The organism is Limnohabitans sp. DM1, from assembly GCF_001269385.1.
In the GTDB taxonomy this organism is placed as follows: domain Bacteria; phylum Pseudomonadota; class Gammaproteobacteria; order Burkholderiales; family Burkholderiaceae_C; genus Limnohabitans_A.
Window position 1 is genome coordinate 113,506 of the sequence record NZ_CXOO01000022.1, and the last position, 57,671, is coordinate 171,176.

At 62.0% G+C, this 57,671-nt stretch carries 36 protein-coding genes (2 of these 36 only partly in view); 9 read left to right on the plus strand and 27 right to left on the minus strand.

Going from position 1 to position 57,671, the window contains the following annotated elements:
• Positions 1 to 21,011, plus strand: partial view of an Ig-like domain-containing protein gene (locus AMM33_RS08365; protein ID WP_194945334.1) — the 3' portion only. Its footprint begins 7,321 nt before the window's first position; the window shows 21,011 of its 28,332 coding nt (coding positions 7,322-28,332); its start codon lies beyond the left edge, outside the window; its stop codon occupies positions 21,009 to 21,011.
• 213 nt (positions 21,012 to 21,224) lie between these two features.
• On the opposite strand, the gene AMM33_RS08370 is transcribed toward AMM33_RS08365, so the two are convergent.
• The 3 genes from AMM33_RS08370 to AMM33_RS08380 all read right to left on the minus strand — a co-directional run bounded on the left by AMM33_RS08370 (position 21,225) and on the right by AMM33_RS08380 (position 24,981).
• The gene (locus tag AMM33_RS08370) at positions 21,225 to 22,187 is read right to left on the minus strand and encodes a hydrogen peroxide-inducible genes activator (RefSeq protein WP_090140313.1); all 963 of its coding nucleotides are present in this window, start codon (positions 22,185 to 22,187) and stop codon (positions 21,225 to 21,227) included.
• 16 nt (positions 22,188 to 22,203) lie between these two features.
• Entirely contained in the window at positions 22,204 to 24,273 is a 2,070-nt protein-coding gene (recG, locus tag AMM33_RS08375; protein ID WP_090140315.1) for an ATP-dependent DNA helicase RecG, read from the minus strand.
• 303 nt (positions 24,274 to 24,576) lie between these two features.
• Positions 24,577 to 24,981: a hypothetical protein gene (locus tag AMM33_RS08380; protein WP_090140317.1), complete on the minus strand. Its 405-nt coding sequence runs from the start codon at positions 24,979 to 24,981 to the stop codon at positions 24,577 to 24,579.
• Between the two features lie 690 nt (positions 24,982 to 25,671).
• Here AMM33_RS08380 and queA point away from each other — a divergent pair.
• Entirely contained in the window at positions 25,672 to 26,745 is a 1,074-nt protein-coding gene (gene queA / locus AMM33_RS08385; RefSeq protein WP_090140319.1) for a tRNA preQ1(34) S-adenosylmethionine ribosyltransferase-isomerase QueA, read from the plus strand.
• Here the strand turns inward: queA and AMM33_RS08390 are convergent.
• Positions 26,723 to 27,451 (minus strand): alpha/beta hydrolase, encoded by a 729-nt coding sequence (locus tag AMM33_RS08390; protein WP_090140320.1) that lies wholly within the window; start codon positions 27,449 to 27,451, stop codon positions 26,723 to 26,725. The two genes, queA and AMM33_RS08390, sit on opposite strands and share 23 nt — an antisense overlap.
• Before the next feature lie 510 nt (positions 27,452 to 27,961).
• On the opposite strand from AMM33_RS08390, the gene tgt reads away from it, so the two are divergent.
• Complete coding sequence (gene tgt / locus AMM33_RS08395; RefSeq protein WP_090140543.1) at positions 27,962 to 29,134, plus strand: tRNA guanosine(34) transglycosylase Tgt; 1,173 nt, start codon at positions 27,962 to 27,964, stop codon at positions 29,132 to 29,134.
• A gap of 62 nt (positions 29,135 to 29,196) precedes the next feature.
• Positions 29,197 to 30,351, plus strand: coding sequence for an ATP-binding protein (locus AMM33_RS08400; protein WP_228768017.1), 1,155 nt, complete (start codon positions 29,197 to 29,199; stop codon positions 30,349 to 30,351).
• On the opposite strand, the gene AMM33_RS08405 is transcribed toward AMM33_RS08400, so the two are convergent.
• From AMM33_RS08405 to pedF, 21 genes are all read right to left on the minus strand, one after another.
• A complete protein-coding gene (locus tag AMM33_RS08405; protein WP_090140324.1) occupies positions 30,338 to 31,585 on the minus strand; it encodes an FIST signal transduction protein in 1,248 nt (415 codons plus the stop codon). The genes AMM33_RS08400 and AMM33_RS08405 overlap by 14 nt on opposite strands.
• Positions 31,582 to 32,415, minus strand: a complete 834-nt coding sequence (locus AMM33_RS08410) for a PhaM family polyhydroxyalkanoate granule multifunctional regulatory protein (protein ID WP_090140326.1) — start codon at positions 32,413 to 32,415, stop codon at positions 31,582 to 31,584. Before AMM33_RS08410 ends, AMM33_RS08405 begins: the two co-directional genes overlap by 4 nt.
• Positions 32,416 to 32,781: 366 nt before the next feature.
• A complete protein-coding gene (locus tag AMM33_RS08415; RefSeq protein WP_090140328.1) occupies positions 32,782 to 33,309 on the minus strand; it encodes a hypothetical protein in 528 nt (175 codons plus the stop codon).
• Complete coding sequence (locus AMM33_RS08420) at positions 33,293 to 34,534, minus strand: hypothetical protein (protein WP_228768018.1); 1,242 nt, start codon at positions 34,532 to 34,534, stop codon at positions 33,293 to 33,295. The genes AMM33_RS08415 and AMM33_RS08420 overlap by 17 nt, the downstream gene beginning before the upstream one ends.
• An 88-nt stretch (positions 34,535 to 34,622) precedes the next feature.
• Positions 34,623 to 36,752 (minus strand): TonB-dependent receptor family protein, encoded by a 2,130-nt coding sequence (locus AMM33_RS08425; protein ID WP_090140330.1) that lies wholly within the window; start codon positions 36,750 to 36,752, stop codon positions 34,623 to 34,625.
• Positions 36,753 to 36,847: 95 nt separating this feature from the next.
• Positions 36,848 to 37,168: a DUF2946 family protein gene (locus AMM33_RS08430; protein ID WP_194945335.1), complete on the minus strand. Its 321-nt coding sequence runs from the start codon at positions 37,166 to 37,168 to the stop codon at positions 36,848 to 36,850.
• Positions 37,169 to 37,219: 51 nt separating this feature from the next.
• Positions 37,220 to 38,368 carry a methanobactin export MATE transporter MbnM gene (locus tag AMM33_RS08435; RefSeq protein WP_090140333.1) on the minus strand — a complete coding sequence of 383 codons (1,149 nt, stop codon included), beginning with the start codon at positions 38,366 to 38,368 and terminating at the stop codon, positions 37,220 to 37,222.
• A 21-nt stretch (positions 38,369 to 38,389) separates the two neighbouring features.
• Positions 38,390 to 39,274, minus strand: coding sequence for an MbnP family copper-binding protein (locus AMM33_RS08440; RefSeq protein ID WP_090140334.1), 885 nt, complete (start codon positions 39,272 to 39,274; stop codon positions 38,390 to 38,392).
• Between the two features lie 20 nt (positions 39,275 to 39,294).
• Complete coding sequence (locus AMM33_RS08445; protein WP_228768019.1) at positions 39,295 to 39,840, minus strand: copper chaperone PCu(A)C; 546 nt, start codon at positions 39,838 to 39,840, stop codon at positions 39,295 to 39,297.
• Positions 39,841 to 39,849: 9 nt separating this feature from the next.
• Complete coding sequence (locus AMM33_RS08450; RefSeq protein WP_194945336.1) at positions 39,850 to 40,437, minus strand: cyclic nucleotide-binding domain-containing protein; 588 nt, start codon at positions 40,435 to 40,437, stop codon at positions 39,850 to 39,852.
• 95 nt (positions 40,438 to 40,532) lie between these two features.
• Positions 40,533 to 40,931 (minus strand): DUF2946 family protein, encoded by a 399-nt coding sequence (locus AMM33_RS08455; protein WP_090140337.1) that lies wholly within the window; start codon positions 40,929 to 40,931, stop codon positions 40,533 to 40,535.
• 31 nt (positions 40,932 to 40,962) lie between these two features.
• A complete protein-coding gene (locus AMM33_RS08460) occupies positions 40,963 to 41,430 on the minus strand; it encodes a copper chaperone PCu(A)C (RefSeq protein ID WP_090140339.1) in 468 nt (155 codons plus the stop codon).
• Between the two features lie 131 nt (positions 41,431 to 41,561).
• The gene (locus tag AMM33_RS08465) at positions 41,562 to 41,927 is read right to left on the minus strand and encodes a DUF2946 family protein (protein WP_090140341.1); all 366 of its coding nucleotides are present in this window, start codon (positions 41,925 to 41,927) and stop codon (positions 41,562 to 41,564) included.
• 8 nt (positions 41,928 to 41,935) lie between these two features.
• Positions 41,936 to 42,412: a BLUF domain-containing protein gene (locus tag AMM33_RS08470; protein ID WP_090140343.1), complete on the minus strand. Its 477-nt coding sequence runs from the start codon at positions 42,410 to 42,412 to the stop codon at positions 41,936 to 41,938.
• Positions 42,413 to 42,506: 94 nt separating this feature from the next.
• Positions 42,507 to 42,884, minus strand: a complete 378-nt coding sequence (locus AMM33_RS08475; RefSeq protein ID WP_090140549.1) for a DUF779 domain-containing protein — start codon at positions 42,882 to 42,884, stop codon at positions 42,507 to 42,509.
• Between the two features lie 73 nt (positions 42,885 to 42,957).
• Positions 42,958 to 44,478, minus strand: coding sequence for an aldehyde dehydrogenase (gene adh, locus AMM33_RS08480; protein WP_090140345.1), 1,521 nt, complete (start codon positions 44,476 to 44,478; stop codon positions 42,958 to 42,960).
• A 281-nt stretch (positions 44,479 to 44,759) separates the two neighbouring features.
• Positions 44,760 to 46,964, minus strand: coding sequence for a TonB-dependent receptor family protein (locus AMM33_RS08485; protein ID WP_228768021.1), 2,205 nt, complete (start codon positions 46,962 to 46,964; stop codon positions 44,760 to 44,762).
• 168 nt (positions 46,965 to 47,132) lie between these two features.
• Complete coding sequence (locus AMM33_RS08490) at positions 47,133 to 47,456, minus strand: c-type cytochrome (protein ID WP_090140347.1); 324 nt, start codon at positions 47,454 to 47,456, stop codon at positions 47,133 to 47,135.
• Between the two features lie 88 nt (positions 47,457 to 47,544).
• A complete protein-coding gene (locus tag AMM33_RS08495) occupies positions 47,545 to 48,828 on the minus strand; it encodes a PQQ-dependent sugar dehydrogenase (RefSeq protein ID WP_090140552.1) in 1,284 nt (427 codons plus the stop codon).
• 335 nt (positions 48,829 to 49,163) lie between these two features.
• Entirely contained in the window at positions 49,164 to 50,066 is a 903-nt protein-coding gene (locus AMM33_RS08500; protein WP_090140348.1) for a substrate-binding periplasmic protein, read from the minus strand.
• 175 nt (positions 50,067 to 50,241) lie between these two features.
• On the minus strand, positions 50,242 to 50,730 hold the full coding sequence (gene pedF, locus AMM33_RS08505) for a cytochrome c-550 PedF (RefSeq protein ID WP_090140350.1): 489 nt from the start codon (positions 50,728 to 50,730) through the stop codon (positions 50,242 to 50,244).
• Between the two features lie 380 nt (positions 50,731 to 51,110).
• Between pedF and AMM33_RS08510 the strand changes: the two genes are divergently transcribed.
• Positions 51,111 to 53,360, plus strand: coding sequence for a sigma-54-dependent Fis family transcriptional regulator (locus tag AMM33_RS08510; protein ID WP_090140554.1), 2,250 nt, complete (start codon positions 51,111 to 51,113; stop codon positions 53,358 to 53,360).
• Here AMM33_RS08510 and AMM33_RS08515 read toward each other — a convergent pair.
• Positions 53,337 to 54,569: an MBL fold metallo-hydrolase gene (locus AMM33_RS08515; protein WP_194945337.1), complete on the minus strand. Its 1,233-nt coding sequence runs from the start codon at positions 54,567 to 54,569 to the stop codon at positions 53,337 to 53,339. The two genes, AMM33_RS08510 and AMM33_RS08515, sit on opposite strands and share 24 nt — an antisense overlap.
• 220 nt (positions 54,570 to 54,789) lie before the next feature.
• Here AMM33_RS08515 and AMM33_RS08520 point away from each other — a divergent pair, with 220 nt between their 5' ends.
• Genes AMM33_RS08520 through AMM33_RS08535 form a run of 4 tightly spaced genes read left to right on the plus strand, consistent with a single transcriptional unit; the run spans position 54,790 to position 57,411 of the window.
• A complete protein-coding gene (locus AMM33_RS08520; RefSeq protein ID WP_228768023.1) occupies positions 54,790 to 55,551 on the plus strand; it encodes a hypothetical protein in 762 nt (253 codons plus the stop codon).
• A complete protein-coding gene (locus tag AMM33_RS08525; RefSeq protein ID WP_089952047.1) occupies positions 55,548 to 56,159 on the plus strand; it encodes a hypothetical protein in 612 nt (203 codons plus the stop codon). The genes AMM33_RS08520 and AMM33_RS08525 overlap by 4 nt, the downstream gene beginning before the upstream one ends.
• Positions 56,160 to 56,182: 23 nt before the next feature.
• A complete protein-coding gene (locus AMM33_RS08530; protein ID WP_228768024.1) occupies positions 56,183 to 56,707 on the plus strand; it encodes a hypothetical protein in 525 nt (174 codons plus the stop codon).
• Positions 56,708 to 56,712: 5 nt separating this feature from the next.
• Positions 56,713 to 57,411, plus strand: coding sequence for a hypothetical protein (locus AMM33_RS08535; RefSeq protein ID WP_194945338.1), 699 nt, complete (start codon positions 56,713 to 56,715; stop codon positions 57,409 to 57,411).
• Between the two features lie 35 nt (positions 57,412 to 57,446).
• On the opposite strand, the gene AMM33_RS08540 is transcribed toward AMM33_RS08535, so the two are convergent.
• A protein-coding gene (locus AMM33_RS08540) for a hypothetical protein (protein ID WP_194945339.1) crosses the window boundary here: on the minus strand, positions 57,447 to 57,671 show its 3' portion. It continues 345 nt past the right edge of the window; 225 of the gene's 570 nt are visible here — the last part of the coding sequence; its start codon lies off the right edge, out of view; the stop codon is at positions 57,447 to 57,449.

Below are 57,671 nucleotides of genomic sequence, written 5' to 3' on the forward strand. Positions count from 1 at the left end.
GCGACGCCGCAGGCAATGTCAGCAGTGCCCAGACCCTGGCGATGGTGGTGGACAGCACCATTGCCACGCCCACGCTCAGCCTGGTGTGCGACAGCGGCGCCAACACCACCGACAAGATCAGCCGCGACGGCACGCTCAGCGTGAGCGCCGACAGTGGCAGCACGCTCGAATACAGCACCGACGGCACTGCTTGGAAGACCACCTTTGCAGCCACCGAAGGCGTCAACACGGTCACCGTGCGGGCTACTGACGCGGCGGGCAATGTGGCCATCTCTGCGCCTTTGAGCTTCACCCTCGACAACCAAACACCCGCTTTCACTGTGGCCTTGGTGTCGGACAGCGGCGCTTCTGGCACTGACAGCATCAGCCAAGCCCCGGCGCTGGTGGTCACTGGCGCCGAAGCTGGCGCAGTCATCGAGTACAGCAATAACAACAGCACGACGGGCACCGTCTGGGCCAGCACCTACGCCGCCACCGAAGGCCTCAACAACGTCAAGGTCCGCGTGAGCGATGCCGCGGGCAACCAGCGCACGCAAGACTTCAGCTTCACCCTGGACAGCACGGCCCCCACAGCGCCTGTGCTCACCCTCGTCTGCGACAGCGGCAGCAGTGCCACGGACAAACTCAGCAACAACGGCGCCATCAGCGTGACCACCGAAGCCGGTGCCACGCTCGAATTCAGCACCAACGGAACCACCTGGGCCAGCACCTTTGCAGCGGCTGAAGGCGCCAACACCGTCATGGCCCGCGTCACCGACGCGGCAGGCAATGTCAGCACCAGCAGCAGCCTGAGCTTCACCCTCGACAGCACGGCACCCGTGGCCCCCACCGTGGGCCTGTTCTGCGACAGCGGCACAGCCACAGGCGCAGCCACCGACAAAGTCAGCAACAACGGCACCCTGAGCCTGTCCAGCCCCGAAGCCGGTGGACTCATCGAATACAGCACCAACGGCGTCGTCTGGGCCAGCACCTTTGTGGCCGCCGAAGGCAACAACGCGGTCAAGGTCCGCATCACCGACGCCGCAGGCAACGTGGGCGCCACAGCCGACTACAGCTTCACGCTCGACACCACCGCGCCTGGCGCACCGGTCGTCACCCTGAGCTGCGACAGCGGCACCAGCGCCACCGACCTCATCAGCAGCAACGGCGCACTCAGCGTCACTGCCGAAGCTGGCGCTACGCTGCAATACAGCACGGACGGCAGCAGCTGGGCCAGCACCTTTGCAGCAGCCGAGGGCAACAACACCGTCAAAGTGCGTGCACTGGACGCCGCAGGCAATGCAGGCCCGGCCAGCAGCCTGGGCTTTACGCTGGACAAAACCATCGCCACGCCCACGCTGACCTTGGTCTGCGACAGCGGCACCCGCGCTGTGGATGCCATCACCCGCAACGGCGCCATCAGCGCGAATGCCGAAACGGGTGCCACCCTCGAATACAGCACCGATGGCACGACCTGGGCGACCACTTTTGCAGCAGTCGAAGGCGCCAACACGGTCACCGTGCGCGCCACCGACGCGGCGGGCAATGTGGCCACCTCTGCGCCTTTGAGCTTCAGCCTGAACACACAAGTGGCGGCTTTCACGGCCAAGCTCGACGACGCCAGCAACAGCGGCAGCACCGCCGACTTGCTCACCAGCGACAACACGCCCACCATCAGCGGCACCGGCACGGCGGGCAACACCATCCAGGTCACCATGCCCGGCACTGGCGAAGTGCTGAGCGCCACCGTGGCCGCCAACGGCAGCTGGAGCGTGACGCCCACGCTGACCATCGTCAGCGGCAACGTGAGCATCACCGCCAGCGACGCCGCAGGCAATGTCAGCAGCGCCCAGACCCTGGCGATGGTGGTGGACAGCACCATTGCCACGCCCACGCTCAGCCTGGTGTGCGACAGCGGCGCCAACACCACCGACAAGATCAGCCGCGACGGCACGCTCAGCGTGAGCGCCGACAGTGGCAGCACGCTCGAATACAGCACCAACGGCACAGCTTGGACGAGCACGTTTGCAGCCGTCGAAGGCGTCAACACGGTCACCGTGCGGGCTACTGACGCGGCAGGCAATGTGGCCACCTCTGCGCCTTTGAGCTTCACCCTCGACACCCAGACGCCCGCCTTCAGCTTGGCCTTGGTCTGCGACAGCGGTGCTTCTGCCACCGACAGCATCAGCCAAGCCCCGGCTTTGGTCGTCACTGGCGCCGAAGCTGGCGCCACAGTGGAATACAGCAGCAACGGTACCGTCTGGGCCAGCACCTACGCCTCAACCGAAGGCCTCAACAGCGTCAAGGTTCGCGTGAGCGATGCCGCTGGCAACCAGCGCACGCAAGACTTCAGCTTCACCCTCGACAGCACGGCCCCCACAGCGCCTGTGCTCACCCTCGTCTGCGACAGCGGCAGCAGTGCCACGGACAAACTCAGCGGCAACGGCGCCATCAGCGTGACCGCTGAAGCCGGTGCCACGCTCGAATTCAGCACCAACGGCAGCACCTGGGCCAGCACCTTTGCCGCCACCGAAGGCGCCAACACCGTCATGGCCCGCGTCACCGACGCGGCAGGCAATGTCAGCACCAGCAGCAGCCTGAGCTTCACGCTCGACAGCAGCGCTCCAGTTGCACCCACGGTCGGTCTGTTTTGCGACAGCGGCACAGCCACCGACAAAGTCAGCAACAACGCCACCTTGAGCCTGTCCAGCCCCGAAGCCGGTGGACTCATCGAATACAGCACCAACGGCGTCGTCTGGGCCAGCACCTTTGTGGCCGCTGAAGGCAACAACGCGGTCAAGGTCCGCGTGACCGATGCCGCTGGCAATGTGGGCACCATCACCGACTTCAACTTCACCCTGGACACCACCGCCCCCGGCGCACCGGTCATTGGCCTGACGTGCGACAGCGGTGCCAGCGCCACCGACCTCATCAGCAGCAATGGCGCGCTCAGCGTCAACGCCGAGGCTGGCGCTACGCTGCAATACAGCACCGACGGCACATCTTGGGCCAGCACCTTTGCAGCGGCTGAAGGCAACCACACCGTCAAAGTGCGCGCCGTCGATTCCGCAGGCAACGCAGGCGCTGCCAGCACCCTGGGCTTCACGCTGGACAAAACCACCGCCACGCCCACGCTCAGTTTGGTCTGCGACAGCGGGGCCAGCGCCTCGGACGCCATCACTCGCAACGGCGCCATCAGCGTGAATGCCGAAACGGGTGCCACCCTCGAATACAGCACCAACGGCACGACCTGGGCGACCACTTTTGCAGCAGTCGAAGGCGCCAACACGGTCAGCGTGCGGGCCACCGAAGCGGCAGGCAATGTGGCCACGTCCAGCGCGATGAATTTCACCCTCGACACCCAAACGCCCGCCTTCAGCGTAGCCCTGGTGTCTGACAGCGGCGCTTTGGCCACCGACAGCATCAGCAAAGCCCCGGCTTTGGTCGTCACTGGCGCCGAAGCTGGCGCCACAGTGGAATACAGCAGCAACGGTACCGTCTGGGCCAGCACCTACGCCGCCACCGAAGGCCTCAACAACGTCAAGGTCCGCGTGAGCGATGCCGCGGGAAGCCAGCGCACGCAAGACTTCAGCTTCACGCTCGACAGCACAGCGCCCACCGCGCCCGTCATCACCCTGGTCTGCGACAGCGGCAGCAACGCCACCGACAAACTCAGCGGCAACGGCGCCATCAGCGTGACCGCCGAAGCCGGTGCCACGCTCGAATTCAGCACCAACGGCAGCACCTGGGCCAGCACCTTTGCCGCGGCTGAAGGCGCCAACACCGTCATGGCCCGCGTCACCGACGCGGCAGGCAACGTCAGCACCAGCAGCAGCCTGAGCTTCACCCTCGACAGCACGGCACCCGTGGCCCCCACCGTGGGCCTGTTCTGCGACAGCGGCACAGCCACAGGCGCAGCCACCGACAAAGTCAGCAACAACGGCACCCTGAGCCTGTCCAGTCCCGAAGCTGGAGGTCTGATCGAATACAGCACCAACGGCGTCGTCTGGGCCAGCACCTTTGTGGCCGCTGAAGGCAACAACGCGGTCAAGGTCCGCGTGACCGATGCCGCTGGCAATGTGGGCACCATCACCGACTTCAACTTCACCCTGGACACCACCGCCCCCGGCGCACCGGTCGTGACCCTGGCCTGCGACAGCGGGGCTTTGGGCACCGACCAGATCAGTCAGAACGGCACGCTCACGGTCAGCCTGCCCGACACCGCGCTGGCCTTGGAATACAGCACCGATGGCAGCAGCTGGACCAGCACCTTTGCCGCAGGCGAGGGCAACAACACGGTCAAAGTGCGTGCGGTCGATGCTGCAGGCAACCTGAGCGCCGTCAGCACCTTGAATTTCACGGTCGACAAAACCATTCACAAGCCCGTCGTGACACTGGCGTGCGACACCGGCATCGTGGGTGACACCATCACCTCGCTGGGCGAGATCAGCGTCTCGAATGCCGACAGCGACGCCCAAGTGCGCTACAGCCGCGACAACGTCAGCTGGAGCACCACCTTTGCCGCCGCTGAAGGCAGCAACACGGTCTATGTGCGCGTCAACGATGCCGCGGGCAATGTGGCCACGTCGGATGCCTTGAACTTCTACCTCAACACCCGCGCAGGCACCTTCACCGCCCGTCTGGACAACGCCAGCAACAGCGGCAGCTTGAACGACAACCTGACACACGACGACACGCCCAGCATCAGTGGCTCCGGCAAGGAAGGCGCCACTGTGCAGGTCACCATGCCCACCCCCTTGGACGGCTCGGCCACCGAAGTCTTTTCGACCACCGTGGACGTCAACGGCCTGTGGAGTGTGACGGCAGGAAAACCCATTGCCTCGGGCACGGTGAGCGTGGTCTACACCGAACCCAACAGCGCCGTCAGCAGCAGCGCGTCCATCAGCATCCTGATCGACAAGGACATCAGCACGCCCGTGCTGTCTCTGGTGTGTGACACCGGCAGCAGCGCAAGCGACAAAATTTCGCAAATCGGCAGCCTGGGCCTGGCCAGCGTCGATGCGGGCGTCACCATCGAGTTCAGCACCGATGGCACCGTCTGGACCAGCACCTACAGCGCCGCCGAAGGCGCCAACAGCGTGCGCGCCCGCGTCGTGGATGGGGCAGGCAATGTGGCCACCTCCAACGTGCTGAATTTCACCCTGGACACCACCGCCGCCACGCCGACCCTGAATGTGAACGCGGTCACGGGCGATGACGCCATCGGCCCGCTCGACGCCAGCCAGGCAAGCACTATCTTGTCGGGCACCTCGACCCTCACCCAGGCGGGCGACATGGTCACGCTGGGGCTGAACGGCCAGACTTACAGCGGCACCGTCGACGCCTTTGGCAACTACAGCATCGCCGTGGACACCCAGGACCTGGTGGACGACGCAGACCACAAGATCGACGCCCGCGTGACCGGCGTGGACCTGGCAGGCAACACCGGCACGGTCACCGTGGGGCACCTCTACAGCGTGGACGCTGTGGCCCCCTCGGTGCAAAGCCTGGTCCTGGACAAACCCAGCCTCAAAGCCGGTGAGACCGCCCAAGTCACCCTGACCTTCTCAGAAAAAGTCACCGCCTTTGACCTGGCCGACCTGAGCGCCGACAACGCCGTGCTCAGCCAATTGGCCAGCACCGACGGGGGCCTGACCTGGACCGCCACCCTCACCCCGACTGCCGCCATCGAAGACACCACCAACGTGGTCAAAGTCCTGGCCACCTACACCGACCTGGCAGGCAACACCGGCCTGACGGCCCAAAGCAGCAACTACAGCCTGGACACCCTCGCCCCCAGCTTCACCCTGCAACTCGATGACGCCAGCAACAGCGGCAGTCTGGGCGACACCCTCACCAACGACAGCACACCCACCTTGAGTGGCACCGGCAACCCCGGCGATACCCTGCGCATCACGATGCCTGGTGCCCCTTCAGCCACCCCGCCCGTCACCGGCGAAGTGCTCACCGCCACCGTCGCCGCCGACGGCACCTGGCGCGCCACACCCACCCAGGCCATCACCTCAGGCACCGTCAGCGTGGTCTCCACCGACGCCGTGGGCAACACCAGCGCCGCCCAAACCCTGAGCCTGCAAATTGACACCAGCTTGCCCGGCAACCTCAGCCTGGCCCTGGTCTGCGACAGCGGCACCAGCAGCAGCGACAAGATCACCCGCACAGGCGATGTCACCGTCACCGGCCAGGACGCCGACACCACCGTGCACTACAGCACCGATGGCAGCACCTGGGCCACCACCTTTGCTGCCTCTGAAGGCCTCAACACCTTGCGCGTGCGCCAGATGGACGCCGCAGGCAACGTCAGCGCCACCAGCACCCTGGGCTTGACCCTGGACACCACGGCACCTGTGCCCACGCTGAGCATCAACCCGATCACCGGTGACGATGCAGTAGGCCCCGTGGATGCCGCCAGCACCACCACCAAAATCAGCGGCAGCACATCGGGCGCACGCCCGGGCGATGTCATCACCCTGGTGCTCAATGGCACCACGTACAGCGGCACCGTGGACGTGGTGGGTGAATACAGCATCGATGTGGCCACCGCCGATCTGAGTGCCGACTCGGACTTCAAGCTCAGCGCCCAGCTGCTGGCCACCGATGCCGCTGGCAACAGCGCCACGGCCTCCGCCGCACGCAGCTACAGCGTGGACGCCACCGCCCCCACGGTGCAAAGCATCGTGCTGGACAAGAGCAGCCTCAAGCTCGGTGAAACCGCCAGTGTGACCCTCACCTTCTCGGAAAAAGTCAACGCCTTTGACTTGAGCGATCTGAGCGCCGACAACGGTGTGCTGAGCAATCTGGCCACCACCGACGGCGGCCTCACCTGGAGCGCCAAGCTCACGCCCACGGCCTCCATCGAAGACGCCACCAACGTGGTCAAGGTACTGGCCACCTACACCGACCTGGCTGGCAACACCGGCGCTGCTGCGCAAAGCAACAACTACGCACTGGACACCCTGGCGCCTGCGGCCATCATCAAGCTGGCCCATGAAAACCTCAAAGCTGGCGACAGCACCACGCTCACCATCAGCTTCAACGAGCCGGTGCAAGGCTTTGGCAACAGCGATGTCACTGTGGCCAACGGCAGCCTGGGCACCTTGACGAGTGCCGACGGTGGCAAGACCTGGACGGCCACGTACACCCCCACGGCCAACATCACCTCGGCCGCCAACCTCATCACGCTGGCCGCCGCTTACACCGACGCCCTGGGCAACCCCGGCGAGGCAGGCACCAGCGGCAATTACCAAATCGACACCCAGCTGCCCAGCGCCACGCTGACCCTCACAGGCAGCAACGGCGCCGCCGTCAGCAGCTTCACCGCAGGCCAAAGCGCCACCGTCACCATCAGCTTCAGCGAGGCCGTCAAGGACTTCAGCAACGCCGATGTCACCGTGGAAAGCGGCAGCCTCAGCCCCTTGTCCAGCAGCGATGGGGGCAAGACCTGGGTGGGCACCTTCACCGCCGCCGCCAACGTGGAAGACGCCACCAACACCCTGAGCGTCAACGCCGCAGGCTACAGCGACCTGGCAGGCAACGCCGGGGGCGTGGTGGCCAGCAGCAACTACGCGGTAGACACGCAAGGCCCAACAGCCACCGTTGCCCTGAGCAAGAGCAACTTCCTGGCCGCCGACACGGCGCAAGTCACGATCACCTTCAGCGAAAAAGTCACCGGCTTTGACAACAGCGATGTGACGGTGGACAACGGCACGCTCAGCGCCCTGAGCAGCACCGACGGCGGCAAGACCTGGGTGGGCACCTTCACGCCCACCCCCGGCGTGGCCGATGCCACCAACACCGTGAGCCTGCTCAACAGCTACACCGATGTGGCGGGCAACCAGGGCGCCAGTGCCCAGAGTGCCAATTACGTCATCGACCAAAAGGCCCCCACAGCCACCATTGCCTTGAGTGACAACGCCCTCAAGGCAGGCGAGAGCGCCACGGTGACCATCACCTTCAGCGAAAAAGTCATCGGCTTCAGCCTGGCCGACGTCACCGCGCCCAACGGCAGCCTGAGCGCCTTCACCGCCAGTGCCGACGGCCTGAGCTGGACCGCCACCTTCACCCCCGCCAGCGACACCGATGCGCCCAGCAACACCCTGACGCTGGCCAACACCTACAGCGACGAAGCGGGCAATGCGGGCCAAGCGGCCACCGCCACTTATGGCGTCAGCACCAAGGGGCCGAGTTTTACGCTCACCCTGGACGCCAGCAGCAACAGTGGCAGCAGCGCCGACCTGATCACCAATGATGACACGCCCACGATCAGTGGCACCGGCACGCCGGGGGACACCATCCAGGTGACGATGCCGGGCACTGGCGAAGTGCTCAGCACGACCGTGGCCGCCAATGGCAGCTGGAGCATCACGCCCACCTTGGCCATCGTCAGCGGCACGGTCAGCGCCCTGGCCACCGATGCCTTTGGCAACAGCAGCACCGCCAAAACCCTGGGCTTGGTGATCGACAAAACCATGGGCGCCGCCAGTGTGGCCTTGCTGTGCGACAGCGGCCTGAGCGCCACCGACAAGATCAGCCGCGACGGCACGCTCAGCGTGAGCGCCGACAGTGGCAGCACGCTCGAATACAGCAGCAACGGCACAACGTGGGCCACCACGTTTGCCGCCGCCGAAGGCGCCAACACCGTGCAAGTGCGCGCCACCGACGCGGCAGGCAACATCGCCACCTCCAGCGCGATGAGCTTCACCTTGGACACCCAGACGCCCGCCTTCAGCGTGGCCCTGCTGTGTGACAGCGGCACCAGCAGCGCCGACAAGATCAGCCTGGATGCCAGCTTGCAGGTCTCGGGTGCCGAAGCCGGCGCCGTGGTGGAGTACAGCACCGATGGCAGCGTCTGGAAAAACACCTATGCCGCCACCGAAGGCGCCAACAGCGTGCAAGTGCGGGTGACCGACGCCGCAGGCAACCAGCGTGCGCAAAGTTTCAGCTTCACGCTCGACAGCACCGCCCCCACCACCCCCGTCATCAGCCTGGCCAATGACAGCGGCCCCAGCAGCAGCGACGGCAAGACCCAGGTCGGCGTGGTCAACGTCAGCGCAGAAGCGGGCGCAACCTTGCAGTACAGCACCAACGGCAGCGTCTGGGGCACCACCTTTGCAGCGGTCGAGGGCATCAACAACGTCTTTGCCCGCGCCACCGACAAAGCGGGCCATGTCAGCCCCATCGGCAACCTCAGCTTCACCCTGGACACCACCGCGCCCACAGCGCCCACTGTGGCCTTGTTGTGCGACAGCGGCAGCAGCGCCACCGACAAGCTCAGCAACACCAGCACCCTGAACGTCACCACCAGCGAAGCGGGCGGGCTGATCGAATACAGCACCAACGGCAGCACCTGGTCGGGCACCTTCAGCGCCAGCGAGGGCCTGAACACGCTCAAGGTGCGCGTGAGCGATGCCGCTGGCCATGTGAGCGCAGCCACTGATTTCAGCTTCATCCTCGACACCACCGTGCCCTCTGCACCAGGCATGAGCCTGGTCTGCGACAGTGGCATCAGCTCCACTGACAAAATCACCCGTGATGGCAGCCTGAGTTTGTCCACGCTGGAGCAAGGGGCGGTCTTCCAGTACAGCACCGATGGCCAGGTGTGGGCCAACACCTGGGGCCCCAGCGAGGGCGCCAACACCGTTCAAACCCGCGTGGTGGATGCAGCGGGCAACGTCAGCGCGGCCAGCACGCTGAGCTTCACCCTGGACAAGACCCTGAGCCAACCTGTGCTGACCCTGGTGTGTGACACCGGCACCCCCGTTGACCTGGTCACCACCAACGGCGCCATCACCATGACGCAAATCGACCCTGACGCCACCGTGCTCTACAGCCGCGACGGCATCAGCTGGGGCACCACGTTTGTGGCCGTGGAAGGCAGCAACAGCGTGTATGCGCAGGTCAGCGATGCCGCAGGCAACCGGGCCACATCCGACGAACTGGTCTTCACGCTCAACACCCAGGCGGGCACCTTCACCGCGCGGCTGGACAACGCCAGCAACAGCGGCAGTTTGAAAGACAACCTCACCAACGACGACACGCCCACCATCAGCGGATCGGGCGAAATAGGCGCCACCGTGCAGGTGACCCTGCCCGCGCCGGTGGATGGCAGCGCTGCCGAAGTGCTGCAAGCCACGGTGGACATCAACGGCATGTGGTCCGTGACCGCAGGCAAGGCCGTGCCTTCGGGCGAAGTCAGCGTGCTCTACACCCGCCCCAACAGCGGCGCCAGCAGCACGGCCACCTTCAACCTGTTCATTGACAAGACCATCAGCACCCTCAGCCCCAGCCTGATGTGCGACAGCGGCGCCAGCGCCAGCGACAAGATCTCCAGCCAGGGCACCCTGGTGGTCAGCGGTGTGGACACCGACGCCAGCGTGCACTACAGCACCGACGGCAGCACCTGGAGCAGCACCTTTGTGGCCACCGAGGGTCTCAACAGTGTGCGTGTGCGCCAGACCGATGGCGCAGGCAATGTGAGTGCCATCAGCACGCTCAACTTCACACTGGACACCACGGCGCCAGCGCCCACGCTGAGCGTCAACGCCATCACCGGCGACGATGCGGTGGGACCGGGCGACGCAGCCCAGGCCACAAGCAAGATCAGCGGCACGACCACCAATGCCCGCCAGGGTGACCTGATCGAGGTGGTGCTCAATGGTGTGAACTACAGCACCACGGTGGACACCGTGGGCCAGTACAGCCTGGATGTGGCCACCACCGATCTCACGGCAGACCCGGACGCCACTGTGGCCTTGAAGCTGGTGGCCTCTGACCTGGCGGGCAACACCGCCACCGTGCAGGCCAGCCGCAGCTACAGCGTGGATACGTCGGTGCCCACGGTGCAAAGCATCGTGCTGGACAAGAGCAGCCTCAAGGTGGGCGAGACGGCCACCTTGTCCATCAGCTTCAGCGAAAAGGTCACGAGCTTTGACCTGAGCGACCTGAGCGCCGAGAACGCCGTGCTCAGCGGCCTGAGCAGCAGCGATGGCGGGAAAACCTGGACCGCCACCCTCACCTCGACCGCAGGCATTGAAGACACCAGCAACGTGGTGCGCCTGTTGGCCACCTACACCGATGTGGCAGGCAACACCGGCACCGCAGCGCAAACCGGCAACTACCAGCTTGACACACTGACCCCGACAGCGACCATTAAACTGGCTAACGAAAGCCTCAAGGCCGGTGACAGCACGATCGTGACCATCACCTTCAATGAAGTGGTCCAAGGCTTTGGAAACGCCGATGTACAGGTCGTCAACGGCAGTCTGGGCACCCTGACCAGCGCCGATGGCGGCAAGACCTGGACGGCCACCTACACGCCCAACATCAACGTCGAATCGACCACCAACGTGGTCACGCTTGCCAACACCTACACCGACGCCATGGGCAACATGGGCAGCGCCGGGGCCAGTGGCAACTACCAGATCGACACGCAGGCGGCCAGCGCGGTCATCACCCTCAAGGACAGCACGGGCGCTGCAGTCAACAGTTTCACTGCGGGCCAAAGTGCCACAGTGACCATCACGTTCAGCGAGGCCGTCAAGGATTTCAGCAACGCCGATGTCACGGCTCCAGGCGGTGACTTGAGCCCCTTGTCCAGCAACGATGGCGGCAAAACCTGGGTGGGCGTGTTCACAGCCACCAGCGGCATTGAACGCGCCACCAACACCCTGAGCGTCAATGGCGGCGCCTACACCGACTTGGCCGGTAATCTGGGTGGCGTGGCCGCCAGTGCCCATTACGCGGTGGACACACAAGGCCCTAGCGCCACCATCGTGCTCAATAAAACCCGCTTGCTGGCGGGGGACACGGCGCAAGTGACCATCAGCTTCAGTGAAAAGGTCTCGGGCTTTGACAACAGCGATGTCACGGTTGAAAACGGCACTCTGGGCACACTGTCCAGCACCGACGGCGGCAGGACCTGGGTGGCCACGTTCACGCCAACGCCCGGCACCGCCGATGCAAGCAATGTGATCAGCCTGGCCAACAGCTATGCCGACCTGGCAGGCAACCAAGGCGCAGGCACACAAAGCGGCAACTACGCCATCGACCTGAAGGCGCCCACGGCCACCATTGCCCTGAGCGACAGCGCCTTGAAAGCTGGTGAAACGGCCACAGTCAGCATCACCTTCAGTGAAAAAGTGCTGGACTTCAGCAAAACCGATGTGAGTGCGCCCCATGGCAGCCTGAGCGAGTTCGTGGCCAGCGCCGACGGCCTGACCTGGACCGCCACCTTCACCCCGCAGGCCAACACCACGGCTGCCAGCAACCTGATCAGCCTGGCGGGCAGCTACACCGACGAGTCGGGCAACAGCGGCGCGGGCGCTTCGGCCAGCTATGCCATCGACACCCAGGCCCCCGTGTTCACCGTGCGGCTGGATGACAGCAGCAACACCGGCAATCTGAGCGACAACCTGAGCAACGACGACACGCCCACCGTGAGCGGAAACGGCACAGCGGGCGACATCATCCAGGTCAGCTTCCCCGGCACGGGTGAGTTCATGTCCACCACCGTGGCCGCCAATGGCACCTGGTCGGTCACGCCCACGCAAAGCATTGCCAGCGGAAACGTCACCGTGCAGGCCATCGACAGCGCGGGCAACACCAGCCCCGCGCAAACGCTGGCTCTGGTCATCGACAAGAACATCACAGCACCCACCGTGGCCCTGGCCTGCGACACCGGCAGCAGCGGCAGCGACAAAGTCAGCAGCGTCGGCACACTCAGCGTCAGTGCCGAAAGCGGCACCTTGCTGGAATACAGCACCGACAGCGGGCAGACCTGGTTCACCACCTTCACCGCCGGGGAAGGCGCCAACACGGTCACCGTGCGGGCCACCGATGGCGCTGGCAATGTGGCGACATCGAACACCTTGAATTTCACGCTCGACAGCCAGATGGCATCGTTCAGTGTGGCCCTGATTTGTGACAGCGGCGCCAGCAGCGCCGACAAAATCAGCCAGGTTGGGCGCCTGAGCCTCAGTGGCATTGAGGCCGGTGCCACCGTCGAGTTCAGCACCAACTTTGGCACGTCTGGCACCACCTGGAGCAACACCTTCAGCGCCAGCGAGGGCAACAACAGCATCAAGATTCGCGTGACCGACGCCGCAGGCAACCAGCGCCTGCAAGATTACGGCTTCACCTTTGACAGCACGTCAGCGACCGCACCTGTGCTGGCCCTGGCCAATGACACAGGTGCCAGCAGCAACGACCGGACCACGCACGAAAGCCTGATCAACGTCAGCGCCGAGGCCGGTGGCTTGCTGGAATACAGCAGCAACGGCATCGTCTGGGGCCCCACTTTTGCGGCCACTGAAGGCGTCAACAGTGTGTTTGCGCGCATCACCGACAAAGCGGGCAACGTCAGCCCGGCCGGCAGCCTGACTTTCACCCTCGACACCATTGCCCCTGTGGCCCCCACCGTGAGCCTGGTGTGTGACACCGGCGTCAGCGGCAGCGACCGCCTGACCGCCAACCCGGGCTTCATGGTCAGCAGCGCCGAAATCAGCGGCGTGGTCGAGTACAGCACCAACGGCAGCAGCTGGAGCACCACCTTCACAGCGGTCGAAGGCAGCAACAGCATCAAGGTGCGGGTCACAGACACGGCGGGCAATATTGGCGCGGCGACCGATTTCAGCTTCACCCTCGACAGCACCGGCCCCGACACCTCGGCGCTGGCCCTGGTGTGCGACACCGGCAGCAGTGGCACAGACAAGATCACCAGCAGTGCCGCTTTGAGCATCAGCACCATTGAAAGCGGCCTGGTCTTGCAGTACAGCACCAACGGCGTGCAGTGGGGCACCACCTTTGCCGCCGGTGAAGGCAGCAACACCGTCTACACGCGGGCTGTGGATGCAGCAGGCAACGCGGGCACACCCAGCAGCCTGAGCTTCACGCTGGACACGCAGCTGAGCAAACCCAGCCTGGCCTTGGTGTGCGACAGCGGCAGCCAGGGCGACAACATCAGCTCGCAGGCGACCATTCAGACCTTCAACCTCGATGCCGATGCGCGCATCGAATACAGCACCAATGGCACGCTGTGGAACGCCACATTTGCACCCGTGCAGGGCGCCAACACGGTGATGGCACGCGTCACGGACACGGCAGGCAATGTCAATGTGTCCGAACCTCTGGTCTTCACCTTCGACACCGTGGCGCCCTCACCCAGCATCGCCTTGAGTTGTGACTCGGGCACCAGCGCCAGCGACTTCTACACCCGCGACAAGAGCATCACGACCACTGGCGTTTTGCCCACCGACATGGTGAGCTACTCCAGTGATGCAGGCCTGACCTGGAGCAACACTTTCTTTGCGGTCGATGGCCTGAACAAAGTCACCATCCGCGTGCTCGACGGTGCCGGCAATGTGGGCACCAGCAACACCTTGCAGTTCACGCTGGACACGCAGCTGCTGGAAACGCCCGTCAGCCTGACCTGCGACAGCGGCATCTCTGGCACGGACCGCATCAGCAGTCTTTCCGACATCACCGTGGGCAGCGCAGAAAGTGGCGCCACGCTCAGCTACCGCGTGAGTCTGGCCGACCAGACCTTGGTGCGCGACTGGGCCAGCTCTTACCTGCCCCCCAGCTCCAATGGCGACTATGTGGTGGAAGTACGCACCACCGACAAAGCGGGCAACACCAGCGTGAGCGAGCTGGACTTCACCCTCATCAACACGCCGCCTGCCGTGGGCACACTGAGCCTGGTCACCGACAGCGGGCGCAGCGCCAGCTACACCGCCGACCGCATCACCAATGTGGGCCAGGTGCGCTCCAGCGTCACTTACGGTGTGGGATACACCGTGCTCTACCAATACAGCACCGATGCAGGCAACAGCTGGAGCGTGCTCAAGCCCACCTTCTCGCCCGTGGCGGACGGCAGCTACCAGGTGCGCCAGATCGTCTCGGATGCCGTAGGTAACACGGCCACCACGACCCCACTGGTGTTCACCCTGGACACCACGGCCCCTGCAGCCCCCAATGTGACGCTGGTGTGCGATGCAGGCACGCCCGCAGACTTGCTGACCAACGATGGCCGCATTGCCGTATCTGGCACAGAAAACCTGGCCCTGGTGCAGTACAGCACCGACTCGGGCAACACCTGGACCAACACTTTTGCGGCCCGCGATGGCACCAACGATGTGTGGGTGCGCCAGATGGACTTCACCGGCAACACCAGCGCTGTCAGTGTGCTCAACTTCACGCTCGACACCTCGGGTGTTCCCCCCACACTGAACCTGTTTTGTGACTCCGGCAGCAGCACCAGCGACAGCCTCAGCAACGATGTGCGCATATTCGTCGATGACCTGGAAGCTGGCGGCACTGTTGAATACAACCTGGACAACGCCGGATGGGTCAGCAGCTACACCGCACCGACCGTGGATGGGGTGTACAACCTCAAAATCAGAGCACGCGACAGCTTTGGCAACGTCAGTCCGGTGGTCTCACGCACCTTCACGCTGGACACGACGCCAGCGACGGTGTCCAACATTTACAGCACGTCCATCCAGTACACCTCGGGCGCCACCCTGGGCAACACCATCGACATCCTGATGGATGTGAGTGAGCCCGTGCAAGCGGGCTCCTTTGTGGTGGTCAACCTCAACACCGGCGCACAGGTCACCCTGACGGCCCAGGCCAATGGCACGCAACTGAGCGGCACCTATGTGGTGGGCGCCGGTGAATCGACCACTGATTTGACGGTGGACAGCTTCCAGAACGTGCGCCTGACCGATTTGGCAGGCAACACGACCACCGACGCACAGATACCCGTCGGCACCAACCTGGGTGACAACAACGCCATCACCGTTCGCTGGGCCCTGAACGGCACGGATGGCGACGACCTGATCAGCGGCATCAGCCGCGGGCTAGCCATTGACGACGATATTTTCGGGAAATTGGGCAGCGACACCATCAGTTATGAAGGCGTGACCAATCCTGTCAACGTGAACTTGACGTCCGGGCTGGCCACAGGCACCGATGCAGCCGTCATCAGCGACAAAGTCGATGGCTTTGAAAACATCATTGGCGGCACGGGTGCTGACACGCTGGTGGGCACGGACGGCGCCAACGTGTTCGACGCGGGCGCAGGCGCCGACTCGATGGCTCTGGCGGACGGCAGTGACACGGTCATCAACGGCGCGGGGGCCGACACCATCGACGCCGGTGATGGCATCGACTGGATCGACTACAGCCAAGGCAACACCACGGTGGGTGTGTCGGGCACCCTCAATGGTGCGACTGGCGCCAACATCACCGATGGCACAGGTGCCACCGATGTGATCAGCAACCTGGAAAACGTGATCGGCACATCGTTTGCTGACACTTTGACAGGGGACTTGAACGCCAACATTGTGATCGGCGGCAATGGCAACGACAACTTCAATGGCGCAGCAGGCAACGACAGCTTGCAAGGTGACGATGGCGACGACACCCTGACCGGCGGTCTGGGAGACGACACCCTGTATGGCGGCGCAGGCAATGACCGGCTGGACGGCACAGCAGGCGGCCTGGACTGGGCCGATTTCAGCCGCGATGGGGGTGCGGTGCAGATCAACCTGTCGGCTACGGTAGCGACCGATTTCAGCGGCGGCACAGACACGATCACCAACATCCCGAATGTGCTGGGCACCAGCTTCAACGACATGATGCAAGGCGATGCGGGCGCCAACATGTTGTCTGGCGGCGATGGCGCTGACTCCTTGTATGGCTTTGGCGGCAACGACACCTTGATCGCCGGGCTGGGCGATGACACCTTGCTGGGTTTTGGTGGCGTCAACATGCAAGGCGGTGACGGCTCTGACTGGGCCAGTTATGGTCACATCACGGTCTCCAGCGGCGTGCAGGTGGACCTGAGCTTGGGACGGGCCACGTTGGCCAGCGGTATCGACACGCTGACAGCCATCGAGAACATCGTGGGCACCACCTTCAATGACCGCCTGGGCGGCGACGCCAATGCCAACAGCATCATTGGCGGTGGCGGCAACGACACCTTGCTCGCCGGTGGCGGCAATGACACGATTTTCATGATCGGCCAGGACAGCACGGCCCTTGTGGATGCAGGCACCGGAGACGACGTGCTCACGGTCAGCGGACGGGGCGTTGTGCTCGCAGGCGATGGCAACGACCTGATCACCTTGCTCGATATCGGCAGCGATTTTTCAGGCACCACGATTCAGGGCGGCAATGGCACAGACACCCTGAGCCTGTCGTCGGCCTATGGCACGCTGTTTGACCTGTCGCAAGCCAGCACCGTGGCCGGGGCTGCGCGCGAGTTGGGCGCCATCAGTGGCATAGAAGTCATTGACATGGGCAGCGGCCTGAACCAGTTGGTCATGGGCTCGGACTCACTGAACATTGACCGCATCACTGGGCTGGTCGGGCAGGCGTCATTGCTGCGCGTGGATGGCACCAACGGCAAAGCCTATTTGCCTGATGGCTTTGGTGGCATTGACGTGAACAATGACGGCCTGGCCGACACCACCGTGATTGGCGGCAATACGTATCGCCTGTACAGCAACAGCGTGGCAGGGGGCAACGACACCATTGCCATGCAGCAAGGCATCAGCGTCATCTACACCACGGTACTCACCGACGCGACCGACCCCCTGTGGATCGGCACCGATGAGGCTGACCGCGTCAACGCCAGAGCGGGCAATGACTCGCTGGACAGCGGAAAAGGCGATGACACCTTGATCGGTGGCTCGGGCAACGACTCCATGAATGGTGGAACCGGCATCGACTGGGCGGATTACACCGCCAATGCGGGCGACCCCGTCACGGGTGTCACGGTGAACCTGCTGGTGGGCACCACCAGCGGTGCAGCGGGCACTGACACACTCTTGAACATTGAAAACGTGGTGGGCAGTGCGGGCGCCGACAGTCTGGTGGGCAACACCACTGCCAACTGGCTCATGGGCGCTGCGGGCAACGACACCTTGTTTGGCGATGCAGGCGATGACACCCTGACAGGGGGAAGTGGAGCCGATTCGATCTCGGGTGGCACAGGCAACGATTGGGCAGACTACAGCAGCAGTTCAGGCGCCATCAACGTCACGCTCAGCACCACGGTGGGTGCCAATGCAACAGTCAGCGCAGGCACAGATGGCCCTGACACGCTCAACGGCATTGAAAACATCGCAGGCGGCTCGGGCTCAGACACGATTTTTGGTGACACGGCCACCAACTTTTTAATAGGCAATGCGGGCAACGATGTGTTGAGCGCGGTCAACGGCAACGACACCTTGATCGGGGGTTCGGGCAACGACTCCATGAACGGCGGTGCAGGCGCGGTGCTGTTCTTGCTGGAAAGCGGTAACGACACCTACAACGGCGGTGATGTGGTCGCAGGCGTCAACGACACGCTGGACATGAGCGCCTACAACGGTCCAGTCAGTGCGATTGGCCGCTCGGGCACCACTTCGGTGGACTTTTCCCTGATCACCGATGCCTTCAACGGCACCGACTTTGTCACCCAAATGGATGTGCTCAGGTTTGGCAATGGCAACGTGGTCTACAACCCCTACTCCAACTACCCGACTACCAGCGTCGGCAACAACCTGAACTGGGCCGAAACCGTGATCACCGGCAACGGCAATGACAGCATCTGGACAGGCTTGGGCTCGGACTCGGTGTTTGCGGGCGCTGGCAACGACACCGTGAACCCGGGGGGCCTGGGCAACAACAGCAACAACCAGGACCGCGACACCGTCGATGGTGGCGAGGGCAACGACTGGATCTCTTATTTTGGCGCGACAGAGGCGGTGGCCGTCAGTCTCAATGCAGCATCGACCACCTTCCAGGCGGTCACGGTGGCGGCTCAATCCAGCTTCAACACCGATTTCATCCGAGGCTTTGAAAACATCCTCACCGGTTCGGGCGCTGACACCATCTGGGGGACGCTGGCCGATGAACGCTTCATGACGGGCGCTGGTGCCGACTTTGTCTATGCAGGCAACGGCAACAACTGGATCGACTCGGGCGCAGAAGCGGGCAATGACAGGCTTTTTGCAGGTCTTGGCAACGACACGGTGTACGCGGGCCTGGGCACCGACCTGGTCAGCATCACCGGCGGCAACAACTTCGTCAGCCTGAGCAGCGGCGGCCTTGGCGACACCGTGGTCAGCGGTGCTGGCGATGACACCATTTATGGCAGCTATGGCCTCATCGGCAACCACAGCAGCGACACGGTGGCAGTTAACCGCAACGGCTATGTCAATGCGGGCGATGGCAACAACGTGGTGGTGACAGGCCAGCTCTACATCTACAACGGCGACAGGGTGATCACCGGCTCGGGCAATGACTTCATTGATGCAGGCAAGAGCGATTCGGCAGATGACACCGTGATCTCGGGTGCTGGCAATGACACCGTTTATCTGGGAGCCTCCTACGGCAATTCCCAGCAAGCCGATCTGGGCGATGGCAACGACATCGTTTATGCCCTCGGCGGTGCCGATTCACTGGTCGCTGGTGCAGGCCTCGACACGGTCGATGCAGGCAACGGCAACAACACCATCCTGGGCGGCGCAGGCAACGACTCGATCAGCGCAGGCACCGGCGCAGACAGAGTTGATGCAGGCGCCGATAACGACTGGGTGAATGTGGGCGACGGTGCCAACACCGTGGTGGGCGGCACGGGTAACGACACGATCATCACCGGCGTCGGCAACGACCACATTGACGCTGGCACGGACAACGATTGGATCAACGCAGGCGGCGGCACCAACAGCGTGCTCGCAGGCGACGGCAACGACTACATTCTGGTCAACAGTGCCAGCACCACCAACACCTTGCTCGGTGGCGCAGGCAACGACACCATCAACTCATCGGGCAGCAACAACACCCTGGTGGGCGGTGACGGGGACGATCGCATCACGCAAATCGGTCTGTACGCGGGCTCCATCCACGGCGGCGCGGGCAACGACATCATCTTGAGCACAGGCTCCACGGGCACGGAAACCGTCTGGGGTGGATATGGCGATGACTTCATCGACCTGCGCAACGGTGGCACCACAAATGGTGACAGGGTATGGGGAGATGACACCATCAACGACACCATCGCCGGCAACGACACCATTTACCTGTCTGATGCCAGCAGCACCGTCACTGCGGGCGCGGGCAGCGACTGGGTGCTGTCCGGGCTTGGCAACGACTCCATGCTGCTGGGCACAGGCAATGACACGGCTTATGGCGCAGGTGGTAACGACACCATGGACGGCGGTGCAGGCGCCGACTGGCTGGACGCAGGTGGCGGCAACGACTCCATGCAAGGCGGCAGCACCGACGATGGACTTGACACCTTGTACGGCGGCATGGGCAACGACTTCATCAACGGCGGCGCTGGAGGTGACTGGATGGACGGCGGCGCAGGCGACGACACCCTCATCGGCGGCGAAGGCACCGTCGGCTCGGTGCTCGGCAATGACACCATCGTGATCAGTGCAGGATCGAACATTGCACGCGGCGAGCTGGGCAGCGATGTGTTCGTGTACGACAACAACTGGATGAACGACACCATGGCCGACACGATGGATGGCGGCGCCGGTGTCGACATCATCAAATTTGAAGGAGCCGGTCTCGCATTGGATTTAACCCTCACCGGCACCAACAACTGGGTCAACATGGAGCGCATTGACCTGACGGGCAGCGGCAACAACACGCTGCGGCTGGCCCGGGAAGACATTGTGGAACTGAGCGATGTCACGGATGTCACCAATGCCAACCTGAATTCACGGGCACGGCTGGTGATTGACGGCAACGCCGGGGATGCGCTGGACATGAGTGTGCTCAATGCCACCACCACCAAGCTGACAGGCGGCTCGATGAGCTTTGACTTCAACGGCAACGGCGTGCTGGACGCCAGCGAAACCGCCACCGTCAACGCCAACGGCCTGATCACCATGGAATCACTGATCAACGGGCAGCAAACCTACAACGTCTACAACGTCTCCAACACGGTGGCCGGCACCACGACCAACTATGGCTTGCTGATCATCGACACGGACATTTTGCTGACAGGGGTTTAGCCGCCGCCTCGACCAATCCTTGCGCGTCATTGCGAGCGAAGCGCGGCAATCCAGCGTTTGCGGTCACTTCAGCGCTCATGCTTTTTGCAAGCGCCGCAGGTGGATTGCCGCGTCGCTTCGCTCCTCGCGGCTAAAAGCGGCTCCTCCCCATGACAGATCACGCAATGGCCATGATGCAGGCGCCTTGCAATGGCAAGCGTCTGCCTGAACCCCTCATGACAGGCGCGTCACGCCAGGCAGCGGGCAGGCATAAATGGCGTTGCGCATGGCGGCAATCGCCTCGTAGCGCGTGTAGCTGCGCCGCCAGGCCAGCACCACGCGGCGGGTAGGGGGCTTGCCGCCTGCCGGGTCCACGATGGGCAGGTAACGCACACTCGACTCATGCGGCCCGCCTGCACGCTTGCGCACAGGCTTGAGGTCTGGCACCGACATGCGCGGCACCAGCGTCACGCCCATGCCTGCGGCCACCATGTGCTTGATGGTCTCGAGTGACGAGCCCTCAAAGGTTTTGCGAATGCCCTCGGTCTGGCTGGCGTAGCGGGCAAACTCGGGGCAGACCTCCAGCACATGGTCGCGAAAGCAGTGGCCCGTGCCCAGCAGCAGCATGGTTTCGTTCTTTAATTGCTCGGGCGTGATGAAGGCCTCTTTGGCCAGCGGGTGGTTCAGCGGCAGGGCGGCCATGAAGGTCTCGTCGTACAAAGGCGCCACCGCCAGGCCCGACTCGGGAAAAGGCTCGGCCAGGATGGCGCAGTCGATCTCGCCCGTGCGCAGCATCTCCAGCAGGCGCACGGTGAAGTTCTCTTGCAACATCAACGGCATCTGCGGCAGGTCGGTGATGATCTGGCGCACCAGATCGGGCAGCAAATACGGCCCGATGGTGTAGATCACGCCCAGCCGCATGGTGCCGGCCAGCGGGTCTTTGCCGCGCTTGGCAATCTCCTTGATCTCGGCGGCTTGCTCCAGCACGCTTTGCGCCTGGCGCACGATCTCCTCGCCCAGCGGGGTGACCGAGACCTCGCTGGCGCTGCGCTCAAACAGCTTGACCTCCAGCTCCTCTTCGAGCTTCTTGATGGCCAGCGACAGCGTGGGCTGCGACACAAAGCAGGCCTCGGCGGCTTTGCCAAAGTGCTTTTCGCGGGCCACGGCCACGATGTATTTGAGTTCGGTCAGGGTCATGTGGGGTATTGGAACATCAAGCTTTGAGGTATTCGGATTTTCCGCCCAACCAGCGGCCAATGTGGCGCTCGGCCAGTTGCGGGTGCTGGTCCAGCATCTGCGGCGCCAGGGCCCGCGCCCAGTCCAGCAAATGGCTGTCGGTCTCCAGATCGGCAAAGCGCAGCAAGGGCGCACCCGACTGGCGTGCGCCTAAAAACTCGCCCGGTCCGCGAATCTCCAAATCGCGCCGGGCGATCTCGAAACCATCGTTCGTCTCCACCATGGCGCGCAATCGCTCGCGGGCGGTTTCGCTTAGACGTCCGCCCTCGGGCGTGCCGTACAGCAGCACGCAGGCCGAAGCCGCCGCGCCCCGGCCCACCCGGCCACGCAGCTGGTGCAGCTGACTCAGGCCAAAGCGCTCGGCATGCTCGATCACCATCAGCGACGCATTGGGCACGTCCACCCCCACCTCGATCACCGTAGTGCTGACCAGCACACCCATCACGCCTGCGGTGAAGAGTTCCATCACCGCCTTCTTTTCGGCCACGGGCATGCGCGAATGCAGCAGGCCCACCATCACGCCCGGCAGTGCCTCGCTCAGGTCGGCGTGGGTTTGGGTGGCGTTGGTCAGGTCCAGGGCTTCGCTTTCTTCAATCAGCGGGCACACCCAATACACCTGCCGCCCCTGCTGAATCTGGGCCCCAATGCGCTCGACCACCTCATGGCGGCGGTGGTCCGACACCACCCGGGTCACGATGGGCGTGCGCCCGGGCGGCAGCTCGTCGATCACCGACACATCCAGGTCCGCGTAATAGCTCATGGCCAGCGTGCGCGGAATGGGCGTGGCCGTCATCATCAGCATGTGCGGCTCCATGCCGGGGGCTTGCATCTTGCCGCGCAGGGCCAGGCGTTGGGCCACACCAAAGCGGTGCTGCTCGTCGATCACGGCCAACGCCAGGTTCTTGAACTTGACGTGCTCCTGAATCACCGCGTGCGTGCCCACCACCAGCGCGGCCTCGCCCGACTCGATCAGTGCCAGCATGGCGACGCGCTCTTTCTTCTTCTGGCTGCCAATCAGCCAGGCCACTTTCACGCCCAGCGGCTCCAGCCAGCCCACTAATTTTGCAAAGTGCTGGGTGGCCAAAATCTCGGTCGGCGCCATCAGCGCGCATTGCCAGCCCGCGTCAATGGCCACCATGGCCGCCAGAGCCGCCACCACCGTCTTGCCCGCGCCCACATCGCCTTGCAGCAGGCGGTGCATGGGCACGTTGCGGGCCAGGTCTTTTGCAATCTCCCGGCCCACGCGCTGTTGCGCATTCGTCAGACCAAAAGGCAAGGCCTCCAAAAGCTGCCCATACAGCCCCTTGGACTTGAGTTTCAGCGCCGGGGCGCGCAGCAAATCGCGCTCGCGCTTGGCCGTCAGTTGCGACAGCTGCTGCGCCAGCAACTCCTCGCATTTGAGGCGCACCCAGGCCGGGTGGCTGCGGTCTTCCAAAGCGGCCAGCGACACATCGGGCGTGGGGTGGTGCAAAAACTGCAGCGCATCGCGCAGCGACCAGGCCCCACGCGGGTCCGGCCAGGGCACGCCCGGGGGCAGGGTCTCGCTCAGGTCGGCATGGTTCAGCCCGGTGATCACGGCGCGGCGCAAATAGGCTTGGGCCAGCCCGGCCACGGTGGAATACACCGGGGTCAGCGCCTCGGCCAGGTTGCCGCCCGCCGCCTTGAAAGTCGGGTGCATCATGGTCAGCCCCATGAAGCCGCCCTTGACCTCGCCCCGCGCCCGAATGCGGTTGCCCACCGCCAGCGCCTTCTGGTGCGAGGGGTAGAAGCTGAAAAACCGCATCACACAAGTGTCTGACCCATCGTCCACCGTCACCAGCAACTGGCGGCGCGGGCGCTGCGTGATCTCGCAGGCCGTAACGGTGGCCTCTATTTGCGCGGTATCACCCTCGCGCACATCGCGCAGCTTCACGATGCGGGTCTCGTCCTCGTAGCGCAGCGGCAGGTGCAGCGCCAGATCAATGTCGCGTTTGAGCCCAAGCTTGATCAACGCCTTTTGGGGGGCGCTGAGTGTTTTGGCGGGGGTCGTTGCAGACGGAGCAGGCATGGCCCGATTGTGCCTTTCGAATGCCTACAAAAAAGCCGCCGAATGGTGGCCATGTGATGTCGGCTTGTGAAATGAGTGCTGCCCCATCCCGCTGTGTTTGTGCAGCGGCTACAAACGTCCAACACACTCAGTGCGTATACGGGTGATTGTTTTCTTGGTTTTCACTTTTTGATCAAAGCAACCAGCTTTTGGAGATCAAGCCTTGTGGACCTTCAAGGCAAGCGCTTTTGCCCAGCGCTTGCTCAGGCTCATCACGCAGTTTCAAGGCCCTGCGCATCCCAAGCACACCCTTGAAGCTCCTCGCTACTTGCTGGAAGCTGCCAGCGCCAAGGCCTTGACCACTTCCCGTGCTGTCTTGCGTTCATTGAGCGGCAAAGACAGGTAACGGCTGAGCATTTCCCGGTCAGCCATGTTCATGGCATCAATCGTGGCATCGCCTTCGTTCGCCTTCAATGGCACGCCTTGCCGACCAAAACGCAGCTCATCGGGGCTGACAGAAAGCCAGTCGGCCAAGACCCTCAACTTGTCTTGGGTCGGAATGGCCTTGCCCAACAACCAGTTTCGCGCCGTGTGGGGCGTGACACTTCGCCCCCAAAAACGGAGGTTGAATTCGTTGGCCAATACGGTCGGCGAAGCACGTACACCTGAAGCCTCCAAGGCTCGGCGTAGTCGTTGTGCAAATGCTTCAGTTTCGGTTTGGGTTGCCATGCCCTGAAATTACAGTTGTAACCTCACTGAAAATTAATTTTTTATCACAATCTTCACTAAAGTCGTTGACTTTCAACAAGTACGCCAAAATCATTATCTGGTTTTACATTTGATTTATACCATTTTGATCGACATGTTTGACCCAAGGTAAACCTTGATTACGATTGCTCAAAAGGCAGTTATTGAACCGAATATTCAAGTAATCTGGGCATTTGGCTACAAATGAAGCAAATTGCAGGCACGACAATGGCTGCGCAAAACTTCAGCATCGGAGCTGACTGGCATATTCCCCCCTGTGTGCTGGTGTTGGCGTCGCCACCGATCACAACTTGAAGGCACCGACTGTTTCCAGCTTTCCTTGGAACGGAAACGGGTCATTCCTTGCATATTCTTCGGTCCATTGCAATATTCAATGCTCAAAGTGGTTCTATTAATCCGGCACGCTGAAGTTTGAAATTTGTGAAAAAAATATCATTTCGTAGATCGGTACTCGCAGAGTCCGACATGATGGGTTTCTGCACAGGCCCATGTCGTGGTCTTCGACCGCCGACCTACAACATCAATGAGGATTGAAAACTTCACAGGGCCGAATCAATAGGTCGGCGGCAACGGTGCCAACATGACGCAATCATTGAGCATGCGAGAATCACGCCCTCTTCCACTTCGCACGGGCCTGTCCGGCCCTGAAGCATGACTTCTATTACTGCACCCATCCCTCGCGAATTCACCCTCAGTGACTTCGACTTCGAACTCCCCCCCGAACTGATTGCCCAACACCCGGCTGCCGAGCGCAGCGGTTCACGCCTGCTGGACGGCTCATCGTCTGTGCTGGAAGACCGCATCTTTCGCGAACTGCCCGGCCTGCTGAAGGCTGGCGACTTGCTGGTGTTCAACGACACCAAGGTGGTCAAGGCCCGCATCTTTGGCGAGAAGGCCACGGGCGGCAAGCTGGAACTGTTGATTGAGCGCGTGCTGCCCGGCCATCAGGTGGTCGCCCACATGAAGGTGAGCAAGAAACCCCTGGTGGGCGGCAAGATGTTCATGATGGGCGGCGCACAGAACGGTGGTTTTGATGCCACCCTGCTGGGCCGTTGGCCGGATGAAAACGGTCAGCTGTTTCACCTGCAGCTGAGCGACGAGCCCCATGCTTTGATGGAAAAGCACGGCCATGTGCCGCTGCCACCTTACATCACCCACACCGACACCGAAGAAGACGCCCAGCGCTATCAGACCGTGTTTGCGCGGGCGCCCGGTGCGGTGGCCGCGCCCACGGCTGCGCTGCACTTTGACGAAGACTTGCTCGCCGCGCTGGAAGCCCAAGGTGTGCAGCGCGCCAGCGTGACGCTGCATGTGGGCGCAGGCACCTTCCAGCCCGTCAAGACAGAGAACATTGCCGAGCACACCATGCACCGCGAGTGGTACGAGGTGCCCGAGGCCACACAGAAGGCCATTGCCGAGTGCAAGGCGCGGGGCGGCCAGGTATTGGCGGTGGGCACGACCACGGTGCGCACGCTGGAGTCGTGGGCCCAATTTGGCCAGGCCAGCGGCGACACGCAGATTTTCATCACGCCGGGGTTTGAGTTCAAAGTGGTGGACAGGCTGATCACCAACTTTCACCTGCCCAAAAGCACGCTGATGATGCTGGTCAGCGCCTTTGCGGGCTATGAGCACATCATGGGCCTGTACCGGCATGCCATTGCGAACCGATACAGGTTTTTCAGCTATGGCGATGCCATGCTGCTCAGTCGCGTCCCGCACGAATGAGCGCATCGGCAATGGTGGCCGGGTCGGTGAACCAGATCTCGTGGCTGCCCTGACATTCCACAAAACGGAACAAACCCAGACGCTCTGACAGACGCGGGTGCCAAGGCATGCTGTGCGGCAAGGCGGTGTCTTGCTGGCAATTCACATACGACTTGCCAATTTCCATCTCGGCCAGTGACTTGGACAGACTGATCTTGTCGGTGAAGGTTTTGTGGGGGTGAGGGTTGAGCTGCTCATAGGCCGACGTGGCCAGCGCCAGATCGGCATCGTTGATGAAGCTCTCACGCCAGATGGGAAACGGCAGGGTCAGCGCTCCGTTGTTGGCCGCCGCGATCTGGTCGAACAGGCCCACATAAATCGGCGGCACCAGATCGGTCAGCGATTCGCCAGGGTTGGGCACAAAGGCGTTCACATACACCAGGCGTGCGATGCGCTCGGGGGCCAGTTCAGCCACGCGGGAGATGACCATGCCGCCATAACTGTGCCCGGCCAAGCGGACGTTTTTCAGGTCATGCGCCACCAGATAAGCCAGCAAGGATTGCGCGGCGTCCTCCAAACCCACGCTGGCCCGGTCATCGCCGGGGCCGTTGCCCTTCAAGGTGGGGCAATGCACCGTGTGACCGTGGCTGCGGATGTATTGCGCCGTGGGCTCCATCAAATCGCCGTTATGCCAGGCGCCGTGCACCAAAACGTAGGTATCGCTCATGAATTTTTTCCTGAATGTGATGATAAAAACCCGGCACCTTGCCGAGTCGATGCACATTACATCCAGTGAAGTTCAGGTCGTCAATTGAAGGCAGACCCGTTTTTCACCCAATTCAATGAAGAAATACAGGCTTACAAAGTGCCAATTCCCCTGTGTTTATGGGGCTTTCGGTAGCACAGCACTTGGGCAATTACCCGATAACAAGTAGCGCAACGTTAAACGGGTAGTTTGTGCAATATGCTGCATCAAACAAGCCTCAAGGGTTGAATTGTCCCTGCCAGCCCACGCAAGCTGACCACCTGCCGCCCCTCCCGACTCGCAGCGACGCAGTGACCTTCGGCTAATGGGTCATGACGTTCGACGACACGGACCGCTCACCGTGCTGTTTACGCGCCTTCACGGGCGCAGCAGGCCCCGCTGGCGATGCAGCACTTGCACACCTCAGGCCAGCGCCAGCAAGTCAAGCTCCTACAATTCAGCCCTCAGCTTCAAGCCCGTTACGCGTCCCTCATGCTCCAATTCGACCTGCTCAAAACCGACCCCTCCAGTCACGCCCGACGCGGCACATTGACGCTGAACCATGGTGTGGTGCAAACGCCCATCTTCATGCCCGTCGGAACTTACGGCACCGTCAAAGGCGTGATGCCGCGCAGCCTGCACGAGATGGGCGCGCAGATCATTTTGGGCAACACCTTCCATTTGTGGATGCGCCCCGGGCTGGACATCATGAAAGGCTTTGGCGGCCTGCACCAGTTTGAGAAATGGGACAAGCCCATCCTGACCGACTCGGGCGGTTTTCAAGTCTGGTCGCTGGGCGACATGCGCAAGATCACCGAAGAAGGCGTGACCTTTGCCAGCCCCGTGAACGGCGACAAGCTCTTCATGTCGCCCGAAGTGAGCATGCAGATCCAGACCATTCTGAACTCCGACATCGTGATGCAGCTCGACGAGTGCACGCCTTACGAGACCAAGGGCCACCTGACGACCGAGGCCGAAGCCCGCAAGTCCATGGAGATGAGCCGCCGCTGGGCCGTGCGCTCCAAAGACGAATTCGCCCGTCTGGAAAACCCCAACGCGCTGTTCGGCATCGTGCAAGGCGGCATGTTTGAAAGCCTGCGCCAGGAATCGCTTGATGCGCTGGTGGAGATGGACTTCCCGGGCTACGCGGTCGGTGGCGTGAGCGTGGGCGAGCCCAAAGACCTGATGCTGCAAATCATGGCGCACACGCCGCACCGCCTGCCCGCGAACAAGCCGCGCTACCTGATGGGCGTGGGCACGCCCGAAGACCTGGTGCAGGGCGTGGCCGATGGCGTGGACATGTTCGACTGCGTGATGCCCACCCGCAATGCCCGCAATGGCACGGTGTTCACCCGCTTTGGCGACCTGAAGCTGCGCAACGCCCGCCACAAAAACGACCCGCAGCCGCTGGACACCAGCTGCACCTGCCACGCCTGCGCGGGAACATCAGGCGTGTCGTGGGACAACGGTGGCCGCGAGGGTTTCAGCCGCGCCTACATGCACCACCTGGACCGCTGCGGCGAAATGCTCGGCCCCATGCTGACCACCATCCACAACCTGCACTACTACCTGAACCTGATGCGCGAGGTGCGCGAATCGCTGGACGCGGGTCAGTTCTCGCAGTTCCGGGCGCAGTTCAAGACAGATCGGGCACGGGGCGTTTGAGGGATTTATCCTTGCAAATCATGGAATGAAACTCCATAATTGCAAGGATGTTTAAACGCCATTTGCAACCTTTACTGGGTGAAGAACTCCAGTTTTCACCGGCCGTGGCCTTGCTCGGCCCCCGGCAGGTGGGCAAAACCACGCTGGCACTGGAGGTGGCGCGCAACATCCCACACGTCTATCTCGACCTCGAATCGGATCGGGATCGCGGCAAGCTGGCCCACCCGGAGTTGTATCTGGAAAGCCACCTGGACAAACTGGTCATCCTGGACGAGGTGCACCGGGCACCGGGCCTGTTTCCGGTGTTGCGCGGCCTGATTGACCAAGCCCGGCGCTCAGGCCTAGCATTCGGACAGTATTTGTTGCTCGGCTCGGCCAGCCTGGATGTACTGCATCAGTCAGGCGAAACACTGGCCGGTCGCATCGCTTACCTCGAACTGGGCCCCTTGAATGTCCTGGAAACAGGCCAAGGCGCCATGGATGACTTGTGGCTGCGGGGTGGTTTTCCGCAAAGTCTGACCGCCCCCTCAGATGCCCGCAGCCTGCGCTGGCGAGAAAATTTCATCCGCACCTATCTGGAGCGCGACATTCCGCAATTCGGCCCGCGCATCGCCGCCGAAACATTGCGCCGCTTCTGGACCATGCTGGCCCACCACCAAGGCGGCCTGCTCAACGTGGCCCAACTGGCGCGCAACCTGGGTGTGGACGTCAAAACCGCGCAAAGCTACATCGACCTCTTGTGTGACTTGCTGCTGGTGCGCAGGCTCGCCCCCTGGCACACCAACACCGGCAAGCGCTTGGTCAAGGCCCCCAAGGTATATGTACGAGACAGCGGTCTGGTGCATGCGCTGCTGAACATCGAATCCAAAGAAAGTCTGCTCTCGCACATGGTGGTGGGTGCCAGCTGGGAAGGGTATTGCATTGAAACCCTTCTGGCCTGTGCGCCTGCGGGCGTGACGGGCTACTTTTACAGAACCAGCGGCGGTGCAGAAATTGATTTGCTGCTGGTTTGGCCAGGTGGAGATCTGTGGGCCATTGAGATCAAACGCAGCAACGCCCCCAAAGTAGAGCGCGGTTTTCACAGCGCCTGCGATGACTTAAAACCCAGCCAAAAATGGGTGGTCTACCCGGGCCAAGAGACCTACCCACTTGCGGCAGACATTCAGGCGATTTCATTGCACGGCCTGTGCGAGAAGCTCGCCCTCAGTCGGTCGTGAACACCGTCAACACCCCGGTGTAACCGTACAACTGGTTGCGGGCAATTTCTCCAGCCGCAAAAAAGCCCACCAAGGGCACATCGCCCAAGGCATGCCGAATGATCTGCATCTCGGCACTCGGGCCGCCAAAGTGCGGACCGCCGCGTCCGGTGCAGCTCACATACACCGCGCCCGCAATGCGCTGGCCTGCTTGGGGCAAGGTCGGCACCGGGTCGTCGCTCAGGGCGTTGATCGCTTCAATAGACAGCATCTCGGGCTCCAGGGCTTCGCGGATTTCGGCGCACACGCGCACCAGGTCGGCACGGGCGGCTTGCACATCGCGGCGGCAAAACGTCAAGCGCATGCCCGGCTCCAGGTGTTCGGCAATCGCCACCCCTTGGCGCAAGGGGTCCAGGCCAATGATGTGGCGCACCCGCACGTCGTTGCCCAGATTGCCCGCACGGCCCACACCGGACTGCCCGGGCGCGCTGAGGCCGACCAGGGTGGAGCGCACCACCGCAATGGCTTTTTGCGGCTCACTCAGGCTGATGTCCAGATCGGCCAACATCACATCCAGCGCGGCCTCGCCCGCCAACTTGAGCACCACATGGCCTTCGGCTTCAGTGATCTCGCGCTCGGGGGCCACCGGTTGACAGCCTTGTGTCACGCGCGACAGCAAGCCCACATCGGGCGAGAACGCCACGCCACTCAAGCCGCCTTCGAGCACACCGCCGTGGGCTTGTGCCCCTCCCGCGTCTTCGGCCATGACCGCAAATTGCACGCTGCGCGTGCGGCTGGCGCTGAGGCCACCAAACAAATAGCTTTGCTGGGTGCGCTCGGCCATTTCTTTGATCAGCTCAGCCAGGTCGGGCGTGTGCGGGTCGGCATGCACCAAGGCCGCATCGGCCCAGCCCGCAGGCAGCGGCGACACGCCCGAAAAGACCCGGTACTGCTCGGGCGTCAGGTCGCACAGCATGAGCGCCATCGCGGGTTCGTCAAAGTACTCGGCGTTGTTCACCGCCACACCAATGCCCACTGTGCCCGCCCAATCGCTCACCTGCGGCAGTTCTTCGCGCAGATGCGCCAAAAGCGCCTGGGCCTGGGTGGCGTAGTGGTCGGTGATGTAGAGCAGCGCCAGCCGGGGCTCGCTGGCGTAATCCGGCTGGCTCATTTGCGCCCGCAATTGGGCCAGCACCATGCCTGCGGCCATGCGCCATTGGGGGTGGGTGGCATGGCCAAAGGGGAACAGTTTCATGCAGTCAGGGGCGTGGCAGGGGCTGCTTTGCGTGACGACTTTTTGGCAGAAGTGGCGTTGGCAGCCGATTTGGCGGTGGCGCTGCGTTTGACGGCCTTGGATGCGGCAGTTTTGACCGGTGCAGTTTTGGCCCCTTGCGCGGGCGCCGCCTTGGCTTTGCCAGAGGCCTTGCGCTCGGGCTTGGCCACGTCCGATTTCATCGCCTCGGCCGCCACATCTTTCATGGCCGTGCTGGCGATGGCCTGAAACTGCTGGGTCAATGCGTTCCACCACTGCATGGGGTCCACGGCGGGTGCAGCAGCCTGGGCCGACGCATCGCCTGGGGAATCGCCCAGCGGCGGCTGACCACTGGTCGAGGCTTGCGTGGCTTGGGGTGCAGGCGCAGCGGCCGTGTCGGGTTGGGACGTCAACAGCGGGCTTTGAGATGCCCCTGACGATGGCGACGCCGAGGGTGATGAAGCTGCTTGCGCCGAAGGGCTCTGGGCAGTTGCTGACTCGGTCACAGGCGCTTTGGCCGTGAACGCCTTGGCCAGGTCGGTCATGCTGACGTTCATGCTTTGCAGCGTGGACAAAGTCATCTTTTGCACTTCCATTGCCTGAATGGAGGCTTTGAGCGCCGTGGCGTTTTGGTCCAGCCAGAACTGCACGGCCTTGAGTTCCTGGATGCGCTTGTCAATCTCTTCAATGCTCAAGGTGGGCGCCACCCAACTGGCCATACCAGGCAAGGCACCCGCAACAGGTTGAGCCTTCGCAGCGGATTGTGTGAGGTTTTTCAAAAAATCAAATCCCGGTACAAATGGACCAAAACCGAATGCATGGGGGTCACTCATGGGTGCTCCTTGAAGAAATTACGAATTCAATGAATTCATCGAATCCAGCTTACCCCAAAAAGCTTACCCCAATCCCTACAAACCCCAAGTCAACCAGCGCCCACAGCGCAGACCCATCAGATTCGTATCTGCGCAGGTGCCTGCGCCAAGTCATCTGGCCCTCCATCATAGCCACGGGCAGAGCCCTGAATTCAACGCTTGAGTGCGTTTGTCCTTGTCTTCGGGGTTAGGCGTGGGTGCGACACAAATGTCCATTCCGTGCACACCCGATCTCACTGAACACAGCTGGGCAAAATGACATGCGCATCCAGGCTGAGGCGAATCGGCATCTTGTATTGCCAGGTCATGTCAGCTTGTCAGAACGCATCAAGCAGGCGACAACCAGCGCTTGAGCATCACAGGCGTTGGTGGCCCAATCACTCTTTGGGTCTGGCCTTTGGCGTCCACCAGAACCACATAAGGCGTGACGTTGGGCCAAGCCGGATCGACCGCCTGACGGATGGCGGGCTCGAACCCATCAAAAGCGTACATCTGAGTCATGCCCTTGAAGTGCGAGGCATGGCGCAAGGCCTGTGGGCCCGCTACGTCCATCATGACGGCATTCAGTTCGGGTTTGTCTTTGCGTTGTTGCACGGCCTTGTGCAGCACCGCAAAAGCAGCCGGGCAAGTGCTGCAGTAAGAGGTGGTGAACAAATAAGCAGCAGGGCGAGGGCCGTGTTGAAGCGCATGCGCCCAGGTTGTTTCGTCGAAAGGCAGCACCGTGCGTTGGGTGGTGGCTTTGGCGTGGCCTTGGGGATGTGCGTGCGGGTGTGCTTGTGCCCAAACCGCCGAGGCACTCAGGCCCAGGGCAGCGGTACCAATGGCGAGTGCCGTGGATTTAAAAACGGAGTTCATGGACTTGCGTCTCCTGTGTGTTGCGCCAGACCACCACCATGCGTGCGCCACTTTGGGCCAAGCGAGGGTGGTCGTTGTAGCCCGTGGCTTGGCCCAGGGTTTTGAGCGTGAAGTTTTGCCCGCCATCGGTCGACAGCCAGGCTTTGAGAGAGGTCACCGCCCCTTCGCTACTGCGCCAGACCACCGCCACGTTGGGGCCATCGGCCAGCACATCGGCATGCTCGGCACGCGGATCGGGCAAGACCCGCACGGTCTCGGTCAGCGGTTTGCCTTGGGTATTGAGTCGGGCATAGCGCACGGCAGCTTGGTCTTGGCCATTTACTTTGCGGATGCCGAACCAGACGGTGTGGTAACCCGTTTGAGTGCCGCCTATGTCCAGCGCCAAACCAGGACCATGGTGCGGGCAAGCGTTGATCTGCCAGTTGTCGTGCGTGCTGCGGGTGATGCGGTTGGCTGCTGCACCCACGCTGGCAAAAGCATGGTCGCGGATACTGCCCTCAAACACATGCCGCCATGTGGCTTGCAACTGCCCTTGCGGGTTGCGGGCCAGGCCAATGCGGCAGCACTCGCACGAGTGGTCGGCCACTTTGGTGTCGGGGCCAAAAGTCTGGCCGCCGTCCTTGGACTCGTTGCGGTAAATCGCAGCGCCCGCGTATTTTTGCGCTGAGCCCTTGGGCGGCTGGTCGCGCTTGTCCACCCACAGCGTGTGCAACACACCTTGCGCGTCAAAGGCCACCGAATCAAAACGGTGGGTGATTTCCTGCCGGTCCTGGTGCACCGTGAAGGGCGCACTGAAGGTTTGCCCACCATCGCTGCTGCGCAGCATGCGGATGAAGCCCGTGTAGGGCTTGGCCAGTGGCATGGTGTAGCTGATCACCGCCCAGCCATTCGGACCAAATGCTATTTTTGGGCGGCTTTCGCCATCGGCCGCAATCGGGTCGGCTCCGGTGTTCAGGATGTGTGCTTCGCTCCACTGCACAGCAGCGCCCAAAGGCGTGCTTTGCACAAAGAGTTGCGCTTGTGCATTCAAACCCACCACCCACAAACGACCATCGGGCGCGATGGCTGCACCCATGGCCAGTTTAGGGCGCTGGTGGCGGTGCTGTGAAGTCGCAGCAGGTTTGCTGGATTCTTTGACACCTTCTTGCGCCCCAGCCTGCGGCACCACACACAGCCAAGCCATCACCAGGCCCAACACGGCACACCAACGGTTCAATAATTTCATGAGCTTCTCTAACAAAGTGGCGAGATTGAATGAAAGGCTGGCGAAGTCCTGGTTGCTTTTAACCCATCATCGCCAGCCAAACTGCACGTCAACGTTGACCAAAAGATTTGGTCAAACCCACCATCACGCTGCGCGGCGCACCTGCTGCGTAGGTGTTTTGCGTGTTGGGGCTGTAAGTGCCAGAGATGTAGCGGCTCGACGCATTGTCCGAGTACAGCTTGTCCAGCAGGTTGCGCACCTGGCCCCAGACTTCCCAGCCATCGGTGAGCTTGTGGCTGGCCGTCAGGTTGAGCAGGGTGTGGCCCGCGTAACGCACCGTGTTGGCGTTGTTCATCCAGTAGCTGCCTTGCTTGACCAAGCCCAAAGCCACGCGCGAAGTCGGTGTGAACTTCCAGCCAACTTGGGCGGTGATGGTGTGGTTGGGTGCCTGTGGCATGTCTTTGCCCGAGTAGTCTTCGATGGCGCCCACTTTGTCGCTCACGCGGTAGCTCACAAAAGTGTGCTCGGCCCAAGTCGCGCCCACGCGCCAATCCCATTCACGCAACTCTTGGTTCAGGCTCAGCTCCAGGCCTCGGCTGCGGGTGTTGCCCGCGTTCTTGTTGAAGCTGTTGCCAATCTCCGAGGTGTAAGACACGATGGTGTCCTTGCCGCTGAGTTGGTACAAGGCCGAATCGAGGCGAATGCCCGAGGCCAACAAGGCACGCCAGCCCACTTCGACGTTGTCATACGTAGCCGAGTTCAACTCTGGAATGGCGGTTTTGCCGTACAGCTGACTGACCTCAGGCGGTGTGAAGCCCATGCTCAGGTTGCTGTACAGACTGCTCGTGGGGCTGATGGCGTAAGTCGCGCCCAGCTTGGGGCTGAACTTGGCAAAGCTGCGCACCTCGTTGGCGGCACCGTAGTTGGCCCCTGGCGTCAGGTTGTTCTTGAAGTCGTAGCGAATTCTGTCATAACGGCCACCGGCCACCACACGGATTTGCTCGCTGGGGCTGAACTCCAGTTGTGCAAATAGCGCATCGTTGGCAATGCCCGCGCCGTAGTTGCGCACACCGCTGGGGTTGGCCACGCTGTTCAAGGTGTAGCTGACATAACGACCGGTGGGTACATCGCGCACCACGGCCAAGTTGTCCGACACATAGTCGTTTTGGCTGCGGTCAATGTAGACGCCTGTGACCAAGCGGGCACGCAGCCAGTCGAGCTTTTGCTCGTGCTTCACGTCCACGCCCAGAGACTCAACGTGGTTGTTGTTCAAGGTGCCCTTGCAGGTGGCACCCGCGCAACCCGAGATGGTGTAGTTGGGCAACTGACCGTGGTCGTTGTTGCGGGCAAACAGCGTCACCGTGGTCAAGCCACCTTGCGTGGTTTCGCCTTCCCAAGCCAGGTTGGCACGGGTGGTTTTGTCTTTGCGCCAGGTGAAGGTGTTGATGCTTTTGCCGGGGTTGCCGCGGAAGTCGTTTTCAAACAAGCTGCCGGGCGTATCCGAGTCCAGATTGGTGTGCACCAGCGAGGCACGCAACCAGGACTTGTCGCTAAGGTTGTAGTCGCCACGCAGTGTGAAAGAGTCTTTTTTGCCGCCGCTGTACTGCTGCCAGTTGTGGGTGTCGCGTTGTGAGCTGTAGTGCGAAAACCGCAGACCCAAATCACCCCAGGTGTTGCTCGCACCCGAATCCACACGGGTAAAGCCATCGGTGTGGTCGTGGCGAATGCCCACATAGCCTGTGGGTGTGCGTGAAGGACGTTGCGTCAAAAAGTTGACTGCGCCACCCACCGCGTTGCTGCCGTACAGCGACGAGGCCGCCCCTTTGACCACCTCAACACCGCCCGAGCCGTTCATGTTGTTTTCGTTCAGGGCGTTGTGGTTGAACACACCCAAGGGACGGATCGGAATGCCGTCTTCCAGGTACTGGTAGACCGCATTGGTGCTGATGGGCTGGCGAATGGCCATGCTGTGCTGCTCATTGCCCAGATCGTTCCAATGCACGCCGGGAATGCGGTTGATGATCTCGCCCACCGACTTGGGCTTGTCGGCATCCCACTGGGCGCGGCTGACGGCCCCAATGGACACGGGGGTTTCGGACAATTTGGTTTCAGAGCGTGAGCCCGACACCACGATGGTGTCCAGCGCAGGCGCGGTTTGGGCCACCGCAGCGGCACTCAAGCTGGCCAAGAGGCCGAACACAGCCACAGACAAAGGAGAAAGAGAGAGGGAATTTTTCATGACAGTTTTCAATCGATCGGTCGCCATCGGCCATTCAGGCCAAGGGCAACAACAGACACCAAGCACCCAAGGGTGTTCAGCGTGCGGGGCGTGGATCAATTGAAAACAGGCGGCCCGCGAGAAGGCAGTGGCGGCGCGGTGCGGACCAGCAACAGCGCCTCGGGCAAGGCTTGCACGATGTACGCGCGTGCATCTGGCACATGGGCCAAAGCGGCCACCGTGGGCGGTGGCAGGGCGGGTGTGGCGTGGGCGCACAGCGGGCAGTCCATGTTGCTGGTCAGCGGTGGGGCTTCACCCTCGCCTTGCACCACCACCTTCATGATGCCCATGGCGGAACACACCACGTCCATGGTTTTGGGCTGCAACGTGGCGGCCAACACCGAAACACCCACAAACAGCACGTACCAAATCAGCACGAGGCGACTCAGCGAGTGAAAGAAGGGGTGTGAACGGTGCATGTCCATGCCTCAGCGACTGGCAGGCCAGGGATTGGCGTGGCGAGGGTTGTGAACAAAGGTGTGGTCGGTCAAGGTGTTCAAGAAAGCGACCAGGTCGCTGACTTCTTGCTCGCTGACCTCGAAGCCCCCGATCAATGAACTGCGCAAGGGGCTGGGCCCGTTGGTCGTACCACCTGCGCGGCCAGCCTGCGCGTAGTGGGCACGGATGACTTGGTCGAGCGTGGCGATGGAGCCGTCGTGCATGAAGGGCGCAGTCAGCGCAATGTTGCGCAGGCTGGGCGTGCGGAACTTGCCCATGTCATCGGCGTCGCCCGTGAACTCGCTGATGCCCGGGTTGTCTGCGGGGTAAGCACCCCGGCCATCCAGGTTGTGCAAGCCCGTGTTATGAAAGCCGCGCTCGGCCAATGGCAGCTTGCAGTGGCGGATGTTGTCGGTGAAGGTGAAGCTGCCGTGGCAGTGATAGCACTCCATCTTTTCGCCAAAGAACAGGCTTTCTCCGCGCTTGGCCGCTACAGAGATGGCCTTGGGCTGGCCGCCGTATTTGTAGCGGTCATACGGGCTGTCAAACGAGAGCAGGCTGCGCTGAAAACTGGCCAAGGCTTTGGTCAGCGTACCCAGCGAATACAAAGCCTCGCTGCCTTTTTCGGCTTCGACCGGAAAGGCTTTGGCAAACAAGTCGCGGTAACGCGCATCGGCTTGCAGGCGTGCAAACAGTTCTTTCTCTCGCCCTGCCATGCCCATCTCGACCGGGTGCTCGCCAAACAGCGGAATGAGCGCCTGCACCTCCAAAGCCGTGAGCTTGGGGTTGGCCCATGTCAGCACAGGCAGATAGGCCACATTGGCCAGCGCCATGGCACTGCGTTGACCCGCTTGCCCGGTCACGCCCTTGGCCACGGCCAGTCCATCGGTGAAGGCTTTGTCCTGGTGGTGGCAGGTGGCGCACGACATGCTGCTGTCAGCCGACAGGCGTTGGTCGTAAAACAGGTGCCGCCCCAGCTCGACCTTGGCCGCACTCATCGGGTTGTCTGTGGGCACCACGGGGCGCGGCACCCAGGCTGGCAGGTCCCAATGAAAAACGTCTGTGGAACTGCCCGTGAGCACAGCCCAGCCAGCCAAGGCCAGCAGGCAGGTGCTCAGGGTTTTGCGCAAAGGGTTCATGGCCGAGCTCTGGTGTGCAGATCAGCGCTTGGACAAAAGGCGTTGAGGGCCTGCAGCGGCCACGCCGTCATAGGCCAGGCCCAGCGCCTGCATCACAGGTGGGCAGTCGCCGTCTTTGGGGAAGCTCATGCAGCCGGGCGATGTGCCTTTGGCGTTGACGTCCACATTGGCCTGTGCCAGCACCGCGCCCATGTCGGCCACCACGGTGTTTTTGCGCAGGTCAAAGCCATCGAAACGCACCGTCATGCGGTTGGGGTTTTGGCAAGCGCTGGGGGCCTGGGTTTTGCTCTCGCCCGCGCATGCCGTGCTGCCCAGGTGCACCGAGTAACGGGTGACCGGGCCCATGGCGTTGGCTGCTGCGGGTTTGTCTGTGCTGATGCCACTGCTGGCGGTGTCGAACTTGATGAACTTGTAGCCGCCTTGCCAGTTCCAGAACATGGCTGTGGAGTTGAGCGGCGCAGGGGCGACCGTGGGGTCTTGGTGGTTTTGTGCAAAGGGCACGCCCACGGTGAGTTCCACCCCGGTGTAATCGCCCGCTGGCACTTGGCCGCGCACGCTGGTGTTGGTGGCTTCTGAGCCATTGCGGCAAGGGCCTGCGCCGTTTTCAAAGTCCAGCAGCGCCACCGATTGCTGTTGCCACACGCCGTCTTGCGCGAGTTGCACGGGCACGGTGCTGCCGTCTTGGCGCACCAGCTTGACCTCGCTCACGTACATGCGAAAGTCGCTGGGCGTGATGGTCGAACGCGTGCTGCCCACGCCTTCGTAACGCTGGCCGCAGGCAAAGGGCTGGCCGTTGATTTGGGCGGCAAATTTCAGCTCAACAGCTTGGGAAGTGGATGGGCTGGGCAGGGTGTTGCAGGCGCTCAGGGTCAAGGCCACTGCCGTCAGGGTGAAAAGATTTTTCATCGTGTTCTCCAGTTCAAAAATCAATGCGCGTGCGCAGGTGCACCTGCACGCGGTGTTTGCACCCAGACGTTCACACGCCGGGTGCCTGCTTTTTCAAAGACCAGTTCCAGATCGAAGCGGTCACCGTCTTGGAGGGGTTTGGCCATGTCCAGCAGCATCAGGTGGTGCGTGCCTGCGCCGCCGTGCCGCAAGGACACTTCGGTTTGCGCGGGCAACTCCAGCGCAGGCACTCGGCGCATGCGCATGACATTGCCGTCCATCTGCATCTGGTGGATTTCGACCCGCGCGGCCACAGCGGTGCGAGCCGACAGCAGGCGGTCAGGCGTTTTTCCTTTGTTGCGGATGGATTTGAAATACACCGCGCCTGTGGTGGTACCTGCCATGCTGGGCGTGGCGTAGGGGTGGTCCATGACCACATCGCCTTGGCGAAAGTCGTGCGCTTGGGCAGAGCCCATGCCCAACAGCGCCAGGGCGACCAGCCCCATGAACAAGCCACCCGTCACAAAGCCCAGGCCAAAGCCGGTTTTTTGAGCGCTTTGCCAGAACTTGAAAATTACCTGTTGCATGCCTTGCTTTCAGGCCGCCATGGCAAAGGGCTGGCCCACCGCCCACACACTGGGCACGCGCAGGCGAGGCTGCTTGCGTTCGGGCAGCAAAGTGTTGAGTTCGCGGCACACCGTCTCGAAGGTGGAGTCGACCACGCGGGCCATTTCCTTGAGTGTGGGCAGTTCTTTGCGCTGCACGGTCAACACACGGCCATCGGCCTGCTTGCCCAACACCGTCAACAAATAGGCCAGGCGCTGCACGATGGGGCCGGTGCGCAAACGGTGCATGTCGCAGGTCTGGCGTTGCTGCTGCATGAAGCCTTGCGTCATGGTGGTGTAGCGGTCCAGGTCTTGGCTGACCGCATGGGGCAGCGCTTGCGCGGCCACCAAGGCCACGGCCGTGAAGGCATAAGGCTCGGCGCACAGGGACTCCACGCCGATCAGGTCACCGGCTTGGGCCAGTTGCACCAGAATTTGGCCGTCTTGGCCCTTGCGCTCCAGCTTGAAAACACCTTGGGTCACGCGCCAAACGGGGCCGACACCGCCTGCGGTCAACAAGCTTTGGCCTCGGCTCACACTGATGGGTTCACCCACCGGAATTTGGTTTAAAAATTGCACACTCTGCTCCAGACTGAATCGGCCAGTGCACCTGCTTGAAAACAGGCACCCGGCAAACAGCAGGCGGGCATGTGCCCGACCTGCCACGGCTGACTTCAGGCGTGGGCAGGCGGGGCGCGGGAGTGGACCGTCCAGCGGGGGACGGCCTGAGGAATGTGTGGATCAAACTGCGTCAACAAGGGCGGCGCTTGTGGCAAAGCCTGCCACGACAAGGGGGTGGGCGGCGGCGCCATGCGGTCGCTGGCCAGCACGCACAAAGCGCAATGGTCGAGCATGGACGCACCCGGCACAGAACCTTCGTCGCTCTGTGTATTGCCCTGTTGGTTAAGCGCCGTCTGTGGTGTGCCCTCGGTGGTGCACACCGCCATCCATGGCACGGCGCTGCCCTGGCTCCAGGCCCGCGCACGCGAGACCGTGGGGGCCAAAGCCGCCAGCAGCATCGCGCACATCAGCCACAGGCTGAGCCTGCGCAGTTGGGCAGAAGTCCAGGTCATGGAAGGATCAGTCGAGGGTCAAGCCGTCCGCTCAATGCTTGTGCATCTTGCCGTCGCCATGCTTCATGGCAGGTGCGGCGGCCATGCGGGCAGAGGCCTTGATCTCGATGTTCTGGCGCTTGCCGTCTTGGCCTTCGACCACCAGGGTCACGGGCACGGTGTCACCGTCTTTGACCTGACCTTTCAGATCCATCAGCATGACGTGGTAGCCGCCGGGCTTGAGGTCGACCGCTTTGCCAGCGGGCAAGGCCAGGCTGGGCACTGCACGCATTTTCATGACGCCGCCGTCCATGGCCATTTCGTGCACCTCAACCACACCCGCCACTGGCGACTGGGCCGAGATCAGTTTGGCGTCTTGCGCCGACTGCAGCTGCATGAAAGCGCCCGTGGCCTTTTGTTGTGCCACGGTGGCACGCACCCAAGCGTCCTTCACGGTGACTTGGGCTTGGGCAGCAAAGGCCGACATCAGGACGGCAAAAGAGACAACAACGCGTTTCATGGCGAACTCCAGTTAAAAAAGACACGAGGGGAAAGGGTGTGGCGGCGCTTGAAAGCAAGCCCATCGGATCGCGGGCAGGTGGACTGGACCATGCGGACACGCCGCACTTGGCCGTCAAACAGCTGCCGTGATCAAGAAAATGAGGGGGGAGCGCGGGCCTGCCAAGGCAGGCCGATGAGCGAGGCCAGCCGGGCCTGCTCTAGGGGACGCAGCGCATAAGACAGCCCGGCATGAACTGGCGCTGAAACAGACACCACCGGGGGCGCGGCCACCGGCAAACACAAGGGGCAGTGCAGGCCTTGGTGGCTGCTTTGCGCTTCCTCGCCATCGGCATCGAGCTGGAGCAGCTTGACGCTGCCCGCTGTGGTGCACACCAGTTGCACGCCCTCGGGGTTGACCAGCGGCGAAGCCACGGCCACCCCCACAAACAACGCAAACCACACCAGCACGAGGCGGGTGAGGTGGGGGGCGTTGCGCAGGGATTGCAGACTGAACATAGGAAGAATTATGGCATCGAAGGCTGAGGGCTTTGGGCACACCCGGTCAATGCACCTGTCTCTTCAGATGTCTGTATCGACTTTTCGCCTGGTGATTGTTGGCTTGCCCACTGTGCGCAACGATCAACCTCACGGGTCATACCTTGGGCATCCACCGGGAAAAACCCGGGAATGTCGTATTTATCGAAGTGCGCATAAGAAGAAAAGGCCATGGCCCAATCTGCAAACTGCCGATCAGTGATGGGGCCTCGCCCTAGCAGTTCTACGTTGTGATGCCGCTCATCACGCAGGAGGCTTTTCCACAATGCATCGATCGAGCCAGAGGGGCCTTCGATGCACTGAACAAAGATTTCCTCGTTGTAGAGCAAATGCCCCGTGATGCCCAAGCTCAGGTTGCGCTTGCGGCATTGCACCAGCAAATTGAACAAATGCAAGCTGCCCAATTTGTGGGTGGCTTTTGAGCGATAAACCAAGCGTTCCAACATACGGGCTCCAAGACCAACCGGGTATTTTTGTCGACGGTCTTGATGCCTGCCTTACAAAAAGCCATCCTTGAGGGTTTGCCCCCACGCCCCGTCATCAGGCCAAATCGCGCAACACCTGCGGCTCGATGGCGGCCCACTCTTCGTCGGTGAACAGGCGCGAACGGGTGTGAAACGCTTTGCCGGTGTTGCCTTCCAGCGAGAAGGTACCGCCCGAGCCTTCAATCACATCCAGAATCAACTGGGTGTGCTTCCAATACTCGTACTGCGATTTGCTGATGTAAAACGGCACGCTGCCCACATGACCCAACAACACGTCATAAGGCCCGATCGTGAGGTCGGTGGGCAAATAACAATTGGCCGCGCTGTTGTCACAACAGCCGCCGCTTTGGTGAAACATCAGCTCGCCGTATTGGGCTTTGAGTTCATCGATCAAGGCCAGCGCTTCGGGCGTGACCACCACACGTTCAACCATGTTCATCTCCTGACATGCCAAGACAAAAAGGGGCGGATCGCTCCGCCCCTGTGAGGATGACCGATTCAATCGATCAGAAGAAGCCCAGCTTGTTCTCGCTGTAGCTGACCAAGAGGTTTTTGGTTTGTTGGTAGTGGTCGAGCATGACCTTGTGGGTTTCGCGGCCGATGCCGGACTCTTTGTAGCCACCGAATGCGGCGTGTGCGGGGTAAGCGTGGTAGCAGTTGGTCCACACACGACCGGCCTTGATGGCGCGGCCCATGCGGTAGGCGACGTTGCCATTGCGGCTCCACACGCCAGCGCCCAAACCGTACAAGGTGTCGTTGGCGATTTCCAGTGCTTCGGCTTCGTCCTTGAAGGTGGTCACGGCCAACACGGGGCCAAAGATCTCTTCTTGGAAGATGCGCATTTTGTTGTGGCCTTTGAACAAGGTGGGCTGGACGTAGTAGCCGCCTTCCAAGTCACCACCCAAATGGGCTTGTTCGCCACCGGCCAAGACTTCAGCGCCTTCTTGCTTGCCCAAGTCCAGGTAAGACAAGATTTTGGTCAGCTGCTCTTTGGACGCTTGTGCGCCCATCATGCTGTCGGTGTCGAGTGGGTTTTGGTGCTGGATGGCGGCCACGCGCTTCAAGACACGCTCCATGAACTTTTCGTAGATGCTTTCCTGGATCAAGGCACGCGATGGGCAGGTGCAGACCTCGCCTTGGTTGAAGGCGAACAGCACCAAACCTTCGATGGCTTTGTCGAGGAAACCATCGTCTTTGTCCATGATGTCGGCAAAGAAAATGTTGGGCGACTTGCCGCCGAGTTCCAGCGTGGCGGGGATCAGGTTGTTGGCAGCGGCTTGGGCGATCACACGACCTGTGGAGGTCGAACCTGTGAACGCGATCTTGGCGATGCGCTTGCTGGTGGCCAGTGGCATGCCGGCTTCGCGGCCAAAACCGTTGACGATGTTGAGCACACCAGGAGGCAACAAGTCGGCGATCAACTCAGCCATGATCATGATGGAGATGGGGGTGGACTCGGCGGGCTTGAGCACCACACAGTTGCCCGCACCAATGGCGGGGGCCAGTTTCCAGGCCGCCATCAAGATGGGGAAGTTCCAAGGAATGATCTGACCGACCACGCCCAGGGGTTCCTGGAAGTGATAAGCCACAGTGTTCTCGTCGATGTTGGACAGTGCGCCTTCTTGCGCACGCAGGCAACCGGCGAAGTAACGGAAGTGGTCCACCGTCAGTGGGATGTCGGCGTTGAGTGTTTCGCGAATGGCCTTGCCGTTGTCCACGGTTTCGGCGTACGCCAACATTTCCAGATTGGCTTCAATGCGGTCGGCAATTTTCAGCAAGATGTTGGCGCGGGTGGCGGCATCGGTCTTGCCCCAAGCGTCTGCGGCGGCGTGCGCGGCGTCCAGCGCCAGCTCGATGTCGGCGGCGTCTGAGCGCGCCGCTTGTGTGTACACCTTGCCGCTGATGGGCGTGATCACATCGAAGTATTGGCCTTCGACCGGGGCCACAAATTGGCCGCCAATGAAGTTGTCATAGCGAGCTTTGTATTGAACTTTGGCGCCAGCGGCGCCGGGTGCTGCGTAAATCATGAGGGTCTCCTGAAAAGATGAACGTCTTGTTTGACGTGCAATCCTTTTTGCAGCATCCGTGCCAACACCAAAATGAATTCCAAACCCATGCTTGTGCATCAGACTGAAGCAACTTTTCAGGTCAACTTGGTCGCTGGAGGTCAAGCCTTTGTGACACTGCGTCAAAGTGGTACGGCAAATGACTTCATAGGTCTCATGCACGCAGTCCCACTACCGCCCTACCAACGAACCCATACAAAAAGGCCCCGAAGGGCCTTTGAAAAGATCTGTTTAGCGGTCACTCAGAAGCGGCGCTGCGCCTCCAGCCCCAGCAGCAGCTTGCGCCCTGCACCCGGCTCAAAGAAACGACCGTTGCCATCGTTCACGATCACCGAGCCCGCATGCTTTTGATCGCTCAGGTTGTCCAACCGCACAAACTCCTTGAGTGTCCAGTCCCCCCGCTCTTGCTTGAACTGCACACCCAGGTTGAACAAGGTGTGCGCCGCCGCCGCATCGGTGTTCAGGTCATTGACCATCACCCGCCCCACATGCCGCGCCTCCAGCGTCACCCGACTGCCCGCCCAGCCCGTGTCCCAAGCCGCTTGCGCAAACAGCTGCTGCTTGGGCAGGCCCGGGATCTGGTTGCCTTGCGGCACTTGCACCTGCGGGGTCGCGTTGGGGCAGCCCGCCGTGGTGCAGGTCAAAAACGCGTCCTGGTAGTTCGCCCGCATCCAGGTGTAGGCCGTGGTCAGCGTCACGGGGCCTGTGCGCCATTCGCCCGCAAGCTCCAGGCCTTGGCGCAGGGTGCGACCGGCGTTCTGGAACGTGGTGCGCCCGCCCGTGTTGTTTTGCACCACGATCTCGTCGTCGGTGCGGATGTCAAAGGCCGTTGCGCTCCAGCGCAGCTTTTCTGCGCGACCACGCAGGCCCAGCTCGGCGCTGGTGCTGCGGGCGGCGTTGAGTTCAGTATTGAAGCCAGAGACGCCACCGCTGCGGTAAGCCACTTCGTTGAGCGTGGGGATTTCATAACCCTTGCCGATGCTGGCGAAGGCCTGCACGGATGGGCTCCACTGCCAACGCACACCGACCACGGGCAAGGTGGCTGTGTAGTCCTTGCTGCCACTGTCGTCACGGTTGGTGCCCACGATGTAACGGTCGGTGGATTCGTATTCGGTGCGGGTCTGGCGCACGCCGCCCATGAGCGTGAGGTCTTGTGTGCGCCACTCGACTTGCAGGTACGGGTCCAGCGTTTGGGCGCGGTTGACTTCGTCGCGGCGCAGCTTGCCTTGCACGCCCAGCGCGCTGCCCACGAAGTTCTCGTAGCCTTTGCGCTTGTCACTTTGGTGGTCGGATGCCAGGCCCGCGCTGAGCGACAGTCGACCGCCTTGCCAGTCGCGGTCATGCCGCCAGCGGGCGTTCCAGCCCCAGTAGTCGCGGTCCAGATCGATCACCCCGCCCGAGCTGCCTGCGGGCACTTGCGCGCCCGTGGTGATGGACTGGTACTGCACGACCTGGCGCTGGCCGCCATAGCCCATCAGCTCCAGCTTATGGCCACCGCCCAACGCTTGCTCAAAGGCCAGGCCCAGCTGGGTCTGCGAGACGGTTTTGCGAGTGTTGAAGCTGAGCGCCCCCGCATTGGTTTGGTCTGGGTTGGCGTCGAACTCGGCGCGGCTGAGGCCTTGTGGGTCCAGCGCCGAGCTGCTGTGGCGGTTGAACACCAGCACCGTGCGCCCGCCTTCATGCGGACGCGAGAGTTTCATGTTGGCCGTGCTGCGGTCAGCCGCCGACTGCGGGCGCGTGCCGTCGGTGGCAAAGCCGCTCACGTCCAGCGCATACGACCAGCCCGGAGCCTGCGGTGTGCCGGTCTGGCCTGTAATTTGGGTGGAGGCGCGCCACAAGCCGTCAGAGCCTGCCACCACGCCCGTGCGCCACTGCGCGGGCTGCTGGCCGTCTTCGGTGTAGAGCAACAAAGCACCGCCCGACGATGAACCATAAAGCGCCGCCATGGGGCCACGCACCACTTCGACCCGGTCAGCGCTGCCCAGCGGGAAGTTCGCGGCCTGGCCTGACCCATCAGGGGCGCTGGCCGGGATGCCGTCCACAAACAGACGCACACCGCGCACGCCAAAGGTAGCGCGAGCGCCGTAGCCGCGCACCGATATTTGCAGGTCTTGCGCGTAGTTTTGCCGATTGCGGATCACCAAACCCGGCACGCGGCCCAAACCTTCAGACAGGTTGATCTGCGCTTGTCCCTCGCGAAGCTCATCGCCCTCGACCACTTCAACCGAGGACGCGCCACGCCAAACCCCACCGCTTGAGCGCTCGGCAGTGACGACCACGGGGGACAAGGCCCCAGCGTCGGACAGCTTCGCTGCCTGGGGCGCTGTCTGCGCTTGAGCGCCAGCGGCGCACAACAGGGCGATGGCCCAGGCCACGGGGGCCAGCTGGGCAGAAGAAGTCCGTTGCGTTGCTCGGCTTGGTGAATAACTCATGTGTACTGCATTCATGATCGTGTGGTGTTCAGTGGGTTGGGTACTCAATGCCACCATTTCGCGGTCTCGAAATGGTGTGTTCCAAGCTGGGAGGCCTTGGCCGCCATGGCTTTTGTCCTCTTTTGTGACAGAAAAGACATCGCATGCCTGTACGCATGAAATATGCCAGCGGACTCTAACGCCTCAACGGGGTTGACCCACTTCGATCGGAATCGAGGCGTACCAAGCGGCCAGATTTTCAATTTCTTTGTCGGTCAACGGCTTGGCCATGACCGCCATGACTTCATTGGCACGTTTGCCACTGCGGTATTGCTTGAGTTGCTCTTCGATGTAGATGGCGGGTTGTCCGGCCAAGTGCGGCGCGTTGGGCATGGTGGACAAACCCATGGCACCATGACAGGTCACACACATGCCCGCCTTGACCTGTCCGGCTTTGGCATCAGCCGCCTGGGCCTGAAAAGTCAGACCCGAGCACAGGGCCAGCACCACACCCAGCCCCTGAAACATTCTTGCTTTTGCTGAAAACATCTTCAACCTTTTCGCTCTTTGAAAAAAAGGCACCCGCAGAGCGCGGGTGCCTTCATCGTTCACGGCATCAGTTGCCGTAGGTCACGCGGTAAATCGCGCCCACAAAGTCGTCAGAGATCAGCATGGAGCCATCTTTCATGACGGCCACATCGACCGGACGACCGATGTAGGTGCCGGTTTCAGGGCTCAACCAGCCTTCGGCAAACACCTCGGACTTGTCGGCAGTGCCATCAGCTTTGAGCGAGACAAAGTTGATGAGCGCACCGCTGGCGGGGCTGCGGTTCCACGAACCATGCGAGGCGACAAAAATGCCACCACGGTACTTGGCCGGGAATTGCTTGCCTGTGTAAAAGGTCATGCCCAGCTGCGCTTGGTGCGCTGGGAATTCGATCTGGGGGAACACCGCATTGGCGGGCTCTTTCATGTCCTTCAGGTCAGGCGCAGCGGCAGAGCCGGCCACTTTGAATTTGCCGTTCCAGTAGGGATAACCGAAATGCTCGCCCTTCTTGGTGGAGCGGTTCAACTCACCGGGCGGGATGTCGTTGCCCAAACCGTCGGTCTGGTTATCGGTCCACCACAAAGTGCCGTCCTTGGGGTTGAAGTCCTGGCCCACCGAGTTGCGCATGCCGATGCTGAAGACCTCGCGGCCGCTGCCATCAAAGGGGTCCATGCGCACGATGCCGCCAATGCCCAATTTGTTGAACTCATCCACCTTCTCGCGCGGCTGCACGTTGAAAGGCTGACCCAGTGTCACATACAGCTTGCCGTCCGGACCCACTCGGCAGGTGCGGGCGCCATGGTTGTAGGACTCGTGCTCGGTCGGGATCAGCTTGCCCTGTGGGACCACTTCGATCACGGCCACGTCCGGGCCTTCGTAGAAGAATTCAGCGGCCGGGAAGTTCAGCACGCGGTTGTGTTCAGCCACCACCAGGAAGCCGTCCTTGGTCCAGCACACGCCATTGGGTACCTTGAAATTCAGCGAGGGCGCAAACGACTTCACTTCGTCGGCAACGCCATCGCTGTTGCGGTCCGTCACGGCCCACACGGTGGTTTTGCGGGTGCCCACAAACAGCATGTTGGTGGAAGGTGCAACGGCCATGTGCCGCGCATCGGGCACCACGGCAAACAACTCGATCTTGAAGCCATCGGGCATCTTGATTTTTTTCAGGTTGTTGCGGATCGCGTCGGCATTGCGGCCGGTTTGCGGCACCACCGGGATGTTCAGATCGGTCGTGGCGACCTTCATCTGCTTCATCGTGTTGAGATTGTCCTTGCCGGACTGGGCATGCACCCCAGTGGCCAGGGCAGCTGCGAGCAAAGCAGCACTGAGTCGGGTCATTTTCACGTTCATCTCCAGTTGTTGATCTTTGGAATCGATGGGTTGACGCCATTTGAAAAGCCCGTTTGACCGGGACTTGGCACGCTCCAATTTAGGTCAAAGATCTCCCCTTAACCTTGGTATAAACCCTTCAAAAACCCGTTTATGGGATGAAAAAAATTTGACCTTTTCAGAAAAAAATGTGCGAAATATTTGTCTCATTCGAGACTGACAAGTACTGCGACGCTCAACTTTTCGAGTTTGCTGCCCATCCTGGTTTGCCAGGCAAAGTGACTCAATCTTTGGGGTAAAGCTTGAGCTCACCCCATGGGACAGACACCAGCGCGACTGCCGATGAACTCAAGAGTTCAAGGCGCCACCAAGGTCAGCCCCCGGTCGCGGTACATGGCCAACAGCCTGCCGTCGGCGCGGACTTTTTGCAGCGCACTTTCCAGAGCCTGAGCCAGTTGCTTGTTGCCGGATTTGACGGCCATGCCGATGGGCCAACCGTTATCGGCCAAGCCTGGCAAGGTCAACTGGGTCAGGCCAAAGCCTGCAGGTGGCCGCCCCGAAGTGCGCAAAGCGGTTTCGGCTTGGGCACGGGTCACGTAAGCGGCGGCGGCTTCACCCTTGATCACGCTGTGTGCGGCTTCGATGCCGGAATTGAACATCTTGACCTGCGAGCGCAAACGCCCACCGCTGAAACCGATCAAGGTGCTGGCCGCACCGCTGCCACGCTCAGCGGCCAAGGGGAGGTCTTGCAAGTCCATGCCCGACTGGAGAGAGGGCAAACGGTCCAGGGCGTGAAACACCACCAGCACTTCGCGTGAATAGGGCGCAAAAATCAGGGCCTGGCGGTTGTCCACCATGAGGAATTTGTCCACCGGCACATGCAGCATCACATCGGCCGGGCCATAGCCCAGGTAGTGACCACGCCACACCATGTTGCGTAGGTCATCGTTCATTTTTTCACCGGCATCAAAGGGCAACAAACTCAACTTGAGACCCATTTCGGTGGCCAGGGCCTGCGCCAGCGCCACATCAACACCCTCCATGTCTTGCCCCTTGCCGTCAGAGTAAGGCGCGTTGTCTTTGTACAAAGCCACTTTAAGGATGCCGCTGGCCCGCACTTTGTCGAGGTCAAACAGCTCCTGCGCTTGCGCCGGCACTGCGACCAGGCCGCCGCCCAGGCAGGCCGCAGCGGCCCCGGTCAGCCATTGGCGACGCGACAAACCTGTGTCTTCGGGGCTGCGCTGCAAAGGGGTGTTCATGGTGTCTCCTGAAATTTGTGGATTTGGAATAGGGGAATCAAGGTTGCAAGGGATGGGGCGCAGCGCGTCTTGCGTGTTGCAGGTCGGCACGTTCCCGACATCGCTGGCATCTGTTCAGGCTGTCTGTCGGGACTCAAGCCGCCGACCTACAGGCTGACTTCACCGTGCGGATGGATTAATTTTCGCGGCGTGTTTCCAGATAGGTGCGGATGGCCCAGATGGCTTCCTGGCTCAAAGTCGCTTCAAAGGGGGGCATGTAGACGCGGCCGTCGCGGGTGCGGCCACGGCGCACGGTGGCCACATAAAACTCGTCCATCTCTGCCAGGCAGGCGCTTTTCTTTTGCGCATCGGCCATGCCCGTGCAATCGGCATCCATTTTGCGCAAGTCAGGGGCAATGCCGCCCGAAATGGCTTCCAGCCCGTGGCAGCGTGCGCAGTTCTGGTTGTAGGCCGAGGTGCCAATGCGCAAAGCCTCTTTGGCAGCAGGACCTGTGCTGTAAGGGTTGCTGGGCAGCCACTTGCTGCCCAGTTGGGGCAGGGTTTTGGTGTCCACTGCTTGGGGGGTCACATCGCCATGGGCCCACGCAGAGGCGCCCATCAACGCCATGGCCGCGGCCAAAAAAATGTTTCGCAAGCAGAAAAGGCGCAAAGAGGTGGTTTTCATGAAATGAACTCGTGAAGTTGAAGAGGATGTTCGGACTTGGCAAATTGCGTGCCATGTTTGTACCTGCCACATCGGCCCCTTGCAGTCACGAATGGCACAACCATTGCGCCACCTGTCACATGCGGTGTTGCAAATGGTGACAGTTTTCACGAATTACCCCTGTTTCACCCGCGGTTTCATGCGCACTGCCCTTGGCCGAAGTTTTGCATGTGTACGAAAACGATACACTTTGATCCCCGGGAGCTGTCTTGCGTCAAGAAAATGAAAGCTTCAGGCCCGACCATGGCATTCCGACCGAATCCACTGAGTCGGCCAACCTACAAGAATTAGACGGTATCTACAGCGCCCCCTGGGCGGTGATAGATCCCCTAGGAGACACCATGCTCAGCATGCCTGCACGCGCAGCGACCGCGGCCCACGGCCAAGGTCTGTATGCGCTGGACAGCGACCACCACCGCAGCGCGATCCTGCAATCGCACGGGCGCAGCCATTCTTTCGGGTTACAGGCCTCGGAAAAACCCGACTTCTCACCGCTGCAAGCCCCGGACATTGCCAACGCCCGTGATGAAAACCGCCTGCTGTACCAGCACGCCAGCCCCGTCATGGAAACCCTGTACGAGCAGATTGCCAACACGCACAGCATGGTGCTGCTGACGTCGAGCAACGGGCTGATCTTGCACTCGCTGGGCGATGCTGATTTTTTGGAAAAAGCCTCCCGCGTGGCGCTGATGCCTGGCGTGGAATGGTCTGAGCAAAGCAAAGGCACCAACGCCATTGGCACCGCCTTGACCGAGGGAAAACCCATGGTCGTGCACGGCAATGACCACTTTTTGCAGGCCAATCAGTTCCTGACTTGCTCGTGCACCCCGATTTTTGACCCCTATGGCAAGGTCATGGGCGCATTGGACGTGACGGGCGATCAGCGCAGCTACCACCAACACACCATGGCCCTGGTGCGCATGTCGGCCCAGATGATCGAGAACAACATGTTTGCCAATGTGTTTCCCGACGCCATGCGCATTCACTTTCATGCTCGGTGTGAATTTCTCAGTACCTTGGTGGAAGGCATCATCGTCTTCACGCTGGACGGGCGTTTCCTGTCGGCCAACCGCAGCGCCCAGTTCCAGCTGGGTCTGTCGGTCAATGCCATGCAGGCCCACACCTTCTCCTCGCTGTTCAACCAGCCGATCTCCCAGTTTCATGACCGCCTGCGCCATGCAGCCGGTCAGCCCGTGAACCTGTGCATGCACAACGGCGTGCAGGTGTTTTGCCAAGCCCGGCTGAAAACCAGCCACTGGTTCAGCAGCATGCAAGAGGCGTTTTCTGCCCAGCCTTCGCCCCCGAGCACCCCAAGCCCACAGACCGAGGCGTCGCAGCCCCCCGCCCCCAGCCCGGCCACCCGCGCCACCACAGCGGCTGCGGCAGGTCGGGCCAGCCTGTCGAGCCTGCACTACCTGAACACTGGCGACCCGCAAGTGGCCGCCGTGCTGCACAAGCTGCAGCGCGTGCAGGGCAGCGACATCCCGATCATGATCCTGGGTGAAACGGGTACCGGCAAAGACATCCTGGCGCAGGCCATCCACAACGACTCGGCGCGTGCGCGGCGGCCCTTTGTGTCGATCAACTGCGCCTCCATTCCTGAAACCCTGATCGAGTCCGAACTCTTTGGCTACGAAGAAGGCGCGTTCACCGGTGCCAAGCGGCGCGGTGCACCCGGCAAAATCCAGATGGCCCACGGCGGCACGCTCTTTCTGGACGAAATCGGCGACATGCCCACCCAGCTGCAGGCGCGTTTGCTGCGCGTGCTGCAAGAGCGCCGGGTCACACCGCTGGGCTCGGGCAAGGAATACGAGGTGGACGTGATGCTCATTTGCGCCACCAATAAAAACCTCAAAACTCTGATCGCCCAGGGCCAGTTCCGCGAAGACCTGTACTACCGCTTGAACGGCCTGGTGGTGCGCCTGCCCGCCTTGCGCGAACGCTCGGACTTTGAGGTGGTGACCAACAAAATCCTGTTCAACCTGTGCACGCCAGAGCAGCACATCAGCGTGTCGCCCGGCGTCATGACGCTGTTCAAGCAATACCGCTGGCCGGGCAACTTCCGCCAGCTGCACAACCTCTTGCGCACCGCCGTGGTCATGGTGGGCCACAGCGGCCAAATTGAGGTCGAGCACCTGCCCGACGATTTTCTGGACGAAGTGCAGCAGATCACCCGCGCGGGCACACCCGATCCATTGCCTTGCGAGGAGGCTGCATTGGGCATGCCCCAAGCGACAGGATGCGCCGCGCCGCCCTCGGCCGATGTGCAGGCGCTGCAATCAGCCCACCAGCGCGGCTTTTTCGCGCCAGGCCCGGTGGTCAGCGGCAGCACGGCTTCGGCGCCCTCAGGCCTTGCAGGCGGTGCCAGCGCAACACCTGTGTGGGTGGCACAAGCCCCTGCCACAGAGGGTCCCGTGGCCGTAACGCCCACTGGAAACACCGCACGTCTGCAAGACGTGGCCCTGCAAGCCATGACCGATGCGCTGCGCCAATGCCATGGCAATGTGTCAGCGGCAGCCAAGCTGTTGGGGGTATCGCGCAACACCATTTACCGCAAAAAAGAGCAGTTACCGGCCGACGTCTGGGGTTAAGGCACACCAGCTTGCCCAAGGGCTGTGGCGCTCGGCTTGCTCCAGCCAGCTCAACTCCACCTCGCGCCAGGCGCGCAGTTGGTTGAACGCATGCTGCTGGCGCTGCTGAGCTTTCCAGGCACTCTGCGCCTTCGCCTGCTGAGCAGGCTCTGAAAGTCCGCCCCTGTGCTGACCGTTGGTTGGCAGACCCGCCGCCTTCTGAAGGGAAGGGCTTTCTTGCAGCGATCCAGCCTCCCAAGCCGCAGGCCAAGGCACATGCTGCACCGCCTCGGCCTCTGACCAGCCCCGCTCCAGGCCCTGCCAGGCGTAGCTCACCAGACTGCACAGGTAGTGCTGTTGACGCAGCAAAGCCGCCTGCACTTGCCCCGGGCCACGCACCAGGTGCTGCCCCACCAGCCACTGCGGCTGCCATGCGCGCATGCGGGCCAGCGCATGCAGCCAGCCCTGCACGCTGCCTTGGGCCAACACGGGCAGCACATCGCCATCGACCAGCCCACCGGCCAGCACAATAGCCTCTTGAGCCGACCACAGCACCAAATCGCTTTCGGTGTGGGCATGGCGCATGTCGTGCACCTGCCAAGACCGCCCCCCGGCCTGCACCAGTTGCCCGTCATGCAACACCTCGGTGGGCAACACGATGCGGCTGCCGCGAGAGGCTTGTTCGCCCAAATCGTGCTGCAAGGCCGCCAGGCAATCGGGGCAGCGCTGGCGCATGGCTTGCTGAGTGCCCAATGTGGCGGCCACAACCACGTCCACGCTCGCACCCATGGGCACAGCCGGTGCAGCTCGGCGCTTTGCGGCTTCGACTTGGGGCACATCGGCCGATGCCTCAGGCACCCAGGCCGCATTGGCCAGCACTTGCTCGGCATGCGCATGGGTGTTGATCAGCCGCGTGACCGACGACGCGGGGTGGCGGCATTTCAGGTCTTTTTGCAAGGCCTGCCCAACGCCATAGGTCGGCCCGGGGTCGATGACTGTCACATCGGCGTTTTGCCCCAGCACCACCGTGGTGGCCGCGTGCGAGCGCCCATCTTCGGTGACCGCATGCCACTGCCCATGCACCACCGCCACCCCAGGCAACACCGTCTGCCAAGCCAGCTCGGGCGGGTCGGTGCACGGTGCAGCCCCTGTGGGCCAGGCCAGCAGAGCCAAGCTGCATCCCACGATCCAGCGAAGCTGAGCACAGCGCACGCGCAACACTTGTGTCAAGCCCGCCCCCTCACTTGCTCCATATTGGAACAAGTCCAGGCCCCCGGGTCGCCCGTGTGTCGGCTCTTCGGGTGAAAGTTGTTCAGAATGGGTGGCACTTTTGTTGCTCTGTGACAAAGGAGGGGCAATGGTTTGAACGACCAGATCGGTGGACACCGGCATGGTCGCACATGCAGCACTTGCCATGCCAGCCCGTTTATTTTTTGGAGTGGACCCCCGCATGAATGCTCTTGCCCCTTCGGCCAGTCGATGGCACCAACGCATGTGGGGTGCCCTGCTGGTCAAACGCCTGCCGGTGCTGGGCCGCCCCAGCCTGTCGCTGGAGCAAGCGCCCCAAGGCCTGTTCCTGCTGTGGCTGGCCTTCATGGGCCTGCTGGTGTTTGGGGCAGCGGTGATGTGGCAACACGGCCTGTGGCACCGCTTGGTGCAGGCCGACCCCACGGGCCTGACCATCGTCATCGTGCTGCTGTTCATCGGCTGCTCGGTCTGGGCGGGTCTGCGCTGCTGGGCGCTGGGTTTGCAATGGCAGGCGCTGCAAAGCGGTGGGGCCATGGCCACGGCCGAACAAGCCAGCTGGGCGCACGACTACCTGCAAGCGCGTGGCCATGCGCACACCGACAAAAGCATCTTGCTGCAAGTGCTGAGCGACCGGGCGCACGGCCCGCAAGAGATGGCCTGGTGGCTCAACGGCATCCAGCTCAAGCTGGGCTTGCTGGGCAAGGTGATCGGTTTTTCGGTGCTGGCCCTGGAGCTGGGCCGCATGGACGGCTTTGACCCGCAGCAATCGGCGCAAATGCTCAAAAGCCTGACCGGCGGGCTGGGCATTGCTCTGCTGACCACCATCACCGGGCTGGCGGCCAACATTTTGCTGGGCCTGCAACTCATGCGCATTGACCGCTTTGCCGACGGCCTGGTGGCCGAGATTTTGACGCTGGGCGAGGCGCAGGCCATGCAGCCTGCAGGCACCGGGGCAGCCGAATGAGCATTGGCCGCAGCACCCGCGACACCGAGACGGACCCGTTTTACGACATGTTGTTCAACATGTTGATCGCCTTCGTCTTTTGCTTTGTGATCGCGTTGCTGTCTTTCAACCCGCAGGCCAAAAAAGCGGGTGACGTGCCCGCCAAGGCCGAGTTCATGATCACCGTGTCCTGGCCCGACGAAAACCCCAACGACCTGGACACCTGGGTGATGGAGCCCGGCGGCAAGCTGCTGTGGTTTCGCCAGCGCGATGTGGGCATGCTGCACCTGGACCGCGACGACCGGGGCGACAAAAACAATTCGGTGGTGGTCAACGGCAAAACCGTGACCAGCGCCGCCCGGCAAGAAATCGTCACCCTGCGCGGCCTGGTGGCAGGCGAATACGTGGTCAACGCCCACTATTACGAAAGCCGCAACCAACTGCCCGTGGACGCCACCGTGACCGTGGTCAAGATCAACCCCCAGGCCGAAATCGTCTTCACCGGCACCCAGCAAATCGGCGCCAAAGGCGAAGAGCGCACCCTGGTGCGCTTTTCGATTGACGACAAGGGCCAGGTGCTGGACGTGAGCACGGCCCCCAAACCCATCGTGATGCGCTCGGGCATCTGAACACCCCTCCCTGAAAAACCCACATGATCCCTACCACCACCACCGAACTGCTCTGGCTGGCCATCGCCTACGCCCTGCTGGCCTTTTTGCTGCTGTGCCTGTGCCTGGCCACCCGTTGGCACTGGCTGCTCAAGGCGGTCATGGTCATCGTGGTCAGTGGCTTTTTTCTGTTCCACAACCAAGTGCTGCGCGGCATTGCGGGCTGGCCGGCCGACGACGCCTTGCCGCCGCGCTTTGTGCTGCTGTCGGCCGTGTTTGACGAGCCCAGCCCGGCACGCCACCACCCCGGCGCGATCTACATCTGGGTCAATGAAATCAAAGACCACGAAGCGCTGGATCTGCCCCGCGTGCACCGCCTGCCCTACGAAAAAGATTTGCACCGCATCCTGGGCGACGGCATCAAGAAAGCCCGCGACGGCAACACCCAGATCGGCACCACCGAGCCGCGCCGCGGCCAAGGCGGCCTGCCTTGGTTGCGCCCGGCCAACGACGACAAGGTGCAAATCAAACTCAGCGACCTGCCCCGTGCGCAGCTGCCCGAAAAATGAACGCCATGAAAACTCTGTACTTGGGTGCCGCATCACTGCTGGGTGTGCTGGGCCTGTCGGCCTGTTCGCCGGATGCGGGGCCGGTCTGGTTTCCGCTGCGCTCAGGTGACGTGACCCGCTACGAAGTGCGCTACAACCCCGAATCGGCCCGCGACGACGAAGTCTGGACTTTGCGCACACGCGGCCCTGTGGACTGGCAAGGCAAAAGCTATATGCAGCGCCACCATTCACAAGGCGTGGCCTACTATTTAGAGGTCAATGAAAAAGGCGTGCGCCGCGTCGCGCACCAAACCGACATGGACCGCGAACCGCTGGCCGACGAATCGCCCATGTGGGTGCTCAAAGCGCCGTATCAGGTGGACACCGAGTGGACCAACCCCACCGTGCCCTATTTGCTGATGCGCAAAAACGAATACCCCCGCGAACTCAAATACACCCACAAAACCACCATGACATGGCGCATCGTGTCCGTCAAAGAGGAGGTCAAACTGCGCTCAGGCGAGGTGCTCTCGCCCTGCCTGCACGTCAAGGGCGAAGCCTTTTTGAACCTCTACACCGACCCCGTGAACGGCTTCACCGACGTGCCCCTGACCAGCCACGAGTGGTACTGCCAAGGCCAGGGCCTGGTCAAATTCACCCGCGAAGAAAAAGTGCTGGCGGGTTTTTTGACGGGTGGGGCGTTGACGGCGGAGCGGGTGCGCTGAACCACAACACGCGGGCCTGTTCACTGCGTGCCTGTTTACTCAATGCGCATTTTCCGAATCCAACGGGCATCGGGGGCAAAGGGCTCGCTGTCGTTCGGGCCATAGGGCGGTACATCCAGACGGTCTGGCGGCGCGCTGATCAGGTTCAGGTCGACTGCCTGCGGCAGGCCTTCCAAGCCCGTGGGCGTCAAATGCCAGCGGTAAATGATGCCGTTCCACAGCTTGGCACCAAAGTCAGCGGGTTTTTTGTACAAAAACAG

Excerpts from the sequence above, each read along its gene's own strand:
- AMM33_RS08370 (WP_090140313.1), bottom strand. The coding sequence starts at position 22,187 with ATGACCCTGACCGAACTCAAATACATCGTGGCCGTGGCCCGCGAAAAG.
- recG (WP_090140315.1), bottom strand. The coding sequence starts at position 24,273 with ATGCCTGCTCCGTCTGCAACGACCCCCGCCAAAACACTCAGCGCCCCC.
- AMM33_RS08380 (WP_090140317.1), bottom strand. The coding sequence starts at position 24,981 with ATGGCAACCCAAACCGAAACTGAAGCATTTGCACAACGACTACGCCGA.
- queA (WP_090140319.1), top strand. The coding sequence starts at position 25,672 with ATGACTTCTATTACTGCACCCATCCCTCGCGAATTCACCCTCAGTGAC.
- AMM33_RS08390 (WP_090140320.1), bottom strand. The coding sequence starts at position 27,451 with ATGAGCGATACCTACGTTTTGGTGCACGGCGCCTGGCATAACGGCGAT.
- tgt (WP_090140543.1), top strand. The coding sequence starts at position 27,962 with ATGCTCCAATTCGACCTGCTCAAAACCGACCCCTCCAGTCACGCCCGA.
- AMM33_RS08405 (WP_090140324.1), bottom strand. The coding sequence starts at position 31,585 with ATGAAACTGTTCCCCTTTGGCCATGCCACCCACCCCCAATGGCGCATG.
- AMM33_RS08410 (WP_090140326.1), bottom strand. The coding sequence starts at position 32,415 with ATGAGTGACCCCCATGCATTCGGTTTTGGTCCATTTGTACCGGGATTT.
- AMM33_RS08415 (WP_090140328.1), bottom strand. The coding sequence starts at position 33,309 with ATGAACTCCGTTTTTAAATCCACGGCACTCGCCATTGGTACCGCTGCC.
- AMM33_RS08420 (WP_228768018.1), bottom strand. The coding sequence starts at position 34,534 with ATGAAATTATTGAACCGTTGGTGTGCCGTGTTGGGCCTGGTGATGGCT.
- AMM33_RS08425 (WP_090140330.1), bottom strand. The coding sequence starts at position 36,752 with ATGAAAAATTCCCTCTCTCTTTCTCCTTTGTCTGTGGCTGTGTTCGGC.
- AMM33_RS08435 (WP_090140333.1), bottom strand. The coding sequence starts at position 38,368 with ATGAACCCTTTGCGCAAAACCCTGAGCACCTGCCTGCTGGCCTTGGCT.
- AMM33_RS08440 (WP_090140334.1), bottom strand. The coding sequence starts at position 39,274 with ATGAAAAATCTTTTCACCCTGACGGCAGTGGCCTTGACCCTGAGCGCC.
- AMM33_RS08445 (WP_228768019.1), bottom strand. The coding sequence starts at position 39,840 with ATGCAACAGGTAATTTTCAAGTTCTGGCAAAGCGCTCAAAAAACCGGC.
- AMM33_RS08455 (WP_090140337.1), bottom strand. The coding sequence starts at position 40,931 with ATGACCTGGACTTCTGCCCAACTGCGCAGGCTCAGCCTGTGGCTGATG.
- AMM33_RS08460 (WP_090140339.1), bottom strand. The coding sequence starts at position 41,430 with ATGAAACGCGTTGTTGTCTCTTTTGCCGTCCTGATGTCGGCCTTTGCT.
- AMM33_RS08465 (WP_090140341.1), bottom strand. The coding sequence starts at position 41,927 with ATGTTCAGTCTGCAATCCCTGCGCAACGCCCCCCACCTCACCCGCCTC.
- AMM33_RS08470 (WP_090140343.1), bottom strand. The coding sequence starts at position 42,412 with ATGTTGGAACGCTTGGTTTATCGCTCAAAAGCCACCCACAAATTGGGC.
- AMM33_RS08475 (WP_090140549.1), bottom strand. The coding sequence starts at position 42,884 with ATGGTTGAACGTGTGGTGGTCACGCCCGAAGCGCTGGCCTTGATCGAT.
- adh (WP_090140345.1), bottom strand. The coding sequence starts at position 44,478 with ATGATTTACGCAGCACCCGGCGCCGCTGGCGCCAAAGTTCAATACAAA.
- AMM33_RS08485 (WP_228768021.1), bottom strand. The coding sequence starts at position 46,964 with ATGAATGCAGTACACATGAGTTATTCACCAAGCCGAGCAACGCAACGG.
- AMM33_RS08490 (WP_090140347.1), bottom strand. The coding sequence starts at position 47,456 with ATGTTTCAGGGGCTGGGTGTGGTGCTGGCCCTGTGCTCGGGTCTGACT.
- AMM33_RS08495 (WP_090140552.1), bottom strand. The coding sequence starts at position 48,828 with ATGAACGTGAAAATGACCCGACTCAGTGCTGCTTTGCTCGCAGCTGCC.
- AMM33_RS08500 (WP_090140348.1), bottom strand. The coding sequence starts at position 50,066 with ATGAACACCCCTTTGCAGCGCAGCCCCGAAGACACAGGTTTGTCGCGT.
- pedF (WP_090140350.1), bottom strand. The coding sequence starts at position 50,730 with ATGAAAACCACCTCTTTGCGCCTTTTCTGCTTGCGAAACATTTTTTTG.
- AMM33_RS08510 (WP_090140554.1), top strand. The coding sequence starts at position 51,111 with ATGCTCAGCATGCCTGCACGCGCAGCGACCGCGGCCCACGGCCAAGGT.
- AMM33_RS08520 (WP_228768023.1), top strand. The coding sequence starts at position 54,790 with ATGAATGCTCTTGCCCCTTCGGCCAGTCGATGGCACCAACGCATGTGG.
- AMM33_RS08525 (WP_089952047.1), top strand. The coding sequence starts at position 55,548 with ATGAGCATTGGCCGCAGCACCCGCGACACCGAGACGGACCCGTTTTAC.
- AMM33_RS08530 (WP_228768024.1), top strand. The coding sequence starts at position 56,183 with ATGATCCCTACCACCACCACCGAACTGCTCTGGCTGGCCATCGCCTAC.
- AMM33_RS08535 (WP_194945338.1), top strand. The coding sequence starts at position 56,713 with ATGAAAACTCTGTACTTGGGTGCCGCATCACTGCTGGGTGTGCTGGGC.